The sequence below is a fragment of the Delftia sp. WSY_10 genome (assembly GCF_043104705.1).
In the GTDB taxonomy this organism is placed as follows: Bacteria; Pseudomonadota; Gammaproteobacteria; order Burkholderiales; family Burkholderiaceae_C; genus Comamonas; species Comamonas tsuruhatensis.
In genome coordinates this window covers 442,738-499,330 of sequence record NZ_JBICKY010000057.1, presented here as the reverse complement: position 1 = coordinate 499,330, position 56,593 = coordinate 442,738, and the positions used below count along the sequence as shown (strand labels likewise).

General features: G+C 68.3%; 46 protein-coding genes, 1 tRNA gene and 1 pseudogene (2 of these 48 running past the window's edge). 29 read left to right on the top strand and 19 right to left on the bottom strand.

The genetic code is table 11. The annotated features are described in order from the left end of the window. From ACF8ML_RS28150 to ACF8ML_RS28130, 5 genes and pseudogenes are all read left to right on the top strand, one after another. On the top strand, nucleotides 1–168 hold the final stretch of the coding sequence (locus ACF8ML_RS28150; RefSeq protein ID WP_392408558.1) for a Bug family tripartite tricarboxylate transporter substrate binding protein. It extends 801 nt beyond the left edge of the window; 168 of the gene's 969 nt are visible here — the last part of the coding sequence; its start codon lies beyond the left edge, outside the window; the stop codon is at nucleotides 166–168. A gap of 16 nt (nucleotides 169–184) precedes the next feature. Beyond that, on the top strand, nucleotides 185–1,864 hold the full coding sequence (locus tag ACF8ML_RS28145) for an FAD-dependent monooxygenase (RefSeq protein ID WP_392408557.1): 1,680 nt from the start codon (nucleotides 185–187) through the stop codon (nucleotides 1,862–1,864). A gap of 145 nt (nucleotides 1,865–2,009) precedes the next feature. Then, nucleotides 2,010–3,133: pseudogene (locus ACF8ML_RS28140) on the top strand (porin). A gap of 97 nt (nucleotides 3,134–3,230) precedes the next feature. After that, a complete protein-coding gene (locus tag ACF8ML_RS28135; RefSeq protein ID WP_046985288.1) occupies nucleotides 3,231–4,067 on the top strand; it encodes a fumarylacetoacetate hydrolase family protein in 837 nt (278 codons plus the stop codon). Between the two features lie 76 nt (nucleotides 4,068–4,143). Next, nucleotides 4,144–5,121 (top strand): VOC family protein, encoded by a 978-nt coding sequence (locus ACF8ML_RS28130; RefSeq protein WP_392408556.1) that lies wholly within the window; start codon nucleotides 4,144–4,146, stop codon nucleotides 5,119–5,121. Nucleotides 5,122–5,228: 107 nt separating this feature from the next. On the opposite strand, the gene ACF8ML_RS28125 is transcribed toward ACF8ML_RS28130, so the two are convergent. From ACF8ML_RS28125 to ACF8ML_RS28090, 8 genes are all read right to left on the bottom strand, one after another. After that, a tRNA-Ser gene (locus tag ACF8ML_RS28125) sits at nucleotides 5,229–5,316 on the bottom strand. 114 nt (nucleotides 5,317–5,430) lie between these two features. Continuing rightward, nucleotides 5,431–7,728 (bottom strand): NADP-dependent malic enzyme, encoded by a 2,298-nt coding sequence (locus ACF8ML_RS28120; protein ID WP_012204029.1) that lies wholly within the window; start codon nucleotides 7,726–7,728, stop codon nucleotides 5,431–5,433. Between the two features lie 185 nt (nucleotides 7,729–7,913). After that, on the bottom strand, nucleotides 7,914–9,401 hold the full coding sequence (locus ACF8ML_RS28115; protein ID WP_016449790.1) for a nucleobase:cation symporter-2 family protein: 1,488 nt from the start codon (nucleotides 9,399–9,401) through the stop codon (nucleotides 7,914–7,916). A 404-nt stretch (nucleotides 9,402–9,805) separates the two neighbouring features. Next, a complete protein-coding gene (locus ACF8ML_RS28110; RefSeq protein WP_392408555.1) occupies nucleotides 9,806–11,098 on the bottom strand; it encodes a M20 family metallopeptidase in 1,293 nt (430 codons plus the stop codon). After that, the gene (uraD, locus tag ACF8ML_RS28105; RefSeq protein WP_392408554.1) at nucleotides 11,095–12,870 is read right to left on the bottom strand and encodes a 2-oxo-4-hydroxy-4-carboxy-5-ureidoimidazoline decarboxylase; all 1,776 of its coding nucleotides are present in this window, start codon (nucleotides 12,868–12,870) and stop codon (nucleotides 11,095–11,097) included. Before uraD ends, ACF8ML_RS28110 begins: the two co-directional genes overlap by 4 nt. 6 nt (nucleotides 12,871–12,876) lie before the next feature. Further along, the gene (gene puuE, locus ACF8ML_RS28100) at nucleotides 12,877–13,833 is read right to left on the bottom strand and encodes an allantoinase PuuE (protein WP_313237486.1); all 957 of its coding nucleotides are present in this window, start codon (nucleotides 13,831–13,833) and stop codon (nucleotides 12,877–12,879) included. Continuing rightward, nucleotides 13,830–14,507, bottom strand: coding sequence for a GntR family transcriptional regulator (locus ACF8ML_RS28095; protein ID WP_012204034.1), 678 nt, complete (start codon nucleotides 14,505–14,507; stop codon nucleotides 13,830–13,832). Before ACF8ML_RS28095 ends, puuE begins: the two co-directional genes overlap by 4 nt. Before the next feature lie 86 nt (nucleotides 14,508–14,593). Continuing rightward, complete coding sequence (locus tag ACF8ML_RS28090) at nucleotides 14,594–15,517, bottom strand: LysR family transcriptional regulator (protein ID WP_016449787.1); 924 nt, start codon at nucleotides 15,515–15,517, stop codon at nucleotides 14,594–14,596. A gap of 124 nt (nucleotides 15,518–15,641) precedes the next feature. Between ACF8ML_RS28090 and ACF8ML_RS28085 the strand changes: the two genes are divergently transcribed. The 3 genes from ACF8ML_RS28085 to ACF8ML_RS28075 all read left to right on the top strand — a co-directional run bounded on the left by ACF8ML_RS28085 (nucleotide 15,642) and on the right by ACF8ML_RS28075 (nucleotide 19,193). Beyond that, nucleotides 15,642–16,748: a tartrate dehydrogenase gene (locus ACF8ML_RS28085; RefSeq protein WP_034391100.1), complete on the top strand. Its 1,107-nt coding sequence runs from the start codon at nucleotides 15,642–15,644 to the stop codon at nucleotides 16,746–16,748. Nucleotides 16,749–16,800: 52 nt separating this feature from the next. Further along, nucleotides 16,801–17,766 (top strand): tripartite tricarboxylate transporter substrate binding protein, encoded by a 966-nt coding sequence (locus tag ACF8ML_RS28080; protein WP_277849553.1) that lies wholly within the window; start codon nucleotides 16,801–16,803, stop codon nucleotides 17,764–17,766. Nucleotides 17,767–17,870: 104 nt separating this feature from the next. After that, a complete protein-coding gene (locus ACF8ML_RS28075) occupies nucleotides 17,871–19,193 on the top strand; it encodes a glycerate kinase (RefSeq protein ID WP_047325887.1) in 1,323 nt (440 codons plus the stop codon). 83 nt (nucleotides 19,194–19,276) lie between these two features. Here ACF8ML_RS28075 and ACF8ML_RS28070 read toward each other — a convergent pair whose 3' ends face one another. After that, nucleotides 19,277–20,194, bottom strand: a complete 918-nt coding sequence (locus ACF8ML_RS28070) for a LysR family transcriptional regulator (protein WP_016449783.1) — start codon at nucleotides 20,192–20,194, stop codon at nucleotides 19,277–19,279. 120 nt (nucleotides 20,195–20,314) lie between these two features. Between ACF8ML_RS28070 and gcl the strand changes: the two genes are divergently transcribed. From gcl to glxR, 3 genes are all read left to right on the top strand, one after another. Further along, on the top strand, nucleotides 20,315–22,105 hold the full coding sequence (gene gcl / locus ACF8ML_RS28065) for a glyoxylate carboligase (RefSeq protein WP_016449782.1): 1,791 nt from the start codon (nucleotides 20,315–20,317) through the stop codon (nucleotides 22,103–22,105). A 241-nt stretch (nucleotides 22,106–22,346) separates the two neighbouring features. Continuing rightward, nucleotides 22,347–23,147 (top strand): hydroxypyruvate isomerase, encoded by an 801-nt coding sequence (hyi, locus tag ACF8ML_RS28060; protein WP_312840137.1) that lies wholly within the window; start codon nucleotides 22,347–22,349, stop codon nucleotides 23,145–23,147. Between the two features lie 52 nt (nucleotides 23,148–23,199). After that, the gene (gene glxR / locus ACF8ML_RS28055) at nucleotides 23,200–24,114 is read left to right on the top strand and encodes a 2-hydroxy-3-oxopropionate reductase (RefSeq protein ID WP_392408553.1); all 915 of its coding nucleotides are present in this window, start codon (nucleotides 23,200–23,202) and stop codon (nucleotides 24,112–24,114) included. Nucleotides 24,115–24,210: 96 nt separating this feature from the next. On the opposite strand, the gene ggt is transcribed toward glxR, so the two are convergent. Beyond that, nucleotides 24,211–26,031 carry a gamma-glutamyltransferase gene (gene ggt / locus ACF8ML_RS28050; RefSeq protein WP_016449779.1) on the bottom strand — a complete coding sequence of 607 codons (1,821 nt, stop codon included), beginning with the start codon at nucleotides 26,029–26,031 and terminating at the stop codon, nucleotides 24,211–24,213. A gap of 337 nt (nucleotides 26,032–26,368) precedes the next feature. Between ggt and uraH the strand changes: the two genes are divergently transcribed. Continuing rightward, on the top strand, nucleotides 26,369–26,719 hold the full coding sequence (gene uraH, locus ACF8ML_RS28045) for a hydroxyisourate hydrolase (protein ID WP_012204044.1): 351 nt from the start codon (nucleotides 26,369–26,371) through the stop codon (nucleotides 26,717–26,719). Between the two features lie 110 nt (nucleotides 26,720–26,829). On the opposite strand, the gene ACF8ML_RS28040 is transcribed toward uraH, so the two are convergent. Then, nucleotides 26,830–27,219 (bottom strand): DoxX family protein, encoded by a 390-nt coding sequence (locus ACF8ML_RS28040; protein ID WP_016449777.1) that lies wholly within the window; start codon nucleotides 27,217–27,219, stop codon nucleotides 26,830–26,832. Nucleotides 27,220–27,537: 318 nt separating this feature from the next. On the opposite strand from ACF8ML_RS28040, the gene ACF8ML_RS28035 reads away from it, so the two are divergent. Further along, nucleotides 27,538–28,122: a YSC84-related protein gene (locus ACF8ML_RS28035; protein ID WP_016449776.1), complete on the top strand. Its 585-nt coding sequence runs from the start codon at nucleotides 27,538–27,540 to the stop codon at nucleotides 28,120–28,122. A gap of 65 nt (nucleotides 28,123–28,187) precedes the next feature. Here ACF8ML_RS28035 and ACF8ML_RS28030 read toward each other — a convergent pair whose 3' ends face one another. Beyond that, entirely contained in the window at nucleotides 28,188–28,517 is a 330-nt protein-coding gene (locus tag ACF8ML_RS28030; RefSeq protein ID WP_016449775.1) for an Arc family DNA-binding protein, read from the bottom strand. A 93-nt stretch (nucleotides 28,518–28,610) separates the two neighbouring features. Between ACF8ML_RS28030 and ACF8ML_RS28025 the strand changes: the two genes are divergently transcribed. After that, nucleotides 28,611–29,000: a hypothetical protein gene (locus ACF8ML_RS28025; protein WP_016449774.1), complete on the top strand. Its 390-nt coding sequence runs from the start codon at nucleotides 28,611–28,613 to the stop codon at nucleotides 28,998–29,000. 3 nt (nucleotides 29,001–29,003) lie between these two features. Here the strand turns inward: ACF8ML_RS28025 and ACF8ML_RS28020 are convergent, their stop codons facing one another. After that, complete coding sequence (locus ACF8ML_RS28020) at nucleotides 29,004–29,492, bottom strand: hypothetical protein (RefSeq protein ID WP_016449773.1); 489 nt, start codon at nucleotides 29,490–29,492, stop codon at nucleotides 29,004–29,006. 130 nt (nucleotides 29,493–29,622) lie between these two features. Between ACF8ML_RS28020 and xdhC the strand changes: the two genes are divergently transcribed. Further along, entirely contained in the window at nucleotides 29,623–30,498 is an 876-nt protein-coding gene (gene xdhC, locus ACF8ML_RS28015) for a xanthine dehydrogenase accessory protein XdhC (protein WP_016449772.1), read from the top strand. Between the two features lie 186 nt (nucleotides 30,499–30,684). Beyond that, on the top strand, nucleotides 30,685–32,013 hold the full coding sequence (locus ACF8ML_RS28010; protein ID WP_016449771.1) for a urate hydroxylase PuuD: 1,329 nt from the start codon (nucleotides 30,685–30,687) through the stop codon (nucleotides 32,011–32,013). Between the two features lie 70 nt (nucleotides 32,014–32,083). Here ACF8ML_RS28010 and ACF8ML_RS28005 read toward each other — a convergent pair whose 3' ends face one another. Further along, on the bottom strand, nucleotides 32,084–33,967 hold the full coding sequence (locus ACF8ML_RS28005; RefSeq protein ID WP_209670840.1) for a phosphodiesterase: 1,884 nt from the start codon (nucleotides 33,965–33,967) through the stop codon (nucleotides 32,084–32,086). A 140-nt stretch (nucleotides 33,968–34,107) separates the two neighbouring features. On the opposite strand from ACF8ML_RS28005, the gene ACF8ML_RS28000 reads away from it, so the two are divergent. The 10 genes from ACF8ML_RS28000 to ACF8ML_RS27955 all read left to right on the top strand — a co-directional run bounded on the left by ACF8ML_RS28000 (nucleotide 34,108) and on the right by ACF8ML_RS27955 (nucleotide 46,884). Further along, complete coding sequence (locus ACF8ML_RS28000) at nucleotides 34,108–34,743, top strand: Crp/Fnr family transcriptional regulator (protein WP_016449769.1); 636 nt, start codon at nucleotides 34,108–34,110, stop codon at nucleotides 34,741–34,743. Between the two features lie 120 nt (nucleotides 34,744–34,863). Then, nucleotides 34,864–37,125 (top strand): diguanylate cyclase domain-containing protein, encoded by a 2,262-nt coding sequence (locus ACF8ML_RS27995; RefSeq protein WP_016452621.1) that lies wholly within the window; start codon nucleotides 34,864–34,866, stop codon nucleotides 37,123–37,125. 223 nt (nucleotides 37,126–37,348) lie between these two features. Continuing rightward, the gene (locus tag ACF8ML_RS27990) at nucleotides 37,349–38,281 is read left to right on the top strand and encodes a LysR family transcriptional regulator (protein ID WP_016449767.1); all 933 of its coding nucleotides are present in this window, start codon (nucleotides 37,349–37,351) and stop codon (nucleotides 38,279–38,281) included. Nucleotides 38,282–38,401: 120 nt separating this feature from the next. Further along, entirely contained in the window at nucleotides 38,402–39,991 is a 1,590-nt protein-coding gene (locus ACF8ML_RS27985; RefSeq protein WP_392408550.1) for an ABC transporter ATP-binding protein, read from the top strand. Beyond that, nucleotides 39,978–41,084: an ABC transporter permease gene (locus ACF8ML_RS27980; protein WP_016449765.1), complete on the top strand. Its 1,107-nt coding sequence runs from the start codon at nucleotides 39,978–39,980 to the stop codon at nucleotides 41,082–41,084. The genes ACF8ML_RS27985 and ACF8ML_RS27980 overlap by 14 nt, the downstream gene beginning before the upstream one ends. After that, entirely contained in the window at nucleotides 41,084–42,004 is a 921-nt protein-coding gene (locus ACF8ML_RS27975; RefSeq protein WP_016449764.1) for an ABC transporter permease, read from the top strand. The genes ACF8ML_RS27980 and ACF8ML_RS27975 overlap by 1 nt, the downstream gene beginning before the upstream one ends. 48 nt (nucleotides 42,005–42,052) lie before the next feature. After that, on the top strand, nucleotides 42,053–43,225 hold the full coding sequence (locus ACF8ML_RS27970) for a BMP family ABC transporter substrate-binding protein (protein WP_047325882.1): 1,173 nt from the start codon (nucleotides 42,053–42,055) through the stop codon (nucleotides 43,223–43,225). A gap of 250 nt (nucleotides 43,226–43,475) precedes the next feature. Next, nucleotides 43,476–44,633, top strand: a complete 1,158-nt coding sequence (locus ACF8ML_RS27965; protein ID WP_016449762.1) for a BMP family ABC transporter substrate-binding protein — start codon at nucleotides 43,476–43,478, stop codon at nucleotides 44,631–44,633. Nucleotides 44,634–44,827: 194 nt separating this feature from the next. After that, nucleotides 44,828–45,835 (top strand): aromatic ring-hydroxylating dioxygenase subunit alpha, encoded by a 1,008-nt coding sequence (locus ACF8ML_RS27960; RefSeq protein WP_016449761.1) that lies wholly within the window; start codon nucleotides 44,828–44,830, stop codon nucleotides 45,833–45,835. Then, on the top strand, nucleotides 45,835–46,884 hold the full coding sequence (locus ACF8ML_RS27955) for an adenosine deaminase (RefSeq protein WP_047325881.1): 1,050 nt from the start codon (nucleotides 45,835–45,837) through the stop codon (nucleotides 46,882–46,884). The genes ACF8ML_RS27960 and ACF8ML_RS27955 overlap by 1 nt, the downstream gene beginning before the upstream one ends. A gap of 6 nt (nucleotides 46,885–46,890) precedes the next feature. Here the strand turns inward: ACF8ML_RS27955 and ACF8ML_RS27950 are convergent, their stop codons facing one another. After that, complete coding sequence (locus ACF8ML_RS27950) at nucleotides 46,891–47,331, bottom strand: HIT family protein (protein WP_392408549.1); 441 nt, start codon at nucleotides 47,329–47,331, stop codon at nucleotides 46,891–46,893. 461 nt (nucleotides 47,332–47,792) lie between these two features. On the opposite strand from ACF8ML_RS27950, the gene ACF8ML_RS27945 reads away from it, so the two are divergent. The 3 genes from ACF8ML_RS27945 to dcd all read left to right on the top strand — a co-directional run bounded on the left by ACF8ML_RS27945 (nucleotide 47,793) and on the right by dcd (nucleotide 50,945). Further along, nucleotides 47,793–48,899, top strand: a complete 1,107-nt coding sequence (locus ACF8ML_RS27945; protein WP_046241130.1) for a BMP family ABC transporter substrate-binding protein — start codon at nucleotides 47,793–47,795, stop codon at nucleotides 48,897–48,899. Nucleotides 48,900–49,011: 112 nt separating this feature from the next. Further along, nucleotides 49,012–50,304 carry a guanine deaminase gene (gene guaD, locus ACF8ML_RS27940; protein WP_017405635.1) on the top strand — a complete coding sequence of 431 codons (1,293 nt, stop codon included), beginning with the start codon at nucleotides 49,012–49,014 and terminating at the stop codon, nucleotides 50,302–50,304. Nucleotides 50,305–50,372: 68 nt separating this feature from the next. Beyond that, nucleotides 50,373–50,945 (top strand): dCTP deaminase, encoded by a 573-nt coding sequence (dcd, locus tag ACF8ML_RS27935; protein ID WP_013803686.1) that lies wholly within the window; start codon nucleotides 50,373–50,375, stop codon nucleotides 50,943–50,945. A 221-nt stretch (nucleotides 50,946–51,166) separates the two neighbouring features. Here the strand turns inward: dcd and nadB are convergent, their stop codons facing one another. The 4 genes from nadB to ACF8ML_RS27915 all read right to left on the bottom strand — a co-directional run. After that, nucleotides 51,167–52,669 carry an L-aspartate oxidase gene (nadB, locus tag ACF8ML_RS27930; RefSeq protein WP_392408548.1) on the bottom strand — a complete coding sequence of 501 codons (1,503 nt, stop codon included), beginning with the start codon at nucleotides 52,667–52,669 and terminating at the stop codon, nucleotides 51,167–51,169. A gap of 10 nt (nucleotides 52,670–52,679) precedes the next feature. Then, nucleotides 52,680–53,813: a quinolinate synthase NadA gene (gene nadA / locus ACF8ML_RS27925; protein WP_017405637.1), complete on the bottom strand. Its 1,134-nt coding sequence runs from the start codon at nucleotides 53,811–53,813 to the stop codon at nucleotides 52,680–52,682. A gap of 144 nt (nucleotides 53,814–53,957) precedes the next feature. Then, a complete protein-coding gene (locus tag ACF8ML_RS27920) occupies nucleotides 53,958–55,709 on the bottom strand; it encodes a diguanylate cyclase (protein WP_392408547.1) in 1,752 nt (583 codons plus the stop codon). Nucleotides 55,710–55,724: 15 nt separating this feature from the next. Then, a protein-coding gene (locus ACF8ML_RS27915; RefSeq protein ID WP_392408545.1) for a delta(1)-pyrroline-2-carboxylate reductase family protein crosses the window boundary here: on the bottom strand, nucleotides 55,725–56,593 show its 3' portion. It continues 79 nt past the right edge of the window; the window shows 869 of its 948 coding nt (coding positions 80–948); its start codon lies beyond the right edge, outside the window; the stop codon is at nucleotides 55,725–55,727.

The following is a 56,593-nucleotide window of genomic DNA, read 5'->3' as shown; positions in this document are numbered from 1 at the left end:
AACGAGGCGGTGAACCGGGCCCTGTCCGCGCCTGACGTCAGGGATCGCCTGGCCGGTTTTGGCTTCTTCACCAGCATCGGCCCCGCAAGGCAGGTTGCCGACCTCATGCAGGCCGACCGCGAGCGCTATGCCCAAGTGCTGCGCCGCGTCAAGGTGACCGTCGATTGAGCCCCGGGGAGACGCCATGAAGACCGAAGTTGCGATCATCGGAGGAGGGCCTGCGGGTCTGATGCTGGCCATCGAGCTGGGCTGCAGGGACATACCGTGCGTGCTGATCGAGGAGCGCAGCGGGCCGCCGACGCTGCCCAAGGCCAATGCCACCTCGTCCCGGACCATGGAGCATTACCGCCGCCGGGGCTTTGCCGATCAGGTGCGCAGGCTGGGTCTGCCGCCCTCGCACCCCCAGGACATCGTCTATTGCACGCGGCTCACGGGGCCCGAGTTGGCGCGCTTTCGCATTCCCTCGGCCGAGGAGGCCGCCTCGGGCACGGCCTATGGCGACTACGGGGAACAGGCCTGGCCCACGCCCGAGCTGCCGCATCGGGCGCAGCAGATGTTCATCGAGCCCGTGCTCAGGGCGCAGGCCGAACGCCATGCCAGCGCCGTGCTGCGTTTTGGCCTGAGGGCCGAGGCGGTGCGGGACACCGTTTGCGCAGTCCAGATCGAATGCCGCGAGCCGGACACGGGCCGTACCGAGTTGCTGCAGGCCGCCTATGTGGTCGGCTGCGACGGGCCGCGCAGCCTGGTCCGCCAGGCCATGGGCGTCGTCTACGCAGGCCATGGCAGCGAGCGGCGGGACTTCCTGGGCGGCCAGATGATGTCCATCTACTTCCGCGCTCCCGGTCTGTACGGGCTGATCGGCAAGCCCAGGGCCTGGCAGTACTGGGCCGTCGGTCCCGGGCAGCGCGGCCTGCTGTGCGCCATCGACGGCGTGGACCGGTTCGTGCTGATTGTGCAGCTGCCCCAAGGCACCCAGCCTGCCGATTTCCATCCGCAGCAGGCGCTGCAGGCCGTCGTCGGCCGGCCTTTTGCGCACGAGCTGATCGCGCTGACCCCCTGGAACGCGGGCTATGCCCTGGTGGCCGAGCGCCTGCGGCACGGCAGGATGTTCATCGCCGGCGATGCGGCGCACCTGTTCACGCCCACGGGCGGCATGGGCTACAACACCAGCGTGGACGACGTCGTGAACCTGGGCTGGAAGCTGGCGGCGGCCATCCAGGGGGCGGCCGGCCCGGCGCTGCTGGACAGCTATGAGGCCGAGCGGCAGCCGATCGCCCAGCGCAACACCCGTTTTGCACGCAGCATGGCCGCCAGCATAGGATGCCTGCCGGTCACGGCCGCAGTGGAGCAGGAGGGGCCCGTGGGCGACAGCGCCCGCCATGCGCTCGGGCAGGTACTTTCGGAGCATGTGGCACGCGAGTTCAACATCCCGGGGCTGCAACTGGGCCTGCGCTATGCCGACAGCCCCGTCGTCGCCCGGGAGTTGGCCGAGCCCCCGCCGGACGAGCCCAACCGCTACCTGCCTGGAGGTTATCCCGGCACGCGCGCTCCGCATGTGGCAACGGGGCCGGACCGGTCCCTGCTCGATGACTTCGGACGCGATTTCACACTGCTTGCATTCGGCCCGGACGGCCCTGACGGCCCGGACGGGCTGGAGCCCTGGAGGCAGGCTGCTGCGCAATACGGCATCCGGCTGGATGTGGTGAGGAGCGAAGACGGGCAGACGCGTGCGCTGTATGGCGCCGACCGCGTCCTGATCCGCCCGGACCACCACATCGCCTGGCGCGGCGACGGTGCGGCGCCGCCGACCGAGGTCCTGGCGCTGGCGCTGGGCCATCGCACCCCGCCGGTGGGGCCCGGCTAGCCCCGGCCCATCCGGCCGCCTGCCCCCCGGGCCGTCCGGCCTTTCGCGTTCCTGACCCTGGCTAGTCCGGCCGGGGGACGCCGGCCTGCGCCTGAGTCTGCGCTTTCGCCGTCCTGGCCGACATCCATCACTTTCAGGAGACAACATGCCACATCCCTCCTTTCCTGTTCGCGCCGCGCTATCCGCGCTATGCCTGGCCGGTGCCGCTGCCGTGCCCTCGGCACCCGCCCTGGCCCAGGGCGTCAAGCTCTATGGCCTGCTCGATGCATCCGTCGAGCACCTGACCGATGTGGGCCAGGGAGGCGCTTCGCTGAACCGCATGCCGGGCCTCACCGGCAGCGTGCCGTCGCGCATCGGCCTGCGCGGCTCGGAGGACCTGGGCGGCGGCCTGCGGGCCCTGTTCACGATGGAGCAGGGCCTGGCGCTCGACGCGGGCGTGCTGAACCAGGGCGGGCGCGCCTGGGGGCGCCAGGCCTTCGTCGGCCTGTCCGGCGACTGGGGCAGCCTCACACTGGGGCGCCAGTACACCATGCTGTACTGGTCCCAGCTCGATGCGGACATCCTCGGCCCGAATGCCTACGGCGCGGCATCGCTGGACAGCTACCTGCCCAATGCGCGCGCGGACAACGCGCTTGCGTGGCGCGCCGGCCTTGGCGGCTTCACCGTCGGCGCAACCTACAGCCTGGGCCGTGATGCCGTCAATGCGGGCCCCGGTCCCGCGGGAACCAACTGCCCCGGCGAGCAGCAGGGCGACTCCAGCGCCTGCCGGCAATGGTCGGCAATGCTCAAGTACGAGGCCAAGGCCTGGGGCATCGCGCTGGCCGTCGATGAAATCCGTGGAGGCCCCGGCGCGTTCGCAGGCCTGACCAGCAGCGCGCGCAAGGACCGTCGCTCCACCGCCGCGGGATGGGTGCGCTGGGGGGATGGAAGCTCGGCGCCGGGGTCATTGCCCGCCACAACGACGGCCGTCCCGATGCGCCACGCAGCGATCTCTGGTACCTGGGCGCCAGTGTCGCCGCCACACCGGCCCTGACCCTCGATGCGCAGGCCTTGGATCTGCGTTTCAGGCGAAGCGACGACGGGGCCCAGCTCTTTGCCCTGCGGGCCCGGTATTCGCTGTCCAAGCGCACCACGCTGTATGCGACCGCAGGGCATCTGTCCAACGAGGGAGCACTTGCGTTGTCGGTCAGCAATGCGGCGCCAGGCGCCGCGCCCGCCCCCGGGCGTTCGCAGAACGGCTTCGCTGCCGGCGTGCGGCATAGCTTCTGAGGCTCAACCCGCATGCAGGGCCCGCATCCGCGTCCCGATCCACTTCCTTCCCACTTCCCACTTCCCACTTCCCACTTCCCGTCCCAGGAGACAGACCATGAAACTGATACGCCACGGCGCCAGCGGCTGCGAGAAGCCCGGCGCCATCGATTCCCAAGGCCAGGCGCGCGACCTGTCGGACCTGGTGCCCGATTTCACGCCCGAGTGGATGGCGCCCGGCAGGCTGGCCGCGCTGGCCGCCGTCGATCTGCAGCGGTTGCCGCTGGTGGCGCAAGGCAGCCGCCTGGGGCCCCCTGTCGCCGGCACGCGCCAGTTCGTTGCCATCGGGCTCAACTACCGGCGGCATGCCGAGGAGTCGGGTCTCGACATTCCGAAGGAGCCCGTGGTCTTTCACAAGGCGCTTTCATCGCTGGCCGGGCCGGACGACGAGGTGCGCCTGCCCGAAGCGTCGGTTGCCACCGACTGGGAGATCGAACTGGGCTTTGTGATCGGCACGCGCGCAAGCCGCATCCCCGTGGAAGGTGCGCTCGCGCATGTGGCCGGCTACCTGCTGGCCAACGACATCTCCGAGCGTGACTGGCAGATCAAGCGCAACGGCCAGTGGGGCAAGGGCAAGAGCTTCGATGGCTTCGGCCCGGTCGGGCCGTGGCTGGTCACGGCCGACGAGCTGCCCGACCCCCAGGCCATCGAACTGACGCTGTCCGTCAACGGCGAGGTCATGCAGCGCAGCAGCACGGCAGACATGATTTTCCCGGTGGCCTGTCTCGTGTCCTATCTGAGCCAGTTCATGACGCTGCTGCCCGGCGACCTTGTCATCACCGGCACGCCTGAAGGTGTCGGCCTGGGCATGAAGCCGCCCCGTTTCCTGAAGTCCGGCGATGTCATGTCGCTGGACGGCGGGGTTCTTGGGCGGCAGCTCCAGCGGGTGCGGTGATGGCCTCGCCCGCCCACCGGCCGCGTGGCGGCGTCCGCCGGTCTTCGCACAGTGAACATGCAAAGGAGGGGGCACCATGAGCGGCCTTCCCACGCCATCTGGAACGACACCTGGAACGCCGTCCGGCGCGGCCGGGCAGCCGGCCGTGCATTCGATCGATGAGTTTGTCTTCAGCGTGCCCGATCTCGAAGCGGCGCGGCATTTCTACGCCAGTTTCGGGCTCGAGGTGCGCGACATCGACGGCGCGCTGGCGCTGCACACCTACGGGCACCCCCATCGCTGGGCGCGGGTGCTGGAGGCCGCAACGCACAAGAGGCTGCAGTGGCTGAGCCTGGGCATCCATGCGGCCGATCTCGATGCCTTCTCGCACCGGATCGACGGCGCGGGGATCGGACGCATTCCTGCGCCGGCCGGTGCGCAGACCGACGGTATCTGGATCGCCAGCCCCGACGGGGTGCCCATCCAGCTGCGTGCAGCCGCCAAGAGCTCTCCGTCGGCGCCCGCACCGCACGTGCTGCCGCCGGCCTGCCGCAATGCCGGCCGCGCGCCGGCCCGCAGCCTCATGCCGCAGATCCGGCCGCTGCACCTGTCGCATGTGCTTTTGTTCTGCGCCGACGTGGATGCCGCGCTGGCGTTCTACACCAAGGTGCTGGGACTCAGGCTCTCGGACCGCTCGGGCTCGGTCATCGCCTTCCTTCACAGCCCGCACGGCAGCGACCATCACCTGCTGGCACTGGCCGCATCGCATGGACCCGGCCTGCACCACAGCAGCTGGTGCGTGCCGTCTGTCGACGCCGTGGGCAGCGGCGCCCGGCAGATGGCCGAGGCGGGCTATGCGCAGGGCTGGGGCGTGGGCAGGCATGTGCTGGGCTCCAACTTCTTTCGCTATGTGCGCGATCCCTGGGGCAGCTTCGCCGAGTACTCCTGCGACATCGACTTTGTCGAGGCGGGCGCGGTGTGGCCTGCGGCCGACCATCCTCCCGAGGATTCGCTCTACGTCTGGGGGCCGGACGTGCCCGCCGACTTCGTCATCAACCACGAGCCTCCACGCTGAGGCGCCCGCCAATGCCCCAGACGCAGGAACGCCCCGCTGCCTTGCGGCATCGGGGCGCTGTGCAACAGGGCCGGCTCTTTGGCCGCCTGTCGGTTGATACAAGGATCTGGCGGAGACTGTGAGATTCGAACTCACGGACGGTTGCCCGTCGGCAGTTTTCAAGACTGCTGGTTTAAACCGCTCACCCAAGTCTCCGAAGCTCCGTATTCTAGCCGGGCTTGCGTGGGTCCCGAGGGATGCGAGCCGATGCACGACCCGCAATCAAAAAGGCGCCCCTTCGCAGGGGCGCCTTTCGGGGGGCGCAGCGGATCAGCCGCGGGCAGCGATGGCCTGGGCTGCGGCCAGGGCCGTCATGTTGACCACGCGGCGCACGGTGGCGGAGGGGGTCAGCACATGGGCTGCGGCAGCACCGCCCAGCAGGATGGGGCCGATGGTCGTGCCGTGGCCGCCCGTGGTCTTGAGCACGTTGAACAGGATGTTCGCGGCGTCCAGGTTGGGGCAGATCAGCACGTTGGCCTCGCCGTGCAGCGAGGACTCGAGCAGGGCGCGGTCGCGGATGGCTTCGGACAGGGCGGAGTCGCCGTGCATTTCGCCATCGCATTCCACGTCGGGGTTGGCGGCGGCGAACAGGTCGCGCGCAGCGCGCATCTTCAGCGCCGAGGGGCGGCTGGACGAGCCGTAGTTGCTGTGCGACAGGAAGGCCACCTTGGGCGGCAGGCCGAAGCGGGCCACTTCCTCGGCCGCCAGGCGGGCGATGTCGGCCAGCTCGGTGGCGTTGGGCGCCTCGTTGATGTAGGTGTCGGCGATGAACAGCGTGCCGCTGTCCAGCATCACGGCGTTGACGGTGGCGAACTCGCCAGCGCCTTGCTTGAGGCCGAGCACGTCGCGCACATGGGCCAGGTGGCTGTCGAACTTGCCGACCAGGCCGCAGAGCATGGCGTCGGCATCGCCCAGGTGGACCATGAGCGCGGCGATCAGCGTGTTGGAGCGGCGCACGGCGGCCTTGGCGGTCTCGGGCGTGACGCCGTTGCGGCCCATCAGGCGGTGGTAGGTTTCCCAGTACTGGCGGAAGCGCGGATCGTCCTCGGGGTTGCAGATCTCCACGTCCTTGCCCAGCACCAGGCGCAGGCCGGCCTTGGCGATTCGGGCCTCAATCACGGCGGGGCGGCCGATCAGGATGGGCTTGGCCAGGCCGTCATCGACGGCGACCTGGGCGGCGCGCAGCACGCGCTCGTCTTCGCCTTCGGCATAGGCCACGCGCTGCTGGTTGGCCTTGGCGGCGGCGAACACGGGACGCATGAACATGCTGGTCTGGTAGACGAAGCGGGTCAGGCTCTCGCGGTAGGCGTCGTAGTCGGCGATGGGGCGGGTGGCGACGCCGGACTCTTCGGCGGCCTTGGCCACGGCCGGCGCGATGCGCAGGATCAGGCGGGTGTCGAAGGGCGTGGGGATCAGGTAGTCGGGGCCGAACTTCAGCTCCTTGCCCTGGTAGGCGGCGGCGACTTCATCGCTGACGTCCTGCTTGGCCAGTGCGGCGATTTCGCGCACGCAGGCCAGCTTCATGGCTTCGGTGATCTTGGTGGCGCCGCAGTCCAGCGCGCCACGGAAGATGTAGGGGAAGCACAGGACGTTGTTGACCTGGTTGGGGTAGTCCGAACGGCCCGTGGCCATGATGCAGTCCGGGCGCACGGCCTTGGCCAGCTCAGGGCGGATCTCGGGTTCGGGGTTGGCCAGGGCCAGGATGATGGGCTTGTCGGCCATGGTCTTGACCATGTCGGCAGTGAGCACGCCGGGCGCCGAGCAGCCCAGGAAGACGTCGGCGTCCTTGACGGCATCGGCCAGGGTGCGGGCGTCCGTCTTTTGCGCGTACTGGGCCTTGGAGGCGTCCAGGCCACCGGGGCGGCCTTCGTAGATCACGCCCTTGGAGTCGCACATGAAGACGTTTTCGCGCTTGACGCCCAGTCCCACCATCACGTTCACGCAGGCGATGGCGGCGGCGCCGGCGCCGGAGACGGCGATCTTGACGTTGCCGATCTGCTTGTCCACCAGCTCCAGCCCGTTGAGCAGGGCGGCGCTGGAGATGATGGCCGTGCCGTGCTGGTCGTCATGGAACACGGGGATGTTCATGCGCTTGGACAGCTCCTGCTCGATGTAGAAGCACTCGGGCGCCTTGATGTCCTCGAGGTTGATGCCGCCCAGCGTGGGTTCGAGCGAGGCGATGATCTCGATCAGCTTGTCCGGATCGCGCTCGGCCAGTTCGATGTCGAACACGTCGACGCCGGCGAACTTCTTGAACAGGCAGCCCTTGCCTTCCATCACCGGCTTGCCGGCCAGCGGGCCGATGTCACCCAGGCCCAGCACGGCCGTGCCGTTGGTGATGACGCCGACCAGGTTGCCGCGCGCCGTGTATTCGGCGGCCAGCGAGGGGTCGGCCTGGATGTCCAGGCAGGGGTAGGCCACGCCGGGCGAATAGGCCAGCGACAGGTCGCGCTGGTTGGACAAGGGCTTGGTGGGCGTGACGGAGATCTTGCCCTTGTTGGGGCTGCGATGGTATTCGCGGGCTGCGTCGCGCAGGGCTTGTTCGGCGTTGGACAGGTTTTGGGTCATACAGGAATTCTCTGCAAATGCTCTCGGAGCTTACCGGATAGCTACAGCCTATGAGGGTCAGGACAGTTTTGCCTCAGGGATTTCGACAACAAGCCCCCTGGCGCCTATGGACGGCAGGGGGCGCACGGCCCGGCGGGTAGGCCGGGCGGTTGTTGGGCGTGCCCGCCAGGGCGGGCACTGTTTCATCAGTGGGCGTCTGCCTGGCGTGCGGCCCGGACGGCAGCAGAGGTGTCGCTGCTGGCTCCGTTGAAGAAAATGTTCAATGCCACCGCGGTAATCGAGGCCAGCAGGATACCGGATTCGATCAACGGATGAATGCCGTGGGGCATCCATTGGCGGAAATTCGGCGCCACCAGCGGAATCATGCCCACGCCGATGGACACGGCGACGATCATGGCGTTGTTGCGGTTGGTCTGGAAATCCACGTTGCTCAGGATGCGGATGCCGGTGGAGGCCACCATGCCGAACATCACCAGGCCCGCGCCGCCCAGCACCACGGTGGGCAGGGACTCGACCAGGGCGCCCATCTTGGGCAGCACGCCCAGCACGATCAGGATCACGCCGCCGGCCACGCAGACCCAGCGGCTCTTGACGCCGGTGACGGCGACCAGGCCCACGTTCTGCGAGAAGCTGGTGTAGGGGAAGGTGTTGAAGATGCCGCCGATCAGCGTGCCCAGGCCGTCGGTGCGCAGGCCGCGGGTCAGCTCGTCCTGGCTGATCTTGCGATCGGTCATGTCGCCCAGGGCCAGGAACATGCCGGTGGACTCGATCATCACCACCACCATCACCAGGCTCATGGTGAGGATGAGGATGGGGTCGAACACCGGCGTGGCGATCTCGAAGGGCAGCACCATCGTGAACCATTCGGCCTTGGCGACCTTGCTGAAGTCCATCAGGCCCATGGCCACGGACAGCACGCCGCCGATCAGGATGCCCATGAGCACCGAGACGTTGGCCAGGAAGCCCTTGGCAAAGCGCGCGATCAGCAGGATGGACAGCAGCACGATGGCCGAGATGCCCACGCCGGTCAGGTCGCCGTACTTGGGGTTGGGAATGGTGGGCACGACCGCGAAGCCCTTGGGCACGGGCGGCAGCGAGGAGCCCGGCGCGCCGGCCGTGGCCTGGGCGTCGGCCAGCCATTTCAGGTGCTCGGGGTTGGGCACGCTGGGCGCGGTGGGGCCGACGGGGTTGCCGAAGATCCAGTTCACGCCCACGCGCATCAGGCTGATGCCGATGACGGCAATGATGGTGCCGGTCACCACGGGCGGGAAAAAGCGCAGCATGCGGCTGATCAGCGGGGCGATGAGGATGGACACGATCCCCGCCCCGATCACCGAGCCGAAGATCAGCCCCGCGCCCGCCGAGCCGCCCGTGGTCTGCGCCATGGACACCATGGGCGCCACGCTGGCGAAGGTCACGCCCATCATCACGGGCAGCTTGATGCCGAACCACTGGGTCGCGCCCATGGCCTGGATCAGCGTGATCAGGCCGCAGCAAAACAGGTCGGCCGAGATCAGGTGGGCCACCTGCTCGGGCGGCAGGTTGAGTGCGCGGCCGACGATCAGGGGCACGGCCACGGCGCCCGCATACATCACGAGAACGTGCTGCAGGCCCAGCGCCGTGAGCTTGCCTGCGGGCAGCATCTCATCGACGGGATGAACGGAAGATTGCATGGGGATTTGTCTCCTCGGGATTTATGGGAACGGACGCCGGCGTGACAGGGTTTGGCACCAACATCCATACAAAAAGTGTATACAGATCATGGGAAATTTCTGCTCCCGGTAAACCCTGTTGCGGCAGTCGCGCCAACCCGTTTTGGTGCGCATCGCCTGCCAGGGCGGGAGTGCCATGGTGCATTGCAAGATGGATGCCAGCCGCCAGGCAAGCGCCAGGCAAGCAACAGGCACCGTGCTGGTGCCTGGCGGCCGCTGTGGCGCGGCTCGGGCGTGGGTCGGGCGCGGCTCGGGTGCACGGCATGGGCTGCGGAGGTGCACGCGCCCCAATGCGGTGCCCGGACGCAAAAAAGCCCGGCGGCGCCGGGCTTGGGGGTCAGGCCTTGATGCGGGCCGTCAGGCGGTCAGGCCGTCAGGTCGCACAGCATGCGCGCGATGACCTTGGTGGCGCGGCGCAGGTCCTCCAGCACCAGGCGCTCGTCGGCGCGCTTGGCATGGGATTCCAGCACGGTGCGCGGGCCGGCGCCGTAGATCACGCCGGGAATGCCACGCTCCACGTACAGGCGCACGTCGGTGTACAGCGGCGTGCCCACGGCCGGGGGCTTTTCGCCGAAGACGGCTTCGCCATGGGCCTGGATGGCGTCCACCAGGGGCTTGTTGCCGGCCAGCGGCGTCATGGCATTGGCCAGCAGCAGGCGCTTGATGTCCACGCGCACGGCATCCTCGCCCGTGTAGCCGCCCTTGGCGTTGAAGTCGGCAATGGCCTGGGCAATGACGGCGCGGATGCTGGCCTCGACCTCGGCGGGGTTCTCCTCGGGGATCATGCGGCGGTCGATCTTGAGCACGACCTTGCCGGGCACCACGTTGGTGTTGGTGCCGCCTTCGATGCGGCCGATGTTCAGGTAGGGGTGCTTGATGCCCGGCACCTTGGAGGTCACCTGCTGGTACTTGGTGTTCTCGGCGTACAGCGCGTTCATCAGCACCACGGCGGCCTGCAGCGCGTCCACGCCCGTGTGGGGCACGGCGGCATGGGCCATCTTGCCCTGCACGGTCACTTCCATCTGCAGGCAGCCGTTGTGGGCGGTGACGACTTCGTAGCTGAAGCCGGCCGCGACCATCAGGTCGGGTTGGGTGAGGTTGTTGGCCAGCAGCCAGCCGGGGCCCAGGATGCCGCCGAATTCCTCGTCGTAGGTGAAGTGCAGTTCCACCGCGCCCTTGGAGGGCTTGGCCACGGCTTCGAGCGCACGCACGGCGTAGGTGAAGGTGGCGAAGTCGCTCTTGCTCACGGCGGCGGCGCGGCCGTAGAGCTTGCCGTCCTCGATGGCGGCGCCATAGGGGTCCTGGGTCCAGCCCTCGCCGGGCGGCACCACGTCGCCGTGGGCGTTCAGCGCAATGGTCAGGCCGCCGCCGGCGTCACCTGCGCTGCCGTAGGGGCGGCGCACGATCAGGTTGGTGATGGATTCCATGCCGTAGGCCTTGACGTCGGCCTCGGGCACGGTGTGCTTCTCGGCCTCGTAGCCGAAGGTCTTGAGCAGCTCGGCCGTGCGCTCGGCGTGGGGGGCGTTGTTGCCGGGCGGGGTGTCGGTCGGAACCTGGACCAGGGCCTGCAGGAATTGCACCTCTTCATCGAAATGCTGGTCGATCCAGGCGTCCAGGGCGGCGTAGGTGGCTTGCTTGTCTTGGTTCATATTGGTCATTGCTGCTCTTGGGCCAGTTGGTTCAGTACGTGGGAGAAGGCATCGACGGACAGTTGCATGTCGTCGGCGGTGGAGCTTTCCAGCGGGTTGTGGCTGATGCCGGCGTTCAGGCCGCGTACGAACAGCATGGCCTGGGGCATGATTTCATGCAGCTTCATGGCGTCGTGGCCGGCGCCGCTGGGCATGCGGTACAGGGGCACGCCCAGAGCGTCCACGGCGGCTTCCCAGCGCTGCTGCCATTCGGGGGCGCTGGGAGCGGCGGCGGCCTTCATGGCCAGCTCGGTGCTGTAGCGCAGGCCACGGCGCTGGGCGATGGCCTCGATCTCGGCCAGGATGTCGGCCACCATGGCGTCGCGCTGCTCGTTGGTGGGCGCGCGCAGGTCCAGGCTGAACTGGCAGCGGCCGGGAACCACGTTGACCGAGCCGCTGGGCACATTGAGCTGGCCCATGGTGGCCACCGAAGTGCCGTCGCGCGCGGCGCGCTTTTCGATGTACAGCGCCAGCTCGGCCACGCCGCAGGCGGCATCGCGGCGGCGGTCCATGGGCGTGGTGCCGGCGTGGCTGGCCATGCCGATCATCTCGCAGATGTAGCGCGCGCTGCCGTTGATGGAGGTGACGATGCCCAGCGGGATGTCCAGCTCGTTGAGCACCGGGCCCTGTTCGATGTGCACCTCGATGAAGCCCAGGTAGCGGGCCGGATCGCGCTGCAGCTTCGGGATATCGTCAATGCACAGGCCGGCATGCTGCATGGCCTCGCGCAGGGTGATGCCGTCGGCGTCCTTTTGCTCCAGCCATTCCTGCCTGAAGTCGCCGATCAGCGCGCCCGAGCCCAGGAAGGTGGCCTTGTAGCGCTGGCCTTCCTCTTCCGCAAAACCCACGACCTCGATGTGGAACGGCAGGCGCCTGCCCTGGCGGTGCAGCTCGCGCACGCAGGCCATGGGCACGAAGATGCCCAGGCGGCCGTCGTACTTGCCGCCGTTGCGCACGGTGTCGTAGTGGCTGCCGGTCAGCAGGGTCTTGGCATCGTCGGTGGCCGCCTTGTAGCGGCCCACGACGTTGCCCACGGCGTCGATCTCTACCTCGTCGAAGCCGCAGTCGCGCATCCAGTGGCTGATGCGCTGGGCGCAGGCGCGGTGGGCATCGGTGAGGTAGGTGACGGTGAGCTGGCCCTTTTCGGCATACCCCGGGTCGCTGTGCTGGGCCAGCTTTTCCTGCCAGTCCCAGACATCGTTGCCCAGCTCGGGCGTGTAGCCGAACTTGTCGTTCAGGCGGATTTCGGCAATGCGGTGGATGTTGCGCAGCGCCTCGCCCAGCTCGAAGTCGGGGTGGTTGTGCAGGCGGCGCTCGAAGGTCTCGATGATCTCGGCCTTGGCCAGGCCCGCGCCGCGCGGACCGCGCACGGCCAGGATGAAGGGAAAGCCGAAGCGCTTGCCGTACTCGGCGTTGAGCTTGCGGATGTGCTCCAGCTCCTCGGGCGTGCAGCGCGTCAGGCCGGCCTTGTTCTGCTCGTTGGTGGATTCGGCCGTGAGCGTGTTGGTCTCCATGGCCTTGCCGGCCAGCTCCGGGTGGGCGCGGATCAGGTCGAGCTTGGCCTGCACCGGCGCCTTGTCCAGCACCTGGGCCATGGCGTACTTGATCTGTGCCAGCGAGCGGAAGGGGCGCTGGGCCAGCGCGGCCTCGGCAATCCAGGGCGAGTGTTCGTACAGGCCGTCGAGCAGACCGGCGGCGGTGGCCAGGTCGGCGGCATTGAGTTGTTCCAGCGTCAGAGCCATGCTGCGTTATTCCTTGTCGGGATGGTGGTGCGCCCAGTGGCGCGCGAGGTCGATGCGGCGGCAGACCCAGACCTTGTCGTGCCGCTGAATGTGGTCCAGAAAGCGCTGCAGTGCCGTGATGCGGCCGGGGCGGCCCAGCAGGCGGCAGTGCATGCCAATGCTCATCATCTTGGGGGAGTCATCGCCGGCCGGATCGCCCTCGGCGTAGAGGGCGTCGAACGTGTCCTTCAGGTATTGGAAGAACGGGTCGGCGTGCGAGTAGCCCTGGGGCAGGGCGAAGCGCATGTCGTTGCAGTCCAGCGTGTAGGGCACGATGAGCTGGCTGTGGGTGCTGCCGTCACTCTTGCCGACCTTCATCCAGAAGGGCAGGTCGTCGCCGTAGTAGTCGCTGTCGTAGGCGAAGCGGCCGTCGTCGGCCACCAGGCGGTGGGTGTTGGGGCTGTCGCGGCCCGTGTACCAGCCCAGGCCGTGGTCGCCATCGTGGCCATACAGCTCGCCGAAGATCTCCATGCACTGGCGCATGTGCTCGCGCTCGACCTCGGCGGGAATGTTCTGGTAGTGGATCCACTTGAGGCCGTGGCAGGCCACTTCATGGCCCAGCTCGTGGAAGGCGGCGGCCAGTTCGCGGTGCTTTTGCAGGGCCGTGGCCACGCCGAACACGGTCAGCGGCAGGCCGCGCTTCTCGAACTCGCGCAGGATGCGCCAGACACCGGCGCGCGAGCCGTACTCGTAGATGCCTTCCATGCTCATGTGGCGCTCGGGGTAGGCGGCCGGATTGAACATTTCGGACAGGAACTGCTCGCTGGCGGCATCGCCGTGCAGCACGCAGTTCTCGCCGCCCTCTTCGTAGTTGAGGACGAATTGCACGGCTACGCGGGCCTGGCCGGGCCAGCGGGCGTGGGGGGGCGTGCGACCGTAGCCGATCAGGTCGCGGGGATAGGGGGCAGTGGCGTCGTAGGTCATGCGGATACGGAGGAAAGGGCCATCGAAAGATCGCTGGTCGGCATGTCGCGGTCGAAGGTCAGGCCGGCTTCCACGTGGTCCAGGTGCTGCTGCATGAGCTGCACGGCATGGTCGGCGTCGCCGCCGGCCAGGGCCGTGACGATTTCGGCATGCTCGTCATGGGAATGCTCGGCGGCCGTGCTGGACTGGTACATCAGCGTGATCAGCGCGCAGCGCGAGATCAGCTCGCCCAGCAGCTGGGCCAGCACCTCGTTGCCCATGAGTTCGGCCATGCGCACGTGGAAGTCGCCCAGCAGCTCGGTGCGCTGGCCGACGTCGTTGCCGTCCATGGCCTTTTTCTCGGCCGCCACGTGCTGCCGCAGCGCGCGGATCTTGGCCGGCGTGCTCTGGGCGATGAAGGCGCGCACCATCTCGGCCTCGAGCATGCGGCGCACGGCGAAGACCTGGCGCGCCTCGTCCACCGAGGGCGTGGCCACGAAGGCCCCGCGCGCGGGTTCGAGCCGGATCAGGCGGTTTTGCGACAGCTGGAACAGCGCCTGGCGCACCAGGGTGCGCGAGACGCCGAAATGGTCTGCCAATTTCTGCTCGGCCAGCTTGGTGCCGGGCAGAAGACGGTGTTCGACGATGGCCCGGGTCAGGCTCTCGACAATGAAACTGGTGGTGGAAGTCTCCATCCGTCCATCATAGCGGCTGGCCACAAGAGTTGTATACAGTTTCTGTCTACTGCTTATTGGCGTTTCCCCGCATACGGCATGCCTTTTCAGAAACCGGGCGCGGCCGTATCGAAGTGCCGTGCCAGGTGCTCGACAAAGCGCTGCACGCGCTGGGTTGCCGCATGCCGCTGCGGATAGACCACATGGATGTCGGCCGGTGCCGTGGCATGGTCGGCCAGCACCTGCACCAGGCGGCCGCTGCGCAGGTAGCGGGCGATATCCCATTCGGCCCGCATGACGATGCCCAGGCCGGCCAGGGCCCAGCCCACGGCGATCTCGCCATCGTTGGTGCTCAGGCTGTCGCGCAGGCGGATGGCTTCGGTCTTGCGGCCGGGGCCGTTGTGGGTGAAGCGCCAGACGCCGTGGGCGTCGTCGCCCTGGCGGATGTCGATGCAGTCGTGCTGCATCAGCTCGCGCGGGGTGGCCGGCGTGCCGCGCCGCGCCAGGTAGGCGGCAGACGCGCACAGCAGCCGCCGGTTGGGCGCCAGGCGCCGCGCGATGACGCGCGCGTCCGGCGGCTCGCCAAAGCGTATGCACAGGTCGAAGCTGTCATCGACCAGGGGCGGCGGCGAGGCCGACAGCTGCAGCTGCACCTGGATCTGCGGGTGCCTGCGCACGAAGCTGGCGATCAGCGGCGCGATATGGCTGCGCCCGAATCCCAGCGTGGCATTGATGCGCAGCAGGCCCTGCGGCTGCCCGGGCATGCCGGCCACGGCCTGCTCCATGGCGGCAATGTCGTCCAGGATGCGCCGCGCATGGGCCAGGTAGGTCTGGCCCTCATCGGTCAGGCCCAGGCGCCGCGTCGTGCGGCTGACCAGTTGCACGCCCAGCCGCGCCTCCATCTGGGACAGGCGCTTGCTGGCCGCCGGCGTGGTGATGCCCAGCTCACGGGCCGTGGCCGACAGGCTGGCGCTGCGGGCCAGCAGGCAGAAGAAGGCCATCTCCGATGGCGCCGAGACGGGTGTGCTCATTGTTGAATCAAAGTGAACGATGCCATCACTCTAGAGGCGCGCGCGGCGTTGTTCCATCGATAGATTCACGGACAAGGCCATGGATCCGCATGGCGCTTCATCCACCGCAATCCAAGGAGCCCTCATGACAAAGACATACCGCATCGCCTGCATTCCCGGCGATGGCATCGGCAAGGAAGTGGTGCCCGCAGGGCAGGAGGTGCTGCAGGCGCTGGCCGAAACCCAGCCCGGCCTGGGCTTTGCCTTCACCAGTTTCGGCTGGGGCGGCGACTGGTACCGCGCGCACGGCGAGATGATGCCGGCCGACGGGCTGGACGCGTTGCGCGGACAGGACGCCATCCTGTTCGGCTCTGCCGGCGACCCGCACATTCCCGACCATGTCACGCTGTGGGGCCTGCGCCTGAAGATCTGCCAGGGGTTCGACCAGTACGCCAATGTGCGGCCCACGCGCATCCTGCCCGGCATCGATGCGCCGCTCAAGCGCTGCGCACGCGAGGACCTGGACTGGGTCATCGTGCGCGAGAACTCCGAAGGCGAATACGCGGGCGTGGGCGGCCGCGCCCACCAGGGCCATCCCATCGAGGTGGCCACCGACGTGAGCATGATGACCCGCGCGGGCGTGGAGCGCATCATGCGCTTCGCCTTCCGCCTGGCGCAGTCGCGGCCGCGCAAGCTGCTGACGGTGATCACCAAGTCCAACGCCCAGCGCCACGCCATGGTGATGTGGGACGAGATCGCGGTGCAGGTGGCCGCCGAGTTTCCCGACGTGCGCTGGGACAAGGAACTGGTGGACGCAGCCACGGCGCGCATGGTCAACCGCCCCGCCTCGCTGGACACCCTGGTTGCCACCAACCTGCATGCCGACATCCTCAGCGACCTGGCGGCCGCGCTGGCCGGCAGCCTGGGCATTGCGCCCACGGGCAACATCGATCCGGAGCGCCGCTATCCCAGCATGTTCGAGCCCATCCACGGATCGGCCTTCGACATCATGGGCCAGGGCCTGGCCAATCCCGTGGGCACCTTCTGGAGCTGCGTGATGCTGCTGGAGCACCTGGGCGAGCACCGCGCCGCGCAGCGCCTGATGCAGGCCGTGGAGCAGGTGACCGCCGATGCCGCGCTGCACACGCGTGACCTGGGCGGCAAGGCCACCACGCGCCAGGTCACCGACGCGGTCTGCGCACGGCTGCGCGCGCAGACCGCCGAGGCCCAGGCCGAGCCCGTGCCTGCCTGAGCGCGCGCTGCATGGTCCGATGACAGACAACAGAACAGACAGGAGACAAGCCATGAACCGCATCACCAGGGTTGCCGCAACATGCGCGCTGGCCGCCGCCTTCCCTGCCGCCTGGGCCCAGGCCTGGCCGGCGCGCCCCGTCAACCTCATCGTGCCGTTTCCCGCAGGCGGCACCACCGATGTGCTGGCGCGCGCGCTGGGCCAGGAGCTGTCCAAGAGTCTGGGCCAGCCCGTGGTCGTGGAAAACCGCCCCGGCGCGGGCGCCACCCTGGGCGCCGACCATGTGGCCAAGGCGAAACCTGACGGCTACACCCTGCTCATGGGCGCCGTGCACCACACCATTGCCACCAGCGTCTACCGCAGGCTGGGCTATGACTTCCAGAAGGACCTGGCGCCCATCACCGTGGTGGCCGTGGTCCCCAATGTGCTGGTGGTCCATCCACAGGTGCCCGCCAAAACCGTGCAGGAGCTGCTGGCCCAGGCCCGGGCCCAGCCCGGCAAGCTGGCCTATGGCTCCAACGGCGCGGGCACGGGCCAGCACCTGATCGGCGCGCAGTTCGAGTCCATGGGCGGCGTGCAGCTGCTGCACGTGCCCTACAAGGGCAGCGGGCCGCTGACCACGGATCTGCTGGGCGGGCAGATCGCCATGTCCTTCGATACCGTCACGCCTGTGCTGCCCCACATCAAGGCCGGCAAGCTGCGCGCGCTGGCCGTGACCACGGCCCGGCGCTCGGTGGCCCTGCCCGATGTGCCCACGCTGGACGAGGCCGGCCTCAAGGGCTTCGACATGGGCACCTGGTTCGGCGTGCTGGCACCGGCCGCCACGCCCAGGGAGGTACTGGCGCGGCTGGGCGCAGACATGAACCGCATCATCGAGTCCCCGCAGTTCCGCAGGAAGATGGAAGAGATAGGCGCCGAGCCCATCGGCGGATCGCCGGAGCAGATGGCGCGCCAGATCCGCGACGACACCGACCGCTTCGCCAGGCTGGTCAAGGACGCCAAGGTGGCCCTGGATTGAGTTGAGTTGGCGCGAGGAACGAGGCCGGGCGAATCAGTTGTGACTTGACCGCATGCCACCGCCGGCGCAGGAAATTCCATAATGCCCGGCGGAGACAACACACCATGACCAGCACCACGGACCTGCACCTCACCGATCCCCAAGCCTTTCTGCTCGACCTCTACCGCGCTGCGGTCAAGGATGCGCAGCCCCTGTACAGCATGGCCCAATGCCTGCCAAAGCCTCCCAAGGGCCGCACCGTTGTGCTGGGCGCGGGCAAGGCCGGCGGCTCCATGGCCCAGGCGCTGGAGGCGCTGTGGCCAGCGGACGCGCCGCTGTCCGGCCTTGTGGTCACACGCTACGGCCACATCCCGCCGCGCCCCGAAGGGCTGGCGCAGCGCATCGAGGTGGTCGAGGCCGCCCACCCCGTGCCCGATGCGGCAGGCCTGGCCGCCGCCGAACGCATCCTCGCGCTGACCGAAGGGCTGACCGAGGACGACCTCGTGCTGTGCCTGATCTCGGGCGGCGGCTCGGCCCTGTTGACCCTGCCGGCCGAAGGCATCGACCTGGAGGAAAAGCAGCGCATCAACCGCGCCCTGCTGGAAAGCGGCGCCGCCATCGGCGAGATGAACTGCGTGCGCAAGCACCTGTCGCGCATCAAGGGCGGGCGCCTTGGCGCGGCCTGCGCGCCCGCGCGCGTGGTCACGCTGACCATCAGCGACGTGCCGGGCGACGACCCCTCCATCATCGCCAGCGGCCCCACCGTGCCCGATGCCAGCAGCTGCGCCGACGCGCTGGCCATCCTCGCGCGCTACCGCATCGACGTGCCTGAATCCGTGCGCCGCGCGCTGGAGGCGGGCGAGCTGGAAACCCCCAAGCCCGGCGACGCGCGCTTCGACGGCCACGAGGTCCACATGATCGCCACGCCCCAGCACTCGCTGGAGGCGGCCGCACGCGTGGCCGAGGCCGCAGGCCTGCGCGCCCATGTGCTGTCCGACGAGATCGAGGGCGAATCGCGCGAAGTCGCCAAGGTCCACGCCGCCCTGGCGCGCGCCGTGTCCCGCCACGGCCAGCCGTTTGCAAAGCCCTGCGTGATCCTGTCCGGCGGCGAGACTACGGTCACCATCCGGCAGCGCCCGGCCGGCACGCCCAAGGGGCGCGGCGGCCGCGCGGGCGAGTTCTGCATGGGCCTGGCCCAGGCCCTGCAGGGGCAGGACAAGGTCTGGGCGCTGGCGGCCGATACCGATGGCATCGATGGCGTGGAAGACAACGCGGGAGCGCGCGTGTCGCCGGATACGCTGGCGCGGGCCCAGGCCCAGGGCATGCGGATTGCCGAGTACCTGGACCGCAATGATGCGTATGGGTTCTTTGATGCGCTGGGGGATCTGGTGGTGACGGGGCCCACGCATACCAACGTGAATGACTTCCGGGCGATTCTGGTTCTTTAGGTTTTTGTCCCTGCCGGGTGGTTGTTTTTCGAGGCCGGGACGTGCGCCCGGCCACTTGTTTCAGGCTCGCTTGCTTCAGGCGCTCACGCCCCGCGCGGCAGCGTCTCCCACCATTCGGCATCGAACCGCCCCTGCAGGAAGGCGATGAAGGACTGCACCTTCTGCGGCACCAGGCGCGGCGAGGGGTAGACGGCGTGGATTTCCTGCTCGGGCAGGCGGCAGGTCTTGAGCACTTCGACCACGCGGCCGGCCTGCAGCGAGTCGTGGGCCACGTAGCGGGGCAGGGCGGCGATGCCCATGTGCGAGCGTGAGGCCGCCAGCAGGGCCGAGAGGTTGTTGGAGCGCAGGCGGCCGGTAACGGGCACGGACACGGGCTCGCCGCTGGCGTTGCGCAGGCGCCAGAGGTCGTTGCCCTGCACGCTGCTGTAGATCAGCGTGGCGTGTTCCTTGAGGTCGGAGGGGCGGCGCGGCGTGCCGCGCTTGCGCAGGTAGGCGGGCGAGGCCACCAGCACCCAGGGGTTCACGCCCAGGGTGCGTGCGCCCAGGCTGGAGTCGGCCAGCTTGCCCAGGCGCAGGGCCACGTCGATGCCGTTGGCCACCAGGTCGGTGTAGCGGTCCTCGAAGCTCAGGTCGATCTGCACCTGGGGGTTGTGCGTCATGAACTCCAGCGCCAGCGGGATCAGCACGCGCCGGCCGAAGGCCACCGAGCTGCCGATGCGCAGCTGGCCCTGCACCTGGGTCTGTCGCACCTGCACCACCTTGTCCGCCTCGGCCACGTCGTTGACGATGGTCTTGCATTTCTCGTAGTACAGCGCGCCCGCTTCGGTGAGGCTCACGCCACGCGTGTTGCGGTTGAGCAGGCGCACCTTCAGGCGCGTCTCCATGGCCGCGACCTGCTTGGTCACCGTGGGCTGGGTGGTGGCGAACTCGTGCGCGACCTTGGTGAAGCTGCCGGTCTCCACCACGCGCACGAACATGTGCATGGCATCGAGTCTGTCCATGGTGCTGTCTCCTTTTTCATTGATAGTTATTCCTGCACGGAATAAATTTTATGGTCTGTGCAGGCGTTCCGCCAACAGGCCCGTCTGCCTAGAGTTGTCTCCAGTTTGAAGGAGACCTCCATGGCGAAAATGAAAGCAATCGAAGCCGCAGTCCGCGTGCTGGAAAAAGAAGGCGTCACCGTCGCATTCGGCGTTCCCGGTGCCGCCATCAACCCGCTGTACGCAGCGCTCAAGGACCATGGCGGCATAGGCCATATCCTGGCGCGCCACGTCGAAGGCGCAAGCCACATGGCCGAGGGCTACACCCGCGCCGTGGCCGGCAACATCGGCGTGTGCATCGGCACCAGCGGCCCGGCCGGCACGGACATGATCACGGGCCTGTATTCGGCCAGCGCGGATTCGATTCCGATCCTGTGCATCACGGGCCAGGCGCCGCGCTCGCGTCTGCACAAGGAAGATTTCCAGGCCGTGGACATTGCCTCCATCGCCAAGACCGTGACCAAGTGGGCCACCACGGTGCTGGAGCCGGCCCAGGTGCCGCGCGCCTTCCAGCAGGCCTTCCACCTGATGCGCTCGGGCCGCCCCGGCCCCGTGCTGATCGACCTGCCCATCGACGTGCAGCTGGCCGAGATCGAGTTCGACATCGATACCTACGAGCCCCTGCCTGTCTACAAGCCGGCTGCCACGCGCAAGCAGGTGGAAAAGGCCATCGCCATGCTCAACGAGTCCGAGCGCCCGCTGCTGGTGTCGGGCGGCGGCGTGATCAACGCCGATGCGTCCGAGCTGCTGGTGGAGTTCGCCGAGCTGCTGGACGTACCCGTGATCCCCACGCTGATGGGCTGGGGCACCATTCCCGACGACCACCGCCTGATGGCCGGCATGTGCGGCCTGCAGACCAGCCACCGCTACGGCAATGCCACCATGCTGGCCTCCGACTTCGTGCTGGGCATCGGCAACCGCTGGGCCAACCGCCACACGGGCTCGGTCGAGGTCTACACCAAGGGCCGCAAGTTCGTGCACGTGGACATCGAGCCCACGCAGATCGGCCGCGTGTTCGCGCCCGACTACGGCATCGTCTCGGATGCCGGCGCGGCGCTGCAGCTTTTCGTGGAGGTGGCGCGCGAGTGGAAGGCGGCTGGCCGCCTGAAGGACCGCAGCGGCTGGGTGGCCGAATGCCAGGCCCGCAAGAACAATGTGGAGTACCTGCGCAAGACCAATTTCGACAACGTGCCCATGAAGCCGCAGCGTGTCTACCAGTGCATGAACCGCAGCCTGGACAAGGACACCTGCTACGTCTCCACCATCGGCCTGTCGCAGATTGCCGGCGCGCAGTTCCTGCATGTCTACAAGCCGCGCAACTGGATCAACTGCGGCCAGGCCGGCCCGCTGGGCTGGACCGTGCCGGCCGCCCTGGGCGTGCGCGTGGCCGACCCGGCCCGCAAGATCGTGGCGCTGTCGGGCGACTATGACTTCCAGTTCATGATCGAGGAGCTGGCCGTGGGCGCGCAGTTCAAGCTGCCCTACATCCATGTGCTGGTCAACAACAGCTACCTGGGCCTGATCCGCCAGGCGCAGCGCGCCTTCTCCATCGATTACTGCGTGCAGCTGGCCTTCGACAACATCAATGTCGACGACAAGGAAGAGTCCAAGGGCTACGGCGTGGACCACGTCAAGGTGGTCGAGGGCCTGGGCTGCAAGGCCATCCGCGTGCACCGTCCCGAGGACTTCGCGCCCGCCATGCAGCAGGCCGAGGCCTGGATGGCCGAGCACCGCACGCCGGTCGTCGTCGAGGTCATCCTGGAGCGCGTGACCAACATCTCCATGGGCGCCGAGATCGACAACGTGATCGAGTTCGAGGATCTGGCCGCAGCGCCTGCCGACGTGCCCAGCGCCCTGGCCCTGCTGGATTGAAGCAAGGCACCCCCTGAGCGGCTGCGCCGCTTCCCCCTCTCTTCGGAGGGGGACGATGCCATCGCTGCGGGGCGGCCCTTGCCTGGCATCCCTGGCTGGCGCTGCGCCAATGCCTGCATTGCGGGCGGTGCAGGCACTCGGGGGTTCCGATTTCCATTGCCCCTTGGGCATTTTTAACGGCGGGGCGCCTTGCGTACCCTGCCGCTCCCAACCCACCAAACGACAACCGGAGACTTCTGACATGCCCCGTTTTGCTGCCAACCTCAGCATGCTGTTCACCGAGGTGCCCTTCCTCGACCGCTTCGAGCGCGCGGCGCGCGCCGGCTTCGAGGCCGTGGAATTCCTGTTTCCCTACGCCCATACGGTCGAAGAGATCAAGGAGCGCGTGGACGCCCACGGCCTGCAGATCGTGCTGCACAACCTGCCGGCCGGAGACTGGGATGCGGGCGAGCGCGGCATTGCCTGCCACCCCGACCGCGTGGACGAGTTCCGCGCCGGCGTGGCCAAGGCCGTGACCTATGGCCATGCGCTGGGCGTGCCCCAGCTCAACTGCCTGGCCGGCAAGGCGCCTGCCGGTGCCGATGCCGCGCTGCTGCGCCGCACCTTCGTGGACAACCTGCGCTTTGCCGCATCGGCGCTGAGCGCGGCCAATCTGCGCCTGCTGATCGAGCCCATCAACCCCTTCGACATTCCCGGCTTCTACCTGAACCGCACGGACGAGGCCCTGTCCATCCTCGACGAGGTGGGCGCGCCCAACGCCTTCGTGCAGTACGACATCTACCACGCCCAGCGCACCGAGGGCGAGCTGGCGGCCACGCTGCAAAAGCATCTGGCGCGCATTGGCCACGTGCAGCTGGCCGACAACCCGGGCCGCAACGAGCCGGGCACGGGCGAGATCAACTACCCCTTCCTCTTCGCGCACCTGGACCGCATCGGCTACCAGGGCTGGGTGGGCTGCGAGTACAAGCCTGCGCGCGATACCGAATCGGGCCTGGGCTGGCTGGACGCCCACACCAGCGTGCGCACGGCAGTCGCCGCCTGAGTGCCGCCGGAGTTTTTTCTCAGCTTTTCAAAAACGACAAGGAGTACACAGCATGAATGCATCCTCTCTCAAGCTTGGTTTCGTGGGCCTGGGCATCATGGGCGCGCCCATGGCAGGCCACCTTCTGGCGGCTGGCCACCAGCTCTTCGTGAACACCCTGGGCAAGATCCCGGCGCAGATCGCCGAGAGCAGCGCCACCCAGTGCACCACCGCGCGCGGCGTGGCCGAGCGGGCCGACATCATCTTCCTGATGCTGCCCGACACGCCCGATGTCGAGAAGGTTCTGTTCGGCGAGGACGGCGTGGCCGCCGGCCTCAAGGGCAGCAGCGGCAAGGTGGTGGTGGACATGAGCTCCATCTCGCCCGTGGCCACCAAGGACTTCGCTCGCCGCATCGAGGCCATCGGCGCCCAGTACCTGGATGCGCCGGTCTCCGGCGGCGAGGTGGGCGCCAAGAACGCCACGCTGTCCATCATGGTCGGCGGCCCCGAGGACTTGTTCGCGCGCGTCAAGCCTCTGTTCGAGCGCATGGGCAAGAACATCACCCTGGTGGGCGGCAATGGCGACGGCCAGACCGCCAAGGTGGCCAACCAGATCATCGTGGCGCTGAACATCGAGGCGGTGGCAGAGGCCCTGCTGTTCGCATCGCGCGCCGGCGCCGACCCGGCCCGCGTGCGCGAGGCGCTGCTGGGCGGCTTTGCCTCGTCCAAGATCCTGGAGGTGCATGCCGAGCGCATGATCAAGCGCACGTTCGATCCGGGCTTCCGCATCTCGCTGCACCAGAAGGACCTGAACCTGGCCCTGAGCAGCGCGCGCCAGCTCGGCGTGTCCCTGCCCAACACCGCCCAGGCCCAGGAGCTGTTCAACAGCTGCGTGGCCCACGGCGGCGCGAACTGGGACCACTCGGGCATGGTGCGTGCGCTGGAGATCCAGGCCAACTTCGAGGTCGGCCAGAAGGTCCCGGCCTGATGCCGCGCAACTGACAACGCGATTGGTGGGAGGGCGGCCTTGCGCCGCCCTGTTGTGAAAAGCCGCGCTCGGCAACGGGCGCGGCTTTTTCTTGCTTCAATAGCCCAGTGTCTGCCCGTCGGGGTTGCGCGGGTCGGAGGCGCCGTAGAGCATGCCGTCGCGCAGCTGGATGGTCTGCGTGCGGCCCATGGATGCCTTCACGGCAACGTTGTGGCCGCGCGACTTGAGCAGGGCCACGGTGTCGGGGCTGATGCCCTTTTCCACGCGCAGCTCGTCGGGCGTCCACTGGTGGTGAAAGCGCGGCGTGGCGGCGGCCTCGGCCGGGTTCATGCCGAAGTCGATGGTATTGACCACGGTCTGCAGCACGGTGGTGATGATGCGCGCGCCGCCGGGGCTGCCGGTGACCAGCACGGGCTTGCCGTCCTTGAGCACCATGGTGGGCGTCATGGACGACAGCGGGCGTTTGCCTGCGGCCACCGCATTGGCATCGCCGCCGACCAGGCCGTAGGCGTTGGCCACGCCGGGCTTGGCAGAGAAGTCGTCCATCTCGTTGTTGAGCAGGATGCCCGTGCCCTTGGCCACGATGCCGCTGCCGAAGTTGGTGTTCAGCGTATAGGTCACGGCCACGGCGTTGCCCATCCTGTCCACCACGGAGTAGTGCGTGGTCTGGTCGCTCTCATAGGGCTGGGGCTTGCCGGGCTTGATGTCCTTGCCGGCGCGCGCCTGGTAGGGGTCGATGCCGGCGGCCAGCGCCTCGGCGTAGCGCTTGGACGTCAGGCCCTTGAGCGGCACGGTCACGAAGTCCGGGTCGCCCAGGTATTCGGCCCGGTCGGCATAGGCCAGCTTCATGCCTTCGGCCATGTAGTGGATGCTCTGTGCGCTGTTGGCGCCCCACTGGTTCATGGGCCAGCGTTCCATCATGTTGAGGATCTGGATCAGGTGGGCGCCGCCGGAGGACGGAGGCGGCATGGTCACGATCTCGTAGCCGCGATAGGTGCCGCGCACGGGCTCGCGCTCGACCACCTTGTAGTTCTTGAGATCCTGCAGCGACAGGGCGCCCGCATGCGGCGCCATCTCGGCCGCGAGCTTGCGGGCAATGGCGCCTTCGTAGAACACCTTGGAGCCCTGCTGCCCGATCAGGCGCAGCGACTGCGCCAGGTCCTTTTGCACGAGGCGGTCGCCACGCTTGAGGGGTTCGCCGTTGCGCCAGAAGATGGCCTGGGTGGCGGGCCACTGGCCCATGTTCTTCTTTTCCTGCTCCAGGATCTTGGCCAGGGTCTCGCTGACCGTAAAGCCCTTGTCGGCCAGCTTCACGGATGGCGCAATCACCGTGGACAGCGGCAGAGAGCCCCATTTCTTCAATGCATGCTCCATGCCGGCCACGGTGCCGGGCACGCCCACGGCGTAGTGGGTGTACAGCGACTTGCCGTCGATGACCTTGCCGTCCGCGCCCACGTACATGTCCCGCGTGGCCTTGGAGGGTGCGACCTCGCGGAAGTCCAGCGCAATGTTCTTGCCGCTCTTGGCGTCGTGCACGATCATGAAACCGCCGCCGCCGATGTTGCCGGCATTGGGCAGGGCCACCGCCAGCGCAAAGCCCATGGCCACGGCGGCATCCACCGCATTGCCGCCCGACTTCAGGATCTGCAGGCCGATGCGCGAGGCCAGCTCCTGCTCGCTGGACACCATGCCGTTCCTGGCCACGACGGGATGGAATACATCCATGTCGAAGTCATAGGCCGCACTGGCCGCCTGGGCTGCATTGCTTTGCGTGATGGGCGCTGCCGCCGGTGCAGGTGCTGCGGCCACTGGCGCTGGCGGCGCCGAGGCCGCGGGCGGCTGTGTGCTGCTGCAGGCGGCCAGGCTGGCAATGGCCAGCGCCAGGCTGGTTGCCAGCAAGGGGGAGCGAAATGGCATCGGTATCTCCTTGGCAGATGAAACAGTGGAACCGTTGAAATGAGCGAAAGTCCTTTGCCGCCCGGTATGCGATGGCCGCAGGGCCTGCAGCCGGGGCGGCGGCGGACCACAGTGTAGAAGCATGGCGTTGCAGGCCTGCCCACGGGCCGCTGCCGGCGTCGAAAGTGCGGGTATCTGCCTAGGCTCGATCTGCATGGCGCACTTCAAGGGCGTACAAAAACTGTATACACTTTGCGAATGCACGAGGGGGCCGCGAGTGCTGTCGCGCGCCGCGCTTCGTGCATCGACCAACCAATGACAACCGGGCGGGCCAGCTCCCGCCGCACAGGAGATTTCCATGGGCCTGAGCACCCACGTCCTCGATACCATGAATGGCTGCCCCGCAGCCGGCATGGCTGTCGCGCTGTATTCCACCGATGGCGACCAGGCCACGCTGATCAAGAGCCTGGTGCTCAACCACGACGGCCGCACCGATGCGCCGCTGTTCGACAACAACAGCCTCAGGACCGGCACCTACCGCCTGACCTTCGACGTGGCGGCCTACTTCAAGGCCCGTGGCGTGCAACTGCCCGAACCCAACTTCCTCAACAAGGTGAGCCTGGACTTCGGCGTGGCACATGCCGACCAGCATTACCATGTGCCCCTGCTGGTCAGCCCCTGGAGCTATTCGACGTACCGGGGCTCCTGAGCCCTGGACTGCAGGCGCAGGCTGTCGGGGGATGGCCTGGAGTGAAACCTGAAATGACGAACGGCCCGCATTGCGGGCCGTTGCTTTTGCATCTCCAGCAAGCGTGCGGCCTACTTGCCCTTGGAATGCCCCATGGCCACGACCAGGGCCGAGATGAAGAAGAAGGCCTGCAGCTCCAGCGCCCAGCCTCCCGAGCTGTGCAGCTGCATCACCTGGCCCGTGTGCACCAGCGCGAAGGCCACGATCATGTTGACCGCAATCACCAGCGCCGCGGGCACCACCCACAGGCCCACCAGCAGCAGCAGCGGCGCCACCACCTCACCCAGATACACCGCATAGGCCAGCCAGCCCGGCGCGCCCGCGGACTCCACCATGCGCTCGATGCTGCCTATGCCGTAGCGGATCTTGGCCCAGCCATGAAAAAGCAGCAGGACCGCAAGCGTGACGCGCAACAGCACCATGGCTGCCTGGGGATGGTGAAAGTGGCTCCAGAACTTCATGAACTCCCTCGATGTGGATGGGCCCGGTGGGCCGGGTGTTGCTGTGGGTGCATTCTGGCATCAGCGGGCTTTCGGTGTCGGCTGTGGCGGACCGGAACGGGATTTTCAGACATTTCCTGCGGGCCTGTAGTCCTATGGCGCAACTTGTGACATGTCTCATCACAAGTACCGCAAAGCGGCCTAGCATCGTCCCCAGCCTGTCTCCGAAGCGGTTTGCGAGCACTGGTAGGGGTGCCCGGGACCGGGAGGCAAGGTGATCAATCCAATGAACCGATGGGGTCTCCCCAAAACGTCCAATCAAGAAAGGCAGGTTTTCCCATGCGTCAGTTTTCTTTGCGTACCGTCGTGATGGCCACTGCACTGGCGGCCGGCAGCGTGGCCATGGTCGGCTGCACCACCACCAAGCCGGAAACCCAGTCCGCGCCGCGTGCTGATTCCACCACCGTCAATGCGCGCGCCAACGCTGCGCTGGAGCGGCTGTACCAGACGGCGCCGGGCTCCAAGGAAATGGTGGCCCGCTCCAAGGGCGTGCTGATCTTCCCCTCGGTGATCGGCGGCAGTTTCGTCATCGGTGTGGAGCATGGCCGCGGCGTGCTGCGCGTCGGCGGCCAGAACAAGGGCTTCTACAGCACCACGGGCGCCTCGGTGGGCTGGCAGGCAGGCGGCCAGTCCAAGGCTGTGATCTATGTGTTCAACACCCAGGAAGCGCTGGACAAGTTCCTGGCCAGCGACGGCTGGTCCGTGGGCGCCGATGCCACGGTGGCCGCAGGCAAGGTGGGCGCCAATGGCAGCGTGGACACCACGACCGCCCAGGGCCCCGTCACCAGCTATGTGCTGACCAACGCGGGCCTGGAAGCCGGCGTGTCGCTGCAGGGCTCGAAGATCACCAAGGTGGTCGAATGATCCCGGCCCTGAGGGGCCTTTGAACGAAACCGGCCTGCGGGCCGGTTTTCTTTTGTGCGGGCGGATCAGGCGCCGCCGGTTGCGCCGTCTTCACTGGCGGATTGCGGCGCAGCGGGCGCGAGCACGGCCTGCTCTATGCGTTCCAGGCGCTTTTCGATGCGCTCCACGGCTTCGGCGCTCATCTTGATGTCGTAGATGCTCACGGGCTCTTCGCATTCCAGCGAAGGGTCCGTCGAGGCCGACAGGCGGCCCAGCAGGGGGGCCTCGAACGTGGTCTGCAGCCGGGCCACGACTTCGGCGTTCATGGAACGGCCGGTGCGCTTGGCTGCCTCCTCGACGAGGTCCTTGAGTTCCTGCGGCAGGCGCAGCTTGTACTGAGGATCGGTCTGTTTCATCGCCGGCAATCATGGACCGGAAAGGTATTGACTGCAAGGGACCTGATAGGTATTGTTGCTTCGGGACCAGCACGGTCCCGCGCAAGGGATGCCATGAAGACAGTGAAGCAATCGGGCCACAGCCATCAGGAACCCTCACCGCAGCACCAGGAGGTGCTGGCGGTGGATGCGTTGTGCCATATGGGAGCGGCCCTGGGCGTGCTGGAGCTGCATGCCGAACGCGCCGGCTCGGCCATGGTATGTGCCGCGCGTGATTTGCTGCGTGGCTACCACGCCAGCGCTGACCAGGCGGTGGCCGGCCTGCAGGCCGGCGGCCGCTCGGCAGGCGTGCTGCCGCAGCTGTCGCAGGACCTGGGCTATGCCATCGAGGTCATCGATCGCGTGAACGATGACGCACCGGACGACCTGGTGCTCTATGCCGTGACCTGCCTGCTCAGAAGCGCCCGAAGCTTTGCCGACGGCCAGCCGTGCGCAGCGGCCTGAGGCTCAGAGCTGGCCCTCGGTCAGCGTGTCGAGCTGGAAGCGGCCGGACTTGTCCCAGAGCCAGGTATCGGTATAGGTGATGCGGGCGGCGCCGGCAGGAGCGGGGAAGGGCGCGGCGGCGCGCACCAGGCGCTCGATCTCGCTCACCACCTCGGGGGCATGGCCGGGCGCGCGCATCCAGTGCAGGCGCTGGACCTGGCCGTTGCGGTCGATCTGGACCTGGAGCACGCCGATCGCGTAGAGCATGGGCGGCAACTGGCCCTTGTAGATGCGATCTGCATTGCGCGCGTACAGATGGTTGGCGGCCACCTTGCGGTACTGCAGCTGTGCGCTGGAGCTGACGTCGTCGGGGCGCGGGCCGGGGCCGGGCGGGGACTTGCAGGCCGTGACCAGGGAGGCAATGGCGGCCATCAGGCCGGCCCACAGCCAGGGGCGGCCGGAACGTGGCTTTTGCACGGAACTGTGCTGCGTGGAATCAGGGGAATCGGGCATGATTGCGAGCGTATCCTGAAACACTGCGGCACCGGCAGTCGGAGCGCAAAACTCAAGTGCCGCAGCGGACAATCCCGCAACAAATTCCAACGAAGCCCGCAGGCGCCACGACGGGCTGTCAGGTGCGCCCATGTGGAGTGACACGTTCAACAAAGTCGAGCAGGGCCTTGCGCAGGGGCCGCTGTGCTGGGTCGAAGTGATGGACTCGCGAGGCTCCGTGCCGCGCGAGCGCGGCGCCTGGATGGCGGTGTTCGCCGACCGCGTGGCCGGCACCATCGGCGGCGGGCACCTGGAGTTCGATGCCATCGACAGGGCCCGCAGCCTGCTGCGCGGCTGGGCAACGCCTGGCGAGCAGGGTAGCCAGGGCGGCCAGGTCGCCACCGAGCACCAGCACCGCTATCCGCTGGGCCCCAGCCTGGGCCAGTGCTGCGGCGGCGTGGTGATGCTGAGGTTCGTGCTGGTGCCCCAGGGCCGCATGGACATGCTGCGCGAGCGGCTGCAGCCGCCGCGCGACTGCGTGGCCCTGTTCGGCGCAGGCCACGTCGGCCATGCGCTGGTGCGCCTGCTGTGCAATCTTCCCTACCGCGTGATGTGGGTGGACAGCCGCGATTCGGTCTTCCCCGAGGAGGAGCACGAGCTCGTGCAGTGCGAGTATTCAGACCCCGTGCAATCGGCCGTGGCCGATCTGCCTGCAGGCTCCCAGGTGCTGATCATGAGCTTCAGCCATGCCGAGGACCTGGAGGTGGTCGCCCAATGCCTGGGCCGCCAGCGCCAGCACGGCGATCTGCCCTATGTGGGCCTGATCGGCAGCGCCACCAAATGGGCCACCTTCCGGCGCAGGCTGCGCGAGCGCGGCTTCAGCGATGCCGAGCTGGACCATGTGACATGCCCCATCGGCGTGCCCGGCATCAAGGGCAAGGAGCCCGAGGTGATCGCGGTGGCCGTGGCGGCGCAGCTTCTGCAGCGGCGCAGCGCGGTGTCCGCGCGGAATCAGGGAAATCTCTAGTGAATTGATGCTGCGCAAGCCGATGGGCTGGCGAAAAATTGCATACACTTTGTGTCTACGAAATGGTCGCAGCGGTGCACCGGCGGTATATCTACCGGGTGCGCGGCCTTTTTCTTCTGCTCAGAGCGCCCGCAGTGGTGAGCAGGTTGAACACCGGCGGCCCCCACGCTGCCAAGGTTGAGAGCTATGGAAAGCTACATTCTCGACTGGGCCAACCTGCTGTTGCGGTGGCTCCACGTCATTACGGCCATCGCCTGGGTCGGTTCCTCCTTCTATTTCGTCTTCCTCGACAGCAGCCTGACGCCGCCCGTCGATGACGATCTCAAGAAGCAGGGCGTCAGCGGCGAACTCTGGGCCGTGCACGGCGGTGGGTTCTACCACCCTGTCAAGTTCAATGTCTCCCCGCCCAAGCTGCCGGACCACCTGCACTGGTTCTACTGGGAAAGCTACACCACCTGGCTCAGCGGCTTTGCGCTGCTGACGGTGTCGTACCTGTGGAACGCCAAGATCTACCTCGTCAATCCGGCCGATCCCAATGCCATGGGCTCGGCTGCGGCCATTGCCTCGGCCCTGGCCTTCCTGGTCGTGTTCTGGCTGCTGTACGACGGCATCTGCCGCGTCTTCGGCCAGAAGAAGAACGGCGACGCCACGGTGGGCGCCATGGTGCTGGTGCTGGTGTGCATCGCGGCCTTCCTGGCCTGCCACATCTTCCCGGGCCAGGCCGCCTTCCTGCTGATGGGCGCCATGCTGGCGACCTCGATGAGCGCCAACGTGTTCTTCTGGATCATCCCCGGCCAGCGCACGGTGGTGAAGGCCCTGAAGGAAGGCCAGCCCGTGGACCCCATCCACGGCAAGCGCGGCAAGCAGCGCAGCGTGCACAACACGTACTTCACGCTGCCGGTGCTGTTCGCCATGCTGTCCAACCACTACGGCTGGCTGTACAGCCATGAGCTGAACTGGCTGGTGCTGATCCTGATGATGTTCGCAGGCGCCGCCATCCGCCAGTTCTTCGTGATGCGCCACGGCTTCAAGCTGGGCCGCAATGCCCATCCCTGGCCCTACGCCCTGGTTGGCGTGCTGGTGCTGATCGGCACGGCCGTCTGGCTCAAGCCCGCGCCGGCGCCTGCCGCAGCGCCTGCGCCGGCTCCCGCCGCCGTGCAGTCGCCTGCCGCAACGACCGAGCCCGCAGCAGCGGCTCCCGGTGGTGACACGGCAGCGCCGGCTGCGCCTGCAGCCCCTGCGTCCCCGGCTGCCGCCGCTCCTGCCGACGGCGCCGTCGGCTATGCCCAGCTCGCGCCCTTCTTGCAGCAGCATTGCGTGGTCTGCCACGGTGCCGCCCTGCAGCAAAAGAATGTGCGCCTGGACTCGCCCGAGCAGGTCAAGGCCCATGCCCAGCAGATCTACCAGCAGGTGGTGCAGCTGCGCAAGATGCCCTTCGGCAATCCGGGCGCCCTGAGCGATGACGAGCGCGGCATGGTCAAGCGCTGGTACGAATCGGGTGCATCGGTGAACTGATCATCCTGCCGCGCCCATGCGCTGCCAGCCACCCGCCCGCAGTCTCGCAAGAGCCTGCGGGCTTCTTGTTTCAGGCAGGCCAGGCCGCTGCGGTGCCGTGCAGGGCCGGATGCCGCGCTTCATCGTGCGGCGTGTGCAGCGCGATGGCGCCGCGCCCCGGCAGGCTTTGCGCCTTGGCCTGCTGCTTGGCCAGGGCCGCGAGGTTGGCGATGTCCTCGGGTGCCAGCAGGCTGCCCGGCGCGACGCGCACCACGCCGATGGCCAGCGTGGTGCAGGCAAAGAATCGCCGGATGCCGTGGCGGTCCTCGGCCCAGATGCCGCCGGCCTCGCGCGCCTGGTCGTCGAACAGCTGGCGCGCCTCGCCTGCGAAGGCGCCGACGATGTCCTCGCAGCGCTGCTGCCAGTCCTCGCTTTGCAGCAGCAGCATGAAGTCGTCCCCGCCCACATGGCCCACGAAGTCGCGCCGCGCGTCGCAGTGCGCCACGGCCAGCCGCGCCACCAGGCGGATCATCTGGTCGCCGCGCCAGTAGCCGTAGTGGTCGTTGAAGGGCTTGAAGTGGTTGAGGTCGGCGTAGCAGGCCACGAAGCCGGCGCCGCTGTCCAGCAGGCGCTGCATGTGCAGGCTGATGGGGATGTTGCCGGGCAGGAAGGTCAGCGGGTTGGCGTGGCGCGCGGCCTCGATGCGGGCCTCGGTCACGCGGCGCACCAGCTGCTCGCCCGTGCCCAGGCCCACATAGCGGCCGTTGTCGGTGACGATGAAGCCGTCGCTCAGGTAGCGCTGGTCCTGCGAGGTCAGGATGCCGACGAGCTGGTCCACATCGCAGTCCAGCTCCACGATGCGCGGCTGCACGTTGGCAAAGGCCAGGCAGGGCTTGCGTCCGTGGACTTCACGGAAGTACAGCGTGGCGTAGTGGTTCATGAACTGCTGGCGGTTGATGAGGGCCAGCGGCCGGCCGGCCTCCACGACGGCAATGGCGTGCAGCTGCTGCCCGGCCTGGAACAGCTCGGCCACCTCGTCGTTGCTGGCCGCCGGTGCCACGCAGGGCGCCTGCATCACCATCAGGTTGCGCAGCACGCCCGGGCGGGCGCTGTGGCCCTGGTGGGGCAGCACGGCCACGCGCGGGTCCTGCGCCACGCTCAGCGCCTGCGGGCTGATCTGCGGCTGGGCGGCTTCGGCGGGCCGGCCCAGCAGCCATCCCTGGCCGTACGCAATGCCCAGGTCGCGCAGGGTGCGCAGCTCGTCCTCGGTCTCTATGCCTTCGGCGATCAGCGTGGTTCCGAAGACCTCGGCAATGCCCTTGATGGCCTGCAGCAGCTGCAGCGTGGCCGGGCGCTGCTCGATCTGGTGGATGAAGTACTTGTCGATCTTGACGAAGTCCGGCTTGGCCTCGGACCACAGGCGCAGGCTGGAGCGGCCGTCGCCAAAGTCGTCGAGCGCCAGGCGCGCGCCCGTGGCGTGCACTGCCTTGACGGCGGCGCAGACGGCGGGCATGTCGGTCACATGGTCGTGCTCGGTGATCTCCACCACCAGGGACCGCGCCTGCACGCCGAAGCCGCGCACCGTGTCCCCGACCATGCCGGGGCCGCAGACACCCACGGCCTGCACCAGCGCCTGGGCGCTGAGGTTGACGAACAGCCGGCCCGGCGCGCCCTGGCGGCCCCAGTCCTGCAGCGCCACGCAGACCGCCAGCAGCTCGAATTCCCGAAGAATGCCCTCGGCCGCAGCGCCCTTGAGCAAGGCGTCGGGCGTGTGCAACGGCATGCCCCGGGGGCCGCGGATCAGCGCCTCATGCGCATAGATGCTGCCGCTGCGCAAGTCGGCCAGCGGCTGGAAGACACAGTACAGGCCGCCCGCGCGCATGAGCTGTGCCACGGGGCCTGCACCGGACCGCACTGCGGCCGACAGCACGGCCGCCGCAGCGGGCAGGCTGGCGAGCATCTGGGGATCGATCATGGGCTCAACTTTTCAGTTGGATACATTACGTTTCATTGGTGACATGCTTGTGACAAGTATGCCGCCTGTCGGCGTGCGTGCTGGCGGCCGATTGACGTGGCTCAAAACGCGGCGGCTGCAAAGCCGGCAAAGTTGCGTGCATGTTCGCCCTGTCTTCCTTGCAAGCTTTCGCCTTCGCGCCGGGTTCCGCCCAGGTGTTGGCCGCGGGTACCTGGCTCAGGCTGCGTCGGCAGTCGCCGGATACGGTGATGTATCTGGAACGCGGTCGCGTGCTCCTGGGCATCGGCCAGGGTGGGCAGATGCGCCACCAGCTGGGTGTGGTGGAGGGGCCGGCCTGGCTGGATGCGGCCTTTGTGCTGCAGCGGCGCGGCAGCAGCCTGGACATGCTGGCCGACAGCGATGTCCGCGTGCAGCAGTTGCCCCAGGCCGACTTCCTGCAGGCCGTCTCGCAACTGCCTTCTCCCGCCCAGCAACTGCTGCAGGACATGGCCCAGGCCTACTGCGCCCAGACCGAGCTGGCCGTGAGCCGCCTGTCCAAGGATGCCGAGGCACGCTGCGCACAGTGGTTGCTGCGCCATGCCATGCCGCACGAGGCGGGCGGCCTGCGCGTGACGCTGCACCTGCGGAAGCGGCTGATTGCCGCCCAGCTCGGCATTGCGCCCGAGACCTTCTCGCGCGTGCTGCGCCAGTTGCGTGAACATGGACTCATCGCGGGCCGGGGCAATGTCATCGATCTGCCCAAGCCTGCGGCGCTCGAGGTGCTGGCGGTAGGCTGATTCCCACGCCGCTGACGGGTGCCGGCCTGCAAGCGCCGGGACTTGCGGGGCGGGGTATCCACTGGTTCGCGGGTTCCACCCAGTGGGACGGCTTTCGGGTCTGCATATATTGAGGGCGTCATGTCACTGGACGCCCGTCGATCCCCCTTTTTCCAGGCGCTGCTGGCATCCCAGGATGCTCCGCAGGTGCCGGACTCGCCCTCGTGGCCGCGCGCGTCCACAGGCTGGGGTGCCATGCGCTGCACGGTGCTGGCGCTGGCCGCGGCGGCCGTGCTTGTGGTGGGCCTGGGCAGTGCCTGGTGGGTATCGCACAGCATGCGCCAGCAGACGCTGGAGCGCGCCATGGCCCGGCAGGCCGACGAGGTCGATACCGTGGCGCGCATGCTGGCCTCGCGGCTGGAGCAGCAGCAGCGCCTGCTGTGGGTGCTGGCCCAGGGCATGGCCGACCAGGGCGGCGACCCCAGCCGCCTGATGGGCGAGATGCTGCGCGGAGACGCATCCGTGCGGCTGTTCGACACATTGCAGCTGGCCGATGCGCGTGGGCAACTGCAATTGAGCCTGCGCGGCGGCCGCTCCGAGCCCCTGGTCGATCTGGACGAAGGCGTGCGCGACGTGATGCGGCGCAGCCTGGCCGATGGCAAGCCCGTGGTCTCCACCATGGTCCGCAAGGGGGCCGATCCCGCAATGATGGAGTTGCTGTACGCCGTGCCGCTGCGCGCCGGCAACGGCACGGTCAGCGGCGTGCTTTCGGCGGGCGTGCGCATGTCCGGCCAGGCGCTGCTGCCGCCCGGCATCGACCCTTCGCGCTCCGCAGGGCGGCTGCTGGTCATGCAGCGCGACGGGCAGATCCTGGCCCACTCCGATCCGTCGCGCTGGACGGCGCGCGCCGAGGCCGAGCCCGGCCTGGGCGCGGACTGGTTGCAGGACCCTTCCGCCGGCGGCCTGCAGGTGGGCCCCGATACCCAGCGCCGCGCCGGCTACCTGGTGACGACGGCCGGCATGCCGCTGCCGCAGTGGCTCGTGGTCAGGATCACCCCCGAGGAAGCCATTGCGCCCAGCCTGGCGCCGCGCGTGCTCTGGTGGCTGCTGGCAGCCGTCGCGGGGGTCACGGCGCTGCTGGTGCTGCTGCTGATCCTGGTCACCGAACCCATGGCCGCCTTGCATCGCAGTGCACGCCAATGGCTGGCGAGCCAGGGGCGGCTGATGGCCGAAGAGCCCGATCCCGCGCCGGAGCCGGCGCCAGGCCATGCCGAGGAAGGCGGCTGGCGCATGCCCTGGACCCATGCCTGGGGAGAGGCTTCCACGCTGTGGCAGGCCCTGCACCGCCTGGGCCAGATGGGCCAGGACCAGGCCCACGAGGTCGGCCGGCTGCAACTGCAGCTGCAAACGCTGATGGACTACGCGCCCGTGGGCCTGGTGGTCACGCATGCGGCGCATCTGGAGCTGGTGGGCCTGCAGGCCGCGCGCATGCTGGGATATCCGCCGCGCGAACTGCAGGGGCAGGCGATACGCCAGCTGTGCGCCTCCGACGCTGCGCACGCCCAGTTGCTGGAGCGTGTGCGCAAGGACCTGGACATGTACGGCCAGTTCGACAGCGAGCAGTGCTTTGTCCGCAAGGACGGCCGCCCCATCTGGGTGCGCCTGCACGGCCAGAGCCTGCAGCGCCTGCAGCGCGGCCTGGAGCCACGCGCCGTGGTGCCGGCCGACCCCACCCTGGTCTGGGTGGTCGAGGACGTGACCATGCAGCGCCTGGTGCGCGAGCAGCCGGGCTGGAAGGCCATGCACGATCCGCTGACCCTGCTGCCCAACCGCGAGGCCTTTGCCATGCGCCTGCATGAATGGCTGCAGGAATGCAGCGCCGCCCAGCGCCTGCCCGCCGAGGCGCTGCAGGAAGAGGCCTCCTCCTCGCAAGCCGACGCCGAGGTTGCTGCCGTGGCCACGGCCGCGGTCGAAGTCGCCATTTCTCCCATGCCGCACCATGGCGTGATCCTGTTCCTGGACCTGGACCACTTCGCCCACGTCAACCAGCAGGGAGGCCATGCGGCCGGCGACGAGGTGCTGTGCCACATGGCCCGGCTGATCGACAGCGTGGTGCGGCCCTTGGGCTGGGTGGCGCGCCTGGGCGGCGACGAGTTCGCCGTGCTGCTGGCCGGCGTCCCGGCCGAGCAGGGCATGCTGCTGGCGCAGAGCCTGTGCATGGCCGTGCAGGATTGGGAAGGCGCGCACGAGGGCCAGCGCTACCTGATGGGCGCCAGCGTCGGCATGGTGGTGCTCGATGCCCGCCAGCACACGGTCAGCAGCGCGCTGCGCTCGGCCGACATGGCCTGCTATGCGGCCAAGCGCAAGGGCCGCAACCGCGTCGAGGTGCTGGAGGCCGCATGAGTGAGGGAATGGGTGGTGGCCTGGGTGGCCGCGCCGCCGCGCCAGGCCTGGCCGGCCTTGGCCCGCATATTGCATGCCTTGCACACACAAGTGTTTAACCGTCCCATCCTTGGTGGTTGTATCTAGCCGGAGCGCTCCGTGGCTGGGTTACGCTGCGGGCTCCCCATGACCTGCGGCGCGTCCCCGGCGCGACCGCTCTTTTTTTCGCTGATTGCTTCGCTACATGCGCGACCAGGCCCTGTTCGACAAGATTGATCTGCACCTGATACGGGTGCTGCACACGGTGCTGACCGAGCGCAGCGTCTCGCGTGCCGCATTGCGCCTGGGCATGCACCAGCCGGCGGTGTCCGCCGCGCTCAAGCGCCTGCGCGACCTGGCCGGCGATTCGCTGCTGGTGCGCTCGGGCGCGCACATGCAGCCCACCGAGGCCGGGCTGCGCATGGTGCAGCCGGCGGCCGACATCCTGCGTGCAGCCGAGGGTCTGTTCAGCGATGCGCGCCATTTCGATCCCCGCACCTCCACGCGCACCTTCCGCATCGCCGCCAGCGACTACCTGGACCCGCTGTTCCTGCCGCGCCTGGTGGCCCATCTCAAGACCGAGGCGCCCGGCTGCCCCGTGGACATCCTGGCCCTCAACGGCGACGCGCACTACGAGGTGCAACTGGCCCAGGGCGATGTGGACGTGGTGATCGGCAACTGGCCCGAGCCGCCGCAGGGCCTGCACATGGCCAGCCTGTTCGAGGACGAGGTGGTCTGCCTGGTCAGCCCCCAGCATCCGGCCGTGCGACGCGGCTGGGACGTGGCCCAGTGGCTGGAGGCCGAGCACATCGCGCCCACGCCCACCTACCCGGGCGCGCGCGGCGTGATCGACGACCAGCTCTCCCGCATGGGCCTGCAGCGCCAGGTGGCGGCGCGCTGCGCGCATTTCAGCCTGATTCCTGACATCGTGGCCACCAGCTTGCTGGTGCTGACCACGGGGCGGCTGTTCTGCGAGCGCTTCAGCCAGCGCCTGCCCCTGGTGATCCTGCCCTGCCCGGTGGAGTTTGCGCCGCTGGTGTACTACCAGCTGTGGCATGCCCGCACGCACATGGGCGCGTCCACACGCTGGCTGCGCGACGCCGTGCGGCAGGTGGCGCTGATGTCCCGTGCCCGCTAGGCGACGGCGATAGGAACCGCCTTTTGGGTGAACAAAGTGATGGCCGATATGAGGGTCGCCGAGGCGGTTTCAAGGACTTGTGTTCCAGTTTGTTGCAGAAATTGAAAGACAATCCCAGCCATGAATCCCCCCGATACAGTCCCCCTGCCAGCAGCAGCGCCGCCGCGGCTTCAGCTGACAGGCATCACCAAGCGCTATCCGGCGGTGGTGGCCAACAACGGCATCTCGCTGACCGTGGGCGCCGGCGAAGTGCATGCCATCCTGGGCGAGAACGGCGCCGGCAAGTCCACGCTGATGAAGATCATCTACGGCGCCGTCAAGCCCGACGAGGGCCGCATCGAGGTCGATGGCAAGCCGGTCCACATCCGCAACCCGCAGGAGGCGCGCCAGCTGGGCATCGCCATGGTGTTCCAGCATTTCAGCCTGTTCGACACGCTGTCCGTGGCCGAGAACGTCTGGCTGGGCCTGGACAAGAGCCTGCCGCTGGCCGAGGTGGTGCAGCGCATCGAGTCCACGGCGCATGACTACGGGCTGGAGGTCGATCCCCACCGCCCCGTGCACACGCTGAGCGTGGGCGAGATGCAGCGCGTGGAAATCATCCGCGCCCTGCTCACGCACCCGCGCGTGCTCATTCTTGACGAGCCCACCTCGGTGCTCACGCCGCAGGCGGTGGAAAAGCTCTTCGTCGTGCTGCGCCGCCTGGCGTCCGAGGGCTGCTCCATTCTCTACATCAGCCACAAGCTGCACGAGATCCGTTCGCTGTGCACGGCCTGTACCGTGCTGCGCGGCGGGCAGGTGACCGGCGTGTGCAACCCGGCCGTGGAGAGCAATGCCTCGCTGTCGCGGCTGATGATCGGCTCGGAGCCGCCCGAGCTCACGCACCGCGAATCCCAGGTCGGCGCCAGCGTGCTGCGCGTGCAAGGCCTGGCGCTGCCGCGCTCGGAGCCCTTCGGCGTGGACCTGCATGGCATCCAGCTCGATGTGCGCGCGGGCGAAGTCGTGGGCATCGCCGGTGTCTCGGGCAATGGCCAGAAGGAATTGCTGTACGCCCTGTCCGGCGAGGACACGCGCGCGGCGCCCGACATGGTGCAGATTGCCGGCCGGGAGGCGGGGCGCCTGGGCCCGGGCCGGCGCCGTGCGCTGGGCCTGCACTTCGTGCCGGAGGAACGCCTTGGCCGCGGCGCCGTGCCCAGCATGGGCCTGGCGCACAACCTGCTGCTCACGCGCAAGACCGCGCTGGGCAAAGGCGGCTGGATTCGCATGGGCCAGCTGCAGGAGCAGGCGCGCGCCATCATTGCGCGCTTCAACGTCAAGGCCGGCGGCCCCAACGCGGCGGCGCAGTCGCTGTCGGGCGGCAACCTGCAGAAATTCATCGTGGGCCGCGAGATCGATGCCAGGCCCGCGCTGCTCATCATCTCCCAGCCCACCTGGGGGGTGGACGTGGGGGCGGCCGCGCAGATACGCGGCGCCATCCTGCAATTGCGCGACGAGGGCTGCGCCGTGCTGGTGCTCAGCGAGGAGTTGGACGAATTGTTCGAGATATGTGACCGCCTGCATGTGGTGGCCAAGGGCCGGCTGTCGCCCTCCGTGGCGCGGGCCGATGCCACCGTGCAGCAGATCGGCGAGTGGATGAGCGGCCTGTGGGACGGTGCTGCCGCCCCGAACGCTGCCCCGAGTGCCACCAAGGGAGGCGCCCATGTTCAAGCTTGAGCAACGCCCCCAAGCCTCGAAACTGTGGACCTACGGTTCGCCCGTGCTGGCGCTGGCCATCACGGTGCTGATCGGCGTGTGCCTGTTCGTGATGCTGGGCAAGGACCCGGTGCGCGGCCTGCAGGCCTTCTTCTGGGACCCCGTCAAGTCCACCTATGCGCTGGGCGAGCTGGCCGTCAAGGCCACGCCGCTGCTGCTGATCGCGCTGGGGCTGGCCGTGTGCTTTCGCTCCAATGTGTGGAACATCGGTGCCGAAGGCCAGTTCGTGATCGGCGCCGTGGCCGCGGGCGGCGTGGCGCTGCTGGCGGACAAGACCACGGGGCCCTGGATCGTGCCCGCCATCCTGGTGGCCGGCATGCTGGGCGGCATGGTCTGGGCCGGCATCGTGGCCCTGCTGCGCGACCGCTTCAATGCCAATGAAATCCTGGTCAGCCTGATGCTGGTCTACGTGGCCACCCTGGTGCTGGGCTTTCTGGTCTACGGGCCGTGGAAGGACCCCATGGGCTACAACTTCCCGCAGACCAAGACCTTCGAGCGCGTCACGCAGATCCCCAAGCTGATGCAGGGCATGCGCACCAATATCGGCCTGCTGCTGGCGCTGGCCGCGGCGGCCATGCTGTGGATCTTCCTGTTCCGCACCCGCGCCGGCTTTGCGCTGCAGGTCGGTGGGCTGGCTCCGGCCGCCGCACGCTACGCGGGCTTTTCCTCGCGCCGTGCGCTGTGGACGGCGCTGCTGATCTCGGGCGCCGCCGCCGGCCTGGCCGGTGCGCTGGAAGTGGCCGGCCCGCTGGGCCAGCTCACGCCCTATGTCCCGGCCGGCTACGGCTTCGCCGCCATCATCGTGGCCTTCGTCGGCCGCCTGCATCCCGTGGGCATGATCTTTTCCGCGATTCTCATGAGCATGTTCTATATCGGGGGCGAACTCGCCCAGTCGCGCCTGGGCCTGCCCAAGGCGCTGACCGGCGTGTTCCAGGGCCTGCTGCTGTTCACGCTGCTGGCCTGCGACACGCTGGTGGCCTACCGCGTGCGCTGGGTGTCCCGCACGCCCGTGGTTCCGCCCGCAGCGGCGCCTGCCGTCAAGGAGGCCCGCTGATGGAATCCTACGCACTGCTGCTGGGCTCCACGCTCAGCGCCGGCACCGTGCTGGCGCTGGCCGCGCTGGGCCTGCTGATCAATGAAAAGGCCGGCATCGTCAACCTGGGTGCCGAGGGCATGATGCTGTGCGCCGCCATCGCGGGCTTTGCCGCCGTGGTCCACACGGGCAGCACCACCGTGGGCTTTCTGGCCGGCATGGGTGCGGGCGCGCTGCTGGCCGCCATCTTCGGCGTGCTGGTGATCTGGCTGAACACCAACCAGTACGCGACGGGGCTGGCCCTGTCGCTGTTCGGCACGGGCTTCTCGGCCTTCCTGGGCCTGGGCTATGTGCAGGCACGCCTGCCCGAGCTGCCCAAGTTCGCCGTGCCCTGGCTGTCCGACCTGCCCGTGGTGGGCACGGCGCTGTTCCGCCTGCATCCGCTGGTCTATGGCGCGGTGGCCATTGCGGCGGCCCTGGTCTGGTTCCTCTACCGCACCCGGGCCGGCCTGGTGCTGCGCGCCGTGGGCGAGTCGCCCCAGTCGGCCCATGCGCTGGGCTATCCGGTGCGCCGCATCCGCCTGGCGGCCGTGGTCTTCGGCGGCGCCATGTGCGGTCTGGCCGGTGCCTACATCTCCACCGTCTACACACCGCTGTGGGTGGAGGGCATGGTGTCGGGCCGGGGCTGGATCGCGCTGGCGCTGACCACCTTCGCCACCTGGCGCCCTGCGCGCGTGCTGCTGGGCGCCTACCTGTTCGGCGGCGTGACCATGCTGCAGTTCCATTTGCAGGCCACGGGCGTGCAGGTGGCCAGCCAACTGCTGTCCATGCTGCCGTACCTGGCGACCATCGTCGTGCTGGTGCTGATCTCGCGCAATCCGACCTGGATCCGCGCCAACATGCCGGCCTCGCTGGGCAAGCCCTTCTACCCGGGCTCCTGACGCTTTCATTTTTTCTCTCTCCCTCCAGAACCACAAAAGGACAAACGCATGCCCGCTTTGCGCGAACGCACCCTGAAACCTGGCCTCAAAAGCACGCTTGTGAAGATGATCGGCCTGTCGGCCATCTCGGTGGCGGCCCTGACCGCCTGCGGCAAGAAGGAAGAGGCCGCAGCGCCTGCTCCCGCTGCCGCGCCCGCAGCGCAGGCGCCGGCCGAGAAGCTCAAGATCGGCTTCATGTACGTCAGCCCCATCGGCGACGGCGGCTGGACCTTCCAGCATGAGCTGGGCCGCAAGGCCATCCAGGAGAAGTTCGGCGACAAGGTGGAAACCTCCTTTGTCGAAAGCGTGCCCGAGAGCGCCGATGCCGAGCGCGTGATGCGCGACATGGCCGGCCAGGGCAACAAGCTGATCTTCGCGACCAGCTTCGGCTACCAGGAGTTCGTGCAGAAGGTGGCGGCCGACCTCAAGGACGTGAAGTTCGAGCACGCCACCGGCTACAAGAATGCCGACAACGTGGCCACCTACGACACCAAGACCTTCGAGGGCGCCTACCTGGCCGGCATCGTGGCCGGCGGCATGACCAAGACCAAGACCATCGGCGTCGTGGCCTCGGTGCCTATCCCGGAAGTGGTGCGCAACATCAACAGCTTCGTGCTGGGCGCGCAAAGCGTCGATCCCTCGATCAAGGCCAAGGTGGTCTGGGTGAACGAATGGTTCGCCCCGCCCAAGGAGTCCGAGGCCGCCACCTCGCTGATCAACGGCGGCGTGGACGTGCTCTACCAGAACACCAACTCCCCGGCCGTGCTCAAGACGGCCGAGGAACGCGGCGCGCGCGCCTTCGGCAAGGACGGCGACATGAGCGCCTTCGCGCCCAAGGCCCACCTGGGCTCGGCCGTGATCGACTGGACGCCTTACTACAGCAAGGTCACCCAGGACACGCTGGACGGCAAGTGGCAGGGCGGCTCGTTCTGGTGGGGCGTGAAGGAAGGCGCCATCGACCTCGTGAAGATCGCCGACGACGTGCCCCAGGACATCAAGGGCAAGGTCGCCAAGGCACGCGACGGCTTGAAGGACGGCAGCTTCGCCGTCTGGACCGGCCCCATCAAGGACAACGCGGGCAAGGAAGTGCTGACGGCAGGCCAGGTCGGCGACCTGGGCTTCATGACCAGCATCAACTTCTTCGTCAACGGCGTCGAAGGCAAGGTGCCGGGCGCCAAGTGATCCGGCGGCAGTCCATGCAACAAGGGCCCTTCGGGGCCCTTTTTTCTGCCGCGATCCGCCAGACGGGTCCGCCCTATGCACCACGATTGTGCAAAGCCCCCAAAATGTGGTTTTCCCGCATGCCTGGTGGCTCTGGCGCAGCCGGCTGGCGCCATTCTTGCTTTATTCTCGGGACCCATCGCGGCGGGTCTGCGCCCCTGCGGACACCGCCTTCTTCCTGCCTGCCGCAGGACCACTTGAGGAAACTTCGATGACTGATCTTCACAAACGCTCCCTGATCAAGGTGGCAGCGCTGTCGGCCGTGGCCGCCGCCGCGCTGGCCGGCTGTGGCAAGAAGGAGGAGGCCGCGCCTGCGCCCGCTCCCGTTGCCGAGGCCCCTGCTGCCGCTGCAACCGAGCCTTTGAAGATCGCCTTCGCCTACGTGGGCCCCGTCGGTGACGGCGGCTACACCTTTGCCCACGACCAGGGCCGCCTGGCGCTGGAGAAGGAATTCGGCGACAAGATCAAGACCTCCTACGTCGAGAGCGTGCCCGAGGGCGCCGACGCCGAGCGCGTGCTGCGCGACATGGCCGCCAACGGCAACAAGCTGGTCTTCGGCACCACCTTCGGCTACATGGAGCCCATCCAGAAGATCGCTCCCGACTTCCCCGATGTGAAGTTCGAGCACGCCACCGGCTACAAGACCGCCGCCAACGTCAGCACCTACGACAGCCGCACCTACGAAGGCGCTTATCTGGCCGGCATCATCGCGGGCTCCATGACCAAGTCCAACGTGCTGGGCGTGGTCGGCTCCGTGCCGATTCCCGAAGTGCTGCGCAACATCAACAGCTTCACGCTGGGCGCGCAGTCCATGAACCCCAAGATCAAGACCAAGGTGGTCTGGGTCAACGAGTGGTTCGCCCCCCCGAAGGAAACCGAGGCTGCGACTTCGCTGATCAACGGCGGCGCCGACATCCTGTTCCAGAACACCGACTCCGCCGCCGTGCTCAAGACGGCCGAGGAAAAGGGCAAGCGCGCCTTCGGCTGGGACTCCGACATGACGGCCTACGGCCCCAAGGCCCACCTGGGCTCGGCCATCATCAACTGGACTCCCTACTACACCAAGACCGTGCGCGAGATGCTGGACGGCAAGTGGAGCAGCCAGCAGACCTGGTGGGGCGTGAAGGAAGGCGCGATCGACATCGTCTCGCTGGCCGATGACGTGCCCGCCGAGGCCAAGGCCCGGATCGAAGAGGTCAAGAAGGGTCTGAAGGACGGCACCTTCCACATCTGGAAGGGCCCGATCACAGGCCAGGACGGCAAGGAACTGCTGGCCGCCGACGCCGTGGCCGAAGACAAGTTCCTCACGGGCATCAACTTCTACGTCAAGGGCGTGGAAGGCAAGGTGCCGGGCCAGGACAGCAAGTAAGACAGACGCCAGGCCACCCGGCGCAGGCCGGGTTGCCTGTTGCCGCCAGGGCCGCCTTCGGGCGGCCTTGGCGTTCATGCGCAGCACAGGTGTACCTGTACCGTACCTGTGCTGCGCATCGAGCGGGTTTATGCTCGCTCCCAGCCGCAGCCTGCCCGCTGCCGCGGCACAGACAGACAGCAAGAGATTCCCGCATGATCGAAAACTCCCTCTGGCATCCCGTGGCCCAGGCCCACGAAGTTGTCGATGCGCCGCTGGGCGTGCAACTGCTGGACCAGCCCCTGGTGCTGTGGCGCGATCCGCAAGGCCAGGTCCGCGTCTTCGTGGACCGCTGCCCGCACCGTGGCGCACGCCTGTCCATGGGCCGTGTCGAGAACGGCCACCTTGAATGCCCCTACCACGGCTGGCAGTTCGCCGACAGCGGCCAGTGCGTCAAGGTGCCGGCCCTGCCCAGCTTCACGCCCCCGCCCTCGCAGTGCGTGAAGGCCTTCGAGGCACAGGAAGCCTACGGCCTGGTCTGGGTGCGGCTGGCCACGGGCGAGGAGCTCTCGGCTGTTCCGGCCCTGGCGGCCCTGGCGGCACTGCCAGCCTTTGAAGCCGAGGCGGACGCGCACCTGCGCAAGCTCAACTGCGGCCCCTACGACGTGGCCGCCAGCGCGCCGCGCATCATCGAGAACTTCCTGGACATGTCGCACTTCGGCTTTGTCCACGAAGGCTGGCTGGGCAGCCGCGACGCCACGGCCATCGAAGCCTATGCCGTGGAGACCACGGCCACGGGCGTGCTGGCCACGGGCTGCAAGGCCGTGCAGCCGCAGTCCAACCTGCACTCCACCAGCGCGGCCGAGGTCGAGTACACCTACGAAGTCACGGCGCCCTATGCCGCCGTGCTGACCAAGCTGCCCGAATCCGGCACCACCCGGGCCGGATGGCGCGAGTCCATCGCCCTGTTCATCTGCCCCGTCACGCCCGAGACCAGCCGCGTCTGGTTCCGGCTGGCCGTGGCAGACTTCGACTCGCCCGACGCACAGCTGCAGGAATTCCAGCACACCATCTTCTGCCAGGACCAGCCCGTGCTGGAGTCGCAGCAGCCCAAGTGCCTGCCGCTGGACCCGCGCGCCGAAATGCACTCTGCGGCCGACCGCATGTCGTCCGCCTACCGCCGCTACCTCCGGGCCAGCGGCATCACCTTCGGAGTCTGCTGATGCACACCGTACCCGCCGTGGATGCCGCGCATCTGCCCCAGTTGCTCAAGGCCATGCCCAAGGCCGAGCTGCACATGCACATCGAAGGCTCGCTGGAGCCCGAGCTGATCTTCGCCCTGGCCCAGCGCAACGGCGTGAAGCTGCCCTATGCCAGCGTGGAAGACCTGCGCCGCGCCTATGCCTTCACCGACCTGCAAAGCTTTCTGGACATCTACTACGCCGGCGCCAGCGTGCTGCTGTACGAGCAGGATTTCTACGACATGGGCCGCGCCTACCTGACGCGCGCCGCGCAAGACAACGTGGTCCATGCCGAGATCTTCTTCGACCCCCAGACCCACACCCAGCGCGGCGTGGGCATGGAGACCGTGATCAACGGCCTGTACCGCGCCTGCCGCGATGCGGAGATAGAGCAGGGCATCTCGTCGGCGCTGATCCTGAGCTTTCTGCGCCACCTCAGCGAGGAGGACGCCTTCGCCACGCTGGAGGCTGCGCTGCCGCTGCGCGACCGCTTTATCGGCGTGGGGCTGGACAGCAGCGAGGTCGGCAACCCGCCCGAGAAGTTCGCCCGCGTGTTCGCGCGCTGCCGCGAGCTGGGCCTGCACCTGGTCGCGCATGCGGGCGAGGAGGGACCTCCCGCCTATATCTGGGGCGCGCTGGACGTGCTGCATTCCGAGCGCATAGACCACGGCGTGCAGGCCGCGCGAGACGAGGCCCTGATGCAGCGCCTGGTGCGCGACGGCGTGCCGCTGACCGTCTGCCCGCTGTCCAACCTCAAGCTGTGCGTGGTGCCCGACCTGGCGCAGCACAACCTGCCGCAGCTGCTGGAGGCGGGTCTCAAGGTCACGGTCAATTCCGATGATCCGGCCTACTTCGGCGGCTACGTGAACGAGAACTACCTGCAGCTGTTCGCCGCCACGGGCATGAACTCGCAGCAGGCCTGGCAGCTGGCGGTCAACAGCTTTGACGCCAGCTTCGTCACGCCCCAGCAGCGCGCCCACTGGATGCGCCAGCTGGAGGCCGTGTTCGCCAAGTACGCAGCCCTGGCCTGAGTCCGCTCAGGCCAGCGCCTTCCTGAGGCGCTCGGCATGCTCTTGCAGCGCCTGCATGCCGGGCTCCTTGCGCGGCCAGCCCAGGCCCACGCCGTCGCCCTCGTGGCGCGGCAGCACATGCAGGTGGAAGTGGAAGACGGTCTGCCCGCCCGCCGCGCCGTTGGCCTGGAACAGGCTGATGCCATCGGGGTCGAACGCTGACTGCACGGCCCGCGCCACGCGCTGGGCCGTGCGCATCACGGCGCCGGCCTCGTCGGGCGTGAGGTCCAGCAGGGTCACGGCATGGCGCTTGCTGGCCACCAGCACATGGCCGGGATTGACCTGGCCGATGTCCATGAAGGCGATGGTCTGCTCGTCCTCGAACACCTTGGCGGACGGGATCTCGCCCGCCACGAGGCGGCAAAAAAGGCACTGCCCCGGGGGCGAGGTATCGACGAACATCGGCATGGTCTTGTACTCCTTGGTGGTTGCTTGGGGGTGGAATTTGCCGACGATCTTAGAGCGTGTTAAGCACTTTTAAGTACCCGCGTTGGTTCTGCGCGCTGGTGATCGCAAGGCGCAGTGCGCCGCCAAGGCTGGAGCCTTGGCAAGCGCTGCAACGCCGCGAGCGCCTGCGCGCAGAGCCAACCCTTCGGGAAAGCCGGGAAATGGGCCCGGCCCTTCGTTGCAGCACACTTGCGGTATGGCAACCGCGGCGCGCGCTGCGCCTCGTTCCGGGCCCATTTCCCGGCTTTCGCGGGCACTTAAAAGTGCATAACACGCTCTAGTAGACGGTATCTGCCGCCCCTTATGGAGGCCATAAGCGCAGGCCCAGGCAGCCCCCGGGGCTGCTGCCTATAATCGCGCCCCGCACCGGCCGCTGCCCATGACCGGTGCGTTTTCATTTCCGGGCCATGTAGAGGAACACCATGTACAAAAACCTCGCAGCCGCAGTCGCGGCCGCAAGTCTTGTATCCACGGCCTTGTCCCAAGGCCATCCCGCCCCTTCATCCCCCGCAGGTTCCACGCCCCTCAAGGCGGCCTTCGTCTATCTGACGCCCGTGCTCGACGCCGGCTGGACGCGCCAGCACGACGAGGGCCGGCGCGCATTGCAGGCGGCCCTGGGCCCGCGCGTGCAGACCCGCGCCGTGGACAGCGTGCCCGAGGGCCCCGACGCCGAGCGCGTGCTGCGCGACCTGGCCGCCAGCGGCAACCAACTGATCTTCACCACCAGCTTCGGCTACACCGAGTCCGTGATGCGCGTGGCGCGCGACTTCCCGCAGGTGAAGTTCGAGTCGGTCACGGGCTTCAAGCGCGCCGACAACGTGGCCACCTCGAATGCGCGCTACTACGAGGGCCGCTATCTGTCGGGCATTGCCGCAGGCCGTGCCAGCAAGACGGGCGTGGCCGGCTTCGTGGTCGGCTTTCCGATTCCCGAGGTGCTGCAGGGCATCAACGCCTTCACGCTGGGCATGCGTTCGGTCAATCCCAAGGCCACGGTCAAGGTGGTCTGGCTGGATACCTGGTTCGACCCGCCGCGCGAGCGCGATGCGGCCATGGCGCTGTTCAACGGCGGCGTGGACGTGGTGTCCTTCCAGGTCGCATCCACCGCCGTGATGCAGGCCGCCCAGGAGCGCGGCCGCATGGCGATTGCCTACCACTCCGACATGCGCAAGGACGGGCCCGACGCCCAGTTGCTGGCCGTCACCCACCAGTGGGGCGACTACTACACGGCGCGCGCCAAAGCGGTGCTGGACGGCAGCTGGAAGAGCCAGGACACCTGGGGCGGCGTGCGCGAGGGCATGATCCGCGTGGAAGGCTTCGGCCCCAGGCTGCCGCCCGCCGTGCGCGAGGAAGTGCTGCAGCGCCAAAAGGACATGGCCCAGGGCCGCCTGCAGCCCTTCAAGGCCGGCGACCAGCCGGTGCGCGACAACCAGGGCCAGGTACGCATTCCTGCCGGCAAGCAGCTGGACGATGCGCAGATCCTGCAGATGAACTGGCTGGTGGAAGGCGTGCAGGCCACCCTGCCCAAGTGATGCGGCCTGCGGGGCGTCCGGTCCTGGCGTAAACCCTAGGATGGCGCCTGCCGATGGCGCCTATAGCGCTGCGGATATGGCATCTGCCTGTCCGCCCGCTAAGCTTGGCGGCATGCAAATCTACCGTTCCTCATTGCTGCGTTTTGCCGACGATGGCCAGGCGCTCTACGACGAAGACGGCCTGCTGGCCGTCGCCCCGGATGACAAGGGGCAGCAGCGCGTGGTCGCCGCCGGCAGCTGGCAGGCGCTGCAGGCGCAGTTCACCGGACAGCCGGGCGCTGAAGTCACCCATCTGCCGGGCCGCATCCTGGCGCCAGGCTTCATCGACCTGCACATCCACTATCCGCAGACCGATGTGATCGGCGCGCCCGCCGCCGGCCTGCTGCCCTGGCTGGAGAAATACACCTTCCCTCATGAGTCGGCCTTCTGCGAACGCGCGCATGCCGACAGCGTGGCCGAGTTCTTCCTGGACGAGCTGCAGCGCAACGGCGTGACCACGGCGCTGGCCTTTGCCACCTCGCACCCGGGGTCGGTCGATGCGCTCATGGGCGCGTCGCAGGCGCGCGGCATGCGCATGATCACGGGCAAGGTCCTGCAGGACCGCCACAGCCCCGACGGCGTGCGCGACCAGACCGAGCAAAGCCTGATCGACACCGAAACCCTGATCCAGCGCTGGCATGGCGTGGACCGCCTGGGCTACGCGATCACGCCGCGCTTTGCGCCCACCAGCACGCATGAGCAGCTGCGCGGCGCGGGCGAGCTGGCCGCACGCTACGCCGATGTCTGGATCCAGTCGCACGTGGCCGAGAACCTGGACGAAGTGCGCTGGGTGGCCGAGCTCTTTCCGAAGGCCCGCAGCTACCTGTCGGTCTACGACGACTTCGGCCTGATGCGCGAGCGCGCCGTCTACGCGCACTGCATCCACCTGGACGATGAAGACCGCGCACTGATGCGTGAACGCAGCACCGCCGCCGCCGTCAGCCCCACCAGCAACCTGTTCCTGGGCAGCGGCTTCTTCGACTTTGCGCGGGCCGATGCCGCGCAGTTCCTCTACGGCCTGGCCAGCGACGTGGGCGGCGGCATGAGCTTCAGCCCCTTCCGCACCATGCAGGCCGCCTATGTGGCGGGCCGCGAGGGCCAGACCAAGCAGGGCCTGAGCCTGTCGCCCGGCAACCTGTGGTGGCAGCACACGGCGGGCGCGGCGCGCGCCCTGGGCCTGGCGGGGCAGGTGGGCAACCTGCAGCCGGGCTGCGAGGCCGACTTCGTGGTCATCAACCCGGCCTGCACGCCGCTGCTCGAGCGCAAGACCCGCCAGGCCGAGAGCCTGGACGAGCTGCTGTTCGCCATGATCATCCTGGGTGATGACCGCCTGATCGAGCGCACCGTCGTTTCTCAAGCAAAATAGCGCCTTTGCGCCAGTGCCCGGCCGGGTGCTGGCGCCTGACAAGTGCAGCTAGGGAACGAGGAATTGCCATGAGCATCAAGAGCGACAAGTGGATCCGTCGCATGGCCGAGGATCACGGCATGATCGAGCCTTTCGAGCCGGCCCAGGTTCGCAACGTCGATGGCCGCAAGATCATCAGCTACGGCACCAGCAGCTATGGCTACGACATCCGCTGTGCACCCGAATTCAAGGTGTTCACCAACATCCACAGCACCGTGGTGGACCCCAAGAACTTCGATGAGAAAAGCTTCGTCGATTTCGAGGGTGACAGCTGCATCATCCCGCCCAACAGCTTCGCGCTGGCGCGCACGGTCGAGTACTTCCGCATCCCGCGCAACGTGCTGACCATCTGCCTGGGCAAGAGCACCTACGCGCGCTGCGGCATCATCGTCAACGTCACCCCCTTCGAGCCCGAATGGGAAGGCTATGTGACGCTGGAGTTCTCCAACACCACGCCGCTGCCCGCCCGCATCTATGCTGGCGAGGGCTGTGCCCAGGTGCTGTTCTTCGAGAGCGATCCCGACGATGTCTGCGAGGTCAGCTACCGGGACCGTGGCGGCAAGTACCAGGGGCAGGTGGGCGTGACGCTTCCCAAGGCCTGACGGCTTTGGCCCGGCAGACAAGGCCCGCATCGAAAGCTGCGGGCCTTTTTCATCGCCGGGCCGCCCCAAGATGAAAAGCGGCCCCCTTGGGGGGCAGCGGACCTTGCGCAGCAAGGGGAGCGTGGGGGTCATTCTTCATCGCCGGGCCGCCCCAAGATGAAAAGCGGCCCCCTTGGGGGGCAGCGGCCCTTGCGCAGCAAGGGTAGCGTGGGGGTCATTCTTCATTCCACCAGCGCCGGGGCGGTGTCGATGCGCGAATGCGCACCGCAGCTCTCGCGCCGTGCGGCGGCAGCCGTGGCCATGAGCCAGCAGACATCGAGCTGGTTGCGCAGCGCATGGCCTGCGGCAGGTGCCAGTCTTTCACGCCATGCCGCAATGCGCTGCACGGCCTGCGCCAGGCCCTGGTCGCTGCGCTGTATGCCCACGCAGTCCTGCATGAGCTGGCGCAACTCCTGCGCGACGGCTGCCGTGTCCTGCTCCTGGGCGCCGGCCTGCAGGGTTTCGGTCGGCCGGGCCGGCGCAGGGGCGGCAGCCGGTTGCTGCGCGATGGCCCGGGCGGCCGCGCGCCCCATCACCACGCATTCGAGCAGCGAATTGCTGGCCAGCCGGTTGGCGCCGTGCAGGCCGGTGCGCGCCACCTCGCCAATGGTGTGCAGGCCATCGACATCCGTGCGCCCGTCGATGCCGGCCAGCACGCCGCCGCAGGCGTAGTGGGCGCAGGGTGCCACGGGAATCGGCTGCGTGGCAATGTCGATGCCATGGCTGGCGCACAGGGCCATCACACCGGGGAAATGCGACTGCAGCCAGGCACGTGGCCGGTGGGTGATGTCCAGGTGCACGAAGGCCAGGCCATGGCGGTCCATCTCGTGCCGGATGGCCCGGGCCACGATGTCGCGCGGCGCCAGTTCAGCCCGCTCGTCATGGGCAGGCATGAAGCGCGTGCCGTCCGGCAGGCGCAGCAGGGCGCCTTCTCCGCGCAATGCCTCGGAGACCAGGCCGGCCGCACGGCCGCCCACCTGCAGGGCCGTGGGATGGAACTGCATGAACTCCAGGTCGCCCACGCGGCAGCCCGCGCGCCAGGCCATGGCCACGCCGTCGCCCGTGGCGGTGGCCGGGTTGGTGGTGGCGGGATAGACCTGCCCCAGCCCGCCCGTGGCCAGCACGGTATGCGCGGCATGCCAGCGCTGCAGGCGGCCATCGGGCAGGCGCACCAGCGCGCCTGTGCAGTGCGCAGGCTGTCCTTCGGTCAGCAGGTCCAGCGCGCTGGTGTGCTCATGCAAATCGATGTTCGCGCGCTCCCGGCAGGCTCGCAGCAGGGCGGCGTGCACGGCCTGGCCGGTGCAGTCTGCGGCATGCACGATGCGGCGGCGGCCGTGGCCGCCCTCGCGCGTGAGGTGCAAGCCACCGCTGTCGTCACGCGTGAAAGGCACGCCGTGGGCCACCAGCCAAACGATGGCGTCGGGCGCCTGCTCAAGGATGGCGCGCACGGCCTGTGCATCGCACTGGCCTGCGCCCGCGACCAGGGTGTCTGCCACGTGGTCGTCGATGCTGTCCTGTGCATCCAGCACGGCGGCAATGCCGCCCTGGGCCCAGGCGCTGGCACATTCCTCGGCCGCGCCCTTGCTGAGCAGGGCCACGCGCAGATGCGGCGGCAGCGACAGGGCGGCGGCCATGCCGGCCAGGCCGGCGCCGATGATGAGTACGTCTGTGCAAGGCTGTGTCATGGCGCTGTCCTCAGGCGGGACCGAAGTGCTGGAAGAGCGCCGCATCGCGCGCAAGGTCGCCGCTGGCGCGCACGGGCTGGCGGTGGCCGGCCGCGAAAGCCAGCATGCGTTCGATGGGCCGGCGCGCAGCCTGGGCGATGGCGGGATCCACCTCGATGGCGCACAGGCCCTGCTCCAGGGCCAGCTCCACGCCCTGCAGGCTGTTCATCGCCATCCACGGGCACATGGCGCAGCTCTTGCAGGTGGCGCCCTGGCCGGCCGTGGGCGCGGGCAGGAAGGTCTTGCCCGGGTAGCGCATGCGCATGTCGTGCAGGATGCCCTGGTCGGTGGCGACGATGAAGGTGTCGGTGGGCAGCCGGCCAGCCGCGTTGATGAGCTGGGTGGTGGAGCCCACCACGTCCGCCTGGGCGGCCACGGCGGCCGGCGACTCGGGATGCACGAGGATGGCGGCCTGCGGATACTCCAGTGCCATGGCGGCCAGTTCGTCGGCCTTGAACTCGTCATGGACCAGGCAGGAGCCATGCCACAGCAGCATGTCGGCGCCGGTCTGGCGCTGGATGTGGGCGCCCAGGTGGCGGTCGGGAGCCCAGAGGATTTTCTCGCCGCAGGCGTGCAGGTGGGCCACGATGTCCTGTCCCACCGACGATGTGACCACCCAGTCGGCGCGCGCCTTCACCGCCGCGCTGGTATTGGCGTAGACCACGACCGTGCGGTCCGGGTGGGCGTCGCAAAAGGCGCTGAACTCGTCTGCCGGGCAGCCCAGGTCCAGCGAGCAGCTGGCGTCGTCGTCTGGCATGAGCACGCGCTTTTCCGGGCTGAGGATCTTGGCGGTCTCTCCCATGAAGCGCACGCCGGCCACGACCAGGGTGCTGGCCTGGTGCTGGGCGCCGAAGCGCGCCATCTCCAGCGAGTCGCCCACGCAGCCGCCGGTCTCGCGCGCCAGGTCCTGCAGTTCGCCATCCACGTAGTAGTGGGCCACGAGCACGGCATCGCGCTCGTGCAGCAGGGCGCGTATGCGCTCGGTGGTCCGAAGGCGCTGGGCGCGGTCCAGTTCAGGGGGAATGCGGGCCCAGGCCTCGCCGATGCCGCACTGGCCGGCGTGGGAGAAATGGGGCTTGTCGTACTGCACGGATTTGAGCTGCATGGTGGCCGTCCGGGACTGTGGAAAAGGTCTGGTGATGGCTGCGAATAATATGCTCAATTTGAGTATTAGTGTGATGTTTTTTCCCGCACAGGTGTTTTGCGGCAGGCGGCAAGCCGAGGGGGCAGAAAGAGGCGCGGGGCCGTCTCAGCGCTGAAGCTGCACGTTGTTGCGGCCTGCGCCCTTGGCCTCGTACAGTGCTTCGTCGCCACGGCGCAGCATGGCGGCGGCCGTGTCCGTGGTGCCGCGCAGTGTGGCCACGCCCACGCTGGCGGTGACGGGCTCGCCGTGGGCCATGGGCGTGGAGGCCAGCAGTTCGCGCAGTTGCTCTGCAATGGCCACGGCCGCGTCGGCCGTGGTGTCGGGCAGCAGGGCCAGGAATTCCTCGCCCCCCATGCGGGCCAGCACGTCGGACTCGCGCAGCCGCATGCGGAAGGCGCGCGCCAGGGTGCGCAGCACGGCGTCGCCCATGTCATGGCCATGCTGGTCGTTGATGCGCTTGAAGTGGTCCACGTCGATGACGAGCACGCTCAAGGGGCGGCCGCTGCGGCGCGCCAGCGCCATGGCGAAGTCCAGCTGGAAATCGAAGCCCCGGCGGTTGAGCAGGCCCGTGAGCGGATCGCTGCGCGCCTGGTGCTCCAGCTCGGCATTGGCCTGCTGCAGCTGCAGGGTGCGCTCGCGCACCTGGCGCTCCATGGCCTCGTTGGCCGAGCGCAGCTGGGCAATGCTGCCGCGCAGCGCCTGCGAGAGGCGGTGCACTTCGCGGCTGCTGTGCAGCTGCGGAATGTCCGGCGCCGCGCCGCTGCCATCGATGCCGTTGGCCGCGCGGGCCAGGCGCTTGAGGTCCTGGCTGAGCCTGCGTGCCACCAGCCAGGCGATGACGGCGGCCACCAGCGCCGCCGCCAGGCCGCCGGCCAGCACCTGGTGCATGGCCTGGCGCGCGGGCGCATAGGCGCTGTCGTGCGGCTGGCGGGCCACGATGTGCCAGCCCATGGCCGTCACCCGGTTGTGGGCCTGCAGCGGCACGGTGGCCGTCAGAAAGCTCTGCGGGCTGTCCTGCCAGCGCGCCACCTGCACGGGCAGCAGCGTGGCATCGGACGTATCGGCAGACACGGTATGGGCCACCGGCAGGCGCTGGTCCAGCGCCTGCAGCGGCTCCAGGCTGTCGCCCGGGGCGTGGATGATCTTGCCGTGGCGGTCAAAGATGAAGAGGCCGATCTGGCGATCCCCGCTGTCGGCCTGCTGCAAGGTCTGCATGGTCTCTCGCACCCATTCCCAGCTGCTGTGCATGCACAGCACGCCCTGCGTGAGTCCGCCCACGCGGATGGGCGCTGCAAAGTCCATGAACCGGCGCGGCGCGCCGTCGGCCGGGGGCGCAAGCAGCTCGGCCATGCGCGGCGAGGAGGCACGCACGTCGCCCACATGCACGCGCTGCAGCCCCGGCTCGAACCAGGGCCGGTCGCTGACATCGTGGCCCACCAGCAACTGGTCGGTGGCGCTGCGCACCGTGCCTTCGGCGTCGGCCACGCCTATCCAGAGGTTGGACGGCGTCAGCGAACGGGCGCGGTTGAGCAGCGCTCCCACGCCCGGGGAATCCAGCCCTTGCACCCACAGCTCCGGCGAAGCGGCCAGCACCTCCACGGTATGGGCACGGCTGAACAGCCCTTCAGACAACTGCCGCGCCGCGTTGGAGGCCATGGCATGCAGCGAGGCGCTGACCTCGCGCTCCATGCGCCAGCGCAGCAGTTCGCCGAAGGCCAGCGACATCAGCACCGTCACGCCCACCAGCAGCGAGCCGAAGACCAGGGCCAGTTGCGTGCGCAGGCCCAGCCGCTGCCAGCGGCCGGGCTCGGTGCTTGGGGGCGGGGCGGGGGAATCCGGGGGAGAAAGCTCGTTCAACGCAGAAATCCGTCGTCAACTGTTCTGAAGCGCAGCCCGGCGCATTGCCAGGCGGGTGGCCGCAAGGTCCCAGCCCCCCCATCCGCAGGATTTGAACAGCACCGGCACCTGCGGGCGCAGCCATTGCTCGCGCACCACCTGCTCCAGCGTGGGCAGGGCGGCCACGTCCATGCCCGCCTGCAGCAGATCACCGGCTTCGTGCAGCGCATCTGCGGTATCGACGACGACGCGGCCCGCCTGCGCAAGGCCCAGGCACAGGCGGGGCGCCAGCTCCACCATCTGCGGCGTGAAGGCGCCCACGGCCGAGACGAAGGCATCGGCGCGCGGGGCTGCATGCAGCACCACGGCGCGGGCCGGCGTGCAGGTCACGATCAGCGGGCAATGGCGCGCGGCGGCCTCCAGATCCTGCACGGCACTGGCCTGCAGGCCCATGGCATGCGCCTGGCTGACCAGTGACTGGGCGCTCTCGGCGCTGCGCGATGCCACCTGGACCTCGCGCACGCCCAGGCCTGCTGCAAAGGCCTGCATATGGGCCAGGCCCTGCACGCCGGCGCCCACGATCAGCAGCGGGCCCTGCGGATTGGGAGCCAGCCTTTGCGCGGCCAGCAGCGATACGGCGGCCGTGCGCCGCGCCGTGACCGTGGGGCCGTCCAGGATCAGGCGGCGCTCGCCCGTGGCCACATCGAAGACCACCACATCGCCCTGGATGGTGGCGCGCGGCGTGCCGGCATTGCCGGGCGTGAGGCTGATCAGCTTGGTCATGGCCACCTGCCCATCGGTGGCGGGCATGCAAAACAGGCTGCCTCCTGCGGGCAGTGGCATCACGATGCGCGGCGGCACCTGCACTGCCCGGGGCTGCAGCAGTACAGCCGCGATCTCTTCGG

Bases quoted from the DNA above. Each gene is read 5' to 3' on its own strand.
- ACF8ML_RS28145 (WP_392408557.1), top strand. From the start codon at position 185: ATGAAGACCGAAGTTGCGATCATCGGAGGAGGGCCTGCGGGTCTGATG.
- ACF8ML_RS28135 (WP_046985288.1), top strand. From the start codon at position 3,231: ATGAAACTGATACGCCACGGCGCCAGCGGCTGCGAGAAGCCCGGCGCC.
- ACF8ML_RS28130 (WP_392408556.1), top strand. From the start codon at position 4,144: ATGAGCGGCCTTCCCACGCCATCTGGAACGACACCTGGAACGCCGTCC.
- ACF8ML_RS28120 (WP_012204029.1), bottom strand. From the start codon at position 7,728: ATGACCCAAAACCTGTCCAACGCCGAACAAGCCCTGCGCGACGCAGCC.
- ACF8ML_RS28115 (WP_016449790.1), bottom strand. From the start codon at position 9,401: ATGCAATCTTCCGTTCATCCCGTCGATGAGATGCTGCCCGCAGGCAAG.
- ACF8ML_RS28110 (WP_392408555.1), bottom strand. From the start codon at position 11,098: ATGACCAATATGAACCAAGACAAGCAAGCCACCTACGCCGCCCTGGAC.
- uraD (WP_392408554.1), bottom strand. From the start codon at position 12,870: ATGGCTCTGACGCTGGAACAACTCAATGCCGCCGACCTGGCCACCGCC.
- puuE (WP_313237486.1), bottom strand. From the start codon at position 13,833: ATGACCTACGACGCCACTGCCCCCTATCCCCGCGACCTGATCGGCTAC.
- ACF8ML_RS28095 (WP_012204034.1), bottom strand. From the start codon at position 14,507: ATGGAGACTTCCACCACCAGTTTCATTGTCGAGAGCCTGACCCGGGCC.
- ACF8ML_RS28090 (WP_016449787.1), bottom strand. From the start codon at position 15,517: ATGAGCACACCCGTCTCGGCGCCATCGGAGATGGCCTTCTTCTGCCTG.
- ACF8ML_RS28085 (WP_034391100.1), top strand. From the start codon at position 15,642: ATGACAAAGACATACCGCATCGCCTGCATTCCCGGCGATGGCATCGGC.
- ACF8ML_RS28080 (WP_277849553.1), top strand. From the start codon at position 16,801: ATGAACCGCATCACCAGGGTTGCCGCAACATGCGCGCTGGCCGCCGCC.
- ACF8ML_RS28075 (WP_047325887.1), top strand. From the start codon at position 17,871: ATGACCAGCACCACGGACCTGCACCTCACCGATCCCCAAGCCTTTCTG.
- ACF8ML_RS28070 (WP_016449783.1), bottom strand. From the start codon at position 20,194: ATGGACAGACTCGATGCCATGCACATGTTCGTGCGCGTGGTGGAGACC.
- gcl (WP_016449782.1), top strand. From the start codon at position 20,315: ATGGCGAAAATGAAAGCAATCGAAGCCGCAGTCCGCGTGCTGGAAAAA.
- hyi (WP_312840137.1), top strand. From the start codon at position 22,347: ATGCCCCGTTTTGCTGCCAACCTCAGCATGCTGTTCACCGAGGTGCCC.
- glxR (WP_392408553.1), top strand. From the start codon at position 23,200: ATGAATGCATCCTCTCTCAAGCTTGGTTTCGTGGGCCTGGGCATCATG.
- ggt (WP_016449779.1), bottom strand. From the start codon at position 26,031: ATGCCATTTCGCTCCCCCTTGCTGGCAACCAGCCTGGCGCTGGCCATT.
- uraH (WP_012204044.1), top strand. From the start codon at position 26,369: ATGGGCCTGAGCACCCACGTCCTCGATACCATGAATGGCTGCCCCGCA.
- ACF8ML_RS28040 (WP_016449777.1), bottom strand. From the start codon at position 27,219: ATGAAGTTCTGGAGCCACTTTCACCATCCCCAGGCAGCCATGGTGCTG.
- ACF8ML_RS28035 (WP_016449776.1), top strand. From the start codon at position 27,538: ATGCGTCAGTTTTCTTTGCGTACCGTCGTGATGGCCACTGCACTGGCG.
- ACF8ML_RS28030 (WP_016449775.1), bottom strand. From the start codon at position 28,517: ATGAAACAGACCGATCCTCAGTACAAGCTGCGCCTGCCGCAGGAACTC.
- ACF8ML_RS28025 (WP_016449774.1), top strand. From the start codon at position 28,611: ATGAAGACAGTGAAGCAATCGGGCCACAGCCATCAGGAACCCTCACCG.
- ACF8ML_RS28020 (WP_016449773.1), bottom strand. From the start codon at position 29,492: ATGCCCGATTCCCCTGATTCCACGCAGCACAGTTCCGTGCAAAAGCCA.
- xdhC (WP_016449772.1), top strand. From the start codon at position 29,623: ATGTGGAGTGACACGTTCAACAAAGTCGAGCAGGGCCTTGCGCAGGGG.
- ACF8ML_RS28010 (WP_016449771.1), top strand. From the start codon at position 30,685: ATGGAAAGCTACATTCTCGACTGGGCCAACCTGCTGTTGCGGTGGCTC.
- ACF8ML_RS28005 (WP_209670840.1), bottom strand. From the start codon at position 33,967: ATGATCGATCCCCAGATGCTCGCCAGCCTGCCCGCTGCGGCGGCCGTG.
- ACF8ML_RS28000 (WP_016449769.1), top strand. From the start codon at position 34,108: ATGTTCGCCCTGTCTTCCTTGCAAGCTTTCGCCTTCGCGCCGGGTTCC.
- ACF8ML_RS27995 (WP_016452621.1), top strand. From the start codon at position 34,864: ATGTCACTGGACGCCCGTCGATCCCCCTTTTTCCAGGCGCTGCTGGCA.
- ACF8ML_RS27990 (WP_016449767.1), top strand. From the start codon at position 37,349: ATGCGCGACCAGGCCCTGTTCGACAAGATTGATCTGCACCTGATACGG.
- ACF8ML_RS27985 (WP_392408550.1), top strand. From the start codon at position 38,402: ATGAATCCCCCCGATACAGTCCCCCTGCCAGCAGCAGCGCCGCCGCGG.
- ACF8ML_RS27980 (WP_016449765.1), top strand. From the start codon at position 39,978: ATGTTCAAGCTTGAGCAACGCCCCCAAGCCTCGAAACTGTGGACCTAC.
- ACF8ML_RS27975 (WP_016449764.1), top strand. From the start codon at position 41,084: ATGGAATCCTACGCACTGCTGCTGGGCTCCACGCTCAGCGCCGGCACC.
- ACF8ML_RS27970 (WP_047325882.1), top strand. From the start codon at position 42,053: ATGCCCGCTTTGCGCGAACGCACCCTGAAACCTGGCCTCAAAAGCACG.
- ACF8ML_RS27965 (WP_016449762.1), top strand. From the start codon at position 43,476: ATGACTGATCTTCACAAACGCTCCCTGATCAAGGTGGCAGCGCTGTCG.
- ACF8ML_RS27960 (WP_016449761.1), top strand. From the start codon at position 44,828: ATGATCGAAAACTCCCTCTGGCATCCCGTGGCCCAGGCCCACGAAGTT.
- ACF8ML_RS27955 (WP_047325881.1), top strand. From the start codon at position 45,835: ATGCACACCGTACCCGCCGTGGATGCCGCGCATCTGCCCCAGTTGCTC.
- ACF8ML_RS27950 (WP_392408549.1), bottom strand. From the start codon at position 47,331: ATGCCGATGTTCGTCGATACCTCGCCCCCGGGGCAGTGCCTTTTTTGC.
- ACF8ML_RS27945 (WP_046241130.1), top strand. From the start codon at position 47,793: ATGTACAAAAACCTCGCAGCCGCAGTCGCGGCCGCAAGTCTTGTATCC.
- guaD (WP_017405635.1), top strand. From the start codon at position 49,012: ATGCAAATCTACCGTTCCTCATTGCTGCGTTTTGCCGACGATGGCCAG.
- dcd (WP_013803686.1), top strand. From the start codon at position 50,373: ATGAGCATCAAGAGCGACAAGTGGATCCGTCGCATGGCCGAGGATCAC.
- nadB (WP_392408548.1), bottom strand. From the start codon at position 52,669: ATGACACAGCCTTGCACAGACGTACTCATCATCGGCGCCGGCCTGGCC.
- nadA (WP_017405637.1), bottom strand. From the start codon at position 53,813: ATGCAGCTCAAATCCGTGCAGTACGACAAGCCCCATTTCTCCCACGCC.